Source organism: Butyrivibrio sp. M55 (assembly GCF_900116865.1).
In the GTDB taxonomy this organism is placed as follows: domain Bacteria; phylum Bacillota; class Clostridia; order Lachnospirales; family Lachnospiraceae; genus Butyrivibrio.
Map to the genome: position 1 here is coordinate 230,686 of NZ_FPCD01000005.1, position 57,671 is coordinate 288,356.

Below are 57,671 nucleotides of genomic sequence, written 5' to 3' on the forward strand. Positions count from 1 at the left end.
CAGTTTCCGTCATCGAGAAATAGCTCTTTGTCTCGGAAGAAAGATCGTCGACATTTACGGTCATGATACATCCCGCTTCAAGCTTATAAATGCCCTTGTAAATCGTATAGGGTGCCGGAATATATCCTTCTGTAAAATAAATATCGAGAACCTCTGTGTTTATCTCATTATCAAAGCCTTCTATAACACGAAGGCAACCAATATCCGATGCAAATGCAAAAGCTCCGCCAACATTTCCATAGTACAAAGGCTTTTCTCCGACTCTGTCTCTTGCAAAAGTGACGGTGTTTTTGTCCATATCATAGACGGCAATTCCGAACATTCCTTTGCACATTTTCAAAGTCTCTTCCATGCCGTAAGCATCTATCGATTCTATAAGAATCTCTGTATCGGAAGATCCGTTAAATTCAGTAACTTTACCCTCCGCGATAAGCTTGTCTTTTACCACGGATGCATTGTATATCTCGCCGTTATATGCGATAACTTTTCGTCCGGAATGTGACATCATGGGCTGAGCACCCTTTTTGGATAAGTCCACAATAGAAAGGCGCCTATGTCCAAGCGCCACTTTTCCATTCTCACTTATATAGATCCCTTCGTCGTCGGGGCCTCTGTGAAGCATCCTGTGGTTCATCTTCCCGATGTTTTCCTTAAGGTCGCCTCTAAACCCGATAAGTCCTGCTATTCCGCACATAATGTCTCCATCGATGTCTGATAAAGTTCTCCGCCGGCGACAATGCCGACAAAGCTTCTTATCAATTGTTCACGTCAATGACGTTGTTTTTGTCAATATATCCCGTAAGATCAAGTTTGTAAGTCTTATTCCCCTCTTCATCTTCCTTCACAAGATCAAATCCCTGAAGCGAATAGAAGTCCTTGACCATCTTGTTCTTGGCTGTCGGATAGTAATATCCGTAAACAGTCTTAATACCTCTTTCACCTGCTTTCTTTGCAAGCGTATCCATCATGGCAAATTCCATATCTCTTTTCAAAACTCTGCAGCTCATAAGCCAGAGGTCGATATGAAGCTCTTCGCCATCCTGCTTGCCTATTACAAGCGAAACTATTCCGTTATCCCCGAACTTATCCTCAAGACGGCCGTAAAGAGTGATGTTACTGCTGTCGTTTGCGGTCTTCTCGATATCATCGGGAGTATATCTCTTTGTTGTAAGATTAAACTGATTGCTCTTGTTTGTAAGCTGGGCAATCCTAGGAATGTACATCTTTTCAAAAGGAGCTATGACAGCTTTCATCTCAAGAGACTTAAGGTACTCGCTGTAATCCTTGAAGCTCTCCTGAAGCTCTGTCCTCTTCCTGTTTGCCATGTACATCTCATTTCTTTTCCTGTCATCCTCAGAAATGGATGTTGTCTCAAAAAATCCCGAGTGATCGAGAATTCTAATATAGTGCTCGGGAGTATCAATCTCAGGCGCATTCACCTTAGGAATCTGTCCCGTAACAATCGCTCTCTCAGCCGGATTGTCATCCACAAAGACAAGTGATTCGGGAAGCACATTGAGCTCTGAAGCGATTGCCTTCATATTCTCACTCTTCGGCTCCCAATTTGCCTTTATAAATACAAAATCATCGGGCTTAAGCGCTCCGTCGGGATGATTAAGTCCCGCAAGCGCATTCTCTTCATCGTTCTTGGAATCAACCGCTAGCACGATACCAAGCTCCTTCTGAGCCTTGATATAATTCTGGAATTCAAGATAAACCTGACCAAGATTGGTCTCCTGTCCTATCTCGATTCCGTCGGGACCGTCGTCGCCTACAACGCCGCCCCACAGTGTATTGTCGAGGTCAAGAACAAGTCCCTTCTTGTTCTTTCCGTAAATCGACTTGATTATATTTGCCACATTAAAACTGAGCGTAGGTATAGCCTGAATGCAGAGCGCATACTTGTACATATGCCATGCAAGAGGATCTGACCATGCATCAAGTCCGTAGCAGGTTGAAAGATAATTTATATCATTTATAAAAAAGCTTCCTTCATCTCCCGAAGCCTTTCTTGCATACTCGGAAAACATGAGATTAAGCCTGTTGATAAAAGAAAGCCTTCCGTGAATGTCATATCCGTCCCTGTTTCCCATAAGCCTGTAAAAAGGCGCCTCGAAATTATTCTGGATGATCGGACAATGATAGAGTTCATGCAGATTGTGCCACATCGTCTCAAAGTGCCTGAATGTATTATCAAGCTTATCCTGTACCGCTGCCTCGCTGTCATCCATAGTAGGATAATCGGTAATATTCCTGTTACTTGTGTGGATAAAGATAATGTCAGGAGCAAACTCTTTTAACTCATCCGAAGGAAACATGGCATCCTGCCAGTACTGTCCGTACTCCGACTCATAGAAAACAGGCTCTATATCATAGTTAAGCAAAAAGAGCTCCAGAATTCTAATGATATCGTGAGTTGTGGAACCTCCGAGCACCGCTATCTTTTTCTTTATCCTGTCCGAGCCGTCAGCAAGAAGCGCCTTCTTTATCGACTTGGACTTTTTCATTATGTAACTGTTGTCAAAGGGATATTCCAGTTCTTTCATCATAAAAAACTTATCCTCTATTATCCTTCCATTATCTTATCAAAATACTTTTTCCACTTGGCATTGGTAACATCGGGACTGCAAATTTCCTGAATTTTGGTAGCCTCTGCTCCAAGCTTCTCAGAAAATTCTTTATCTGACAGTACCTTTGTAATGGCACGTGCCATAGCATCTTTGTCTCCAACAGGAACAAGAAGTCCGTTTACACCGTCATCAATAAGGTCTCTCGGTCCGCCGCAGGGACAATCCGTCGATATACAGGGAAGTCCCAGTGACATCGCCTCAATAAGAGAATTCGGCATACCTTCATGGTTGGATGCAAGTATGAAAAGCGCAGCCTTCTCGATATGCTCCGCCACATTGCTTACATTTCCCTTAAACTCAACTCTTTTTCTTATCCCAAGTTCGGATGCAAGCCTCTGAAGTTTGATGCTATCAGGACCGTCTCCGTAAAAAACAAGTGAGTAATCGGGAAAAGCTTCGCCTGCTGCGTCTTTAAACGCCCTCATTACCATTTCCTGATTTTTATTGCTGTTAATCCTTGCAACCATCACAATCTTCTTCTCACGGTCGCCGATATAGCGCTTTCTGATAAAAGAAGGATTGAGGGAGTTTGGAAGTATTATACATTTTTTCTGAATATATTTGGGGAATTTGGCCTTTGCGCCCTTAGACTGAACAACAACTCCCGCCGCTTTTCCGAAAGTCGCGAGCATGGCCGACTTAAGCCCCACGGTACCGTATTCCATATCGGGATCGGCACGCACGGATACAACAACTTTGATTCCTTCCCTTGTCGCGGTTGAAAGAGCCATTATGTTGTTTTTTCCAAGAAAACTCAGAACCAGATCGGGTTTAAGTTCCTTCCAGATATTACGGAGTTTCTCGTATCTGTTCTTTAGATTTGCTGCTCTGCCTGCCTGTTCTTCTTTAAGAAGTGCGGAAAAGACTCTTCTGATGCCGCCCTTTTCTCCGCCTTCAAGGTCAACCCATACAGGGTTTTCATCAAGATCTGCGACATGGACTGCGTTGGGTGCCCCCGCAGGAACACGCTTCCATGCTGCATGTTTTACTTCATATTCATTTGCCGCCAGATATGTAGTAACGAGAGTAACTTTATAACCCTGCTCAAAAAAATAATCGGCAAGATTAGACATTACTCTCTCCGCTCCGCCCTTTTCGAGCGAACCTATATACATGGCGATATGTTTTTTATTCTCAGAATTCGACAAGTTCGATTATCCCCATACTGATATTATTTAAAAAGGCAACCTTCTTGCCGTCTATACAAGGCGCGATAGTAGGCTCATGTATGACGGTGTAGTGTTTGCTCTCAAGCTCTTTTACAGCCTTGTCCATATCTTCCACTTCATAGCAAAAATGATAAGGGGTATTCTTAAAGCGCTTCAAAAGCGGATACATCGGGGAATTCTCTCCCATGGGCTCAATGAGCTCAACTCTGTAATCTCCGTTTTTCAGAAACTCGATCTTAATATCCCTTATCTCATCGTACTTGGTGGCCTGTTCAACTTCATAGCCAAGCTCAAAAAATTTCTTTTCCGTCTTGTCTATGCTCTTGGCAAGGTATCCTACATGATGTATTTTCATCTTATTATCCCTGTAATTTGCTGATGATAATGTCTGCCATCTCACCTACGTTTTTCATGGATACGATCTGTCCCATGTTGAATTTAATATCAAACTCCTGCTCAATGGCATTTATAAGATTGATGTGCTCAAGTGAATCCCATCCGTCTACGTCTGCTGCCGTTGTAGCATCTTCAACGGTGATGTCGTCATCTTCGAAAACATCTCTGAACACTTCGTTTAATTTCTCAAATACTTCTTCTCTTGTCATTTATTTCTCCTCTTTTCACTTCTGTCAGATCATGTGGAAATTATACCACTGCTGGAATATATAGAATGACCACGCAATCTTGCTGTAGTTAGCTCCCGTTGCGGGGCCTCCGTCTCCTTTTACAACATAATCGTTTATAAAGTTTGAAACATAGTTTACATCAAAAATATCCTGTTTGCTAAGGAAAGATGTGCTGCTGTAATCAAGAAGCTGCTCTCTTAACGGTCCGCGAAGCCATTCATCCATAGGCACGCCGAAACCTGTCTTTGGTCTTTCCAAAAGCTCTTTAGGTATATAGTCATAAGCAATATCTTTTAAGATATGCTTCTTATCGCCCCTATTATACTTGAATCTGTGAGGTATCCTGAACGAATACTCCATAACCTCCGTATCCATGATAGGACATCTTGCTTCAAGCGAATATTTCATGGATGCCCTGTCCATCTTAACCAGAATATCCTCGGGAAGGTATGTATCCATATCAAGAAGCATTCTTCTTATCTGGAAATTATTTACTCCGTAAAGACTCTCCACCGGATACAGAACGGGCTGCATATTGCTTCCAATATTGTAATCCGTCGCAAGATACTGAGCCGCGCTCATCGGGATATCCATGTCCTCATTGCCTGATATAAAGGCATGCGAAGCTCTTACATATCCTTCGGATACAAGCTGTGACTTGGTTTCGGGATCTCTGTTGTTTGCAACAACCTTAACCCTGAACGGCATCTTATCAAGGAGCGTTCCGTCTCCGCTCTTAATACGCGAAAGACTGTGTACAATAGCTCCCGGAATATCAAGAAGCTGCGCCGTTCTTACGTTATCATATACATTATATCCGCAGAAAAACTCATCTCCGCCGTCACCCGAAAGAGCTACGGTGACATCCTGCTTTGCAAGTTTACTTACAAGCATCGAAGGAATCTCTGAGTTATCCGCAAAAGGTTCGTCGTAGTACTGCGGAATACTGCTTACAAGCTCAAACATCTCTTTTTCCGAAATATAGAGCTCTGTGTGATCGGTTCCAAGGTGTTTTGCGATTTCCTTGGCATACTCCGCTTCATTATATCTGGGAACATCAAAGCCTATGCAGAATGTCTTTACGGGCCTGTCAGAATGTTCCTGGGCAATTGCCGTTATAAGAGATGAATCATATCCTCCCGACAAGAAAGTTCCGAGAGGAACATCGGCTATCATTCTGGATGCAACGGACTTCTTAAGTCTCTCTTTCAGTCCTTCCTTTGCTTCCGCATAGCTTCTTACGGGATCTTTTGACATCTCTTTGTATACTTCTTTTATATCCCAATACTTCTTCTTGGTGATCTTACCTGCGCTAAACTTAAGATATGAACCTGCCTCAAGCTTATACACATCGGTAAAGATAGTATCAGGAGCAGCAATATACTGCTGAAGAAGAAATCTTGAAATAACCTGTTTTCTTATCTCCGGCTTAAATCCGGGACACTTCATAATAGGCTTAAGCTCTGAAGCAAAAACAATGTTTTCTCCGTCAAACCAGTAAAAAAGCGGCTTCTTACCTATTCTGTCTCTTATAAGATAAACATCGGATGTCTCTCTGTCATATATTGCAATCGCAAACATGCCGTGGATGTGATCCACCATGTCTATTCCCCACTTGAGGTACGCAGCGATTATGACTTCCGTATCACAATTCGACTTAAACTCATAGTCAGAGAGTTCTTCCTTGAGTTCACGGTAGTTGAATATCTCACCGTTATAGACAACAGATATTCTGCCGTTCTCAGAGTGCATCGGCTGATGTCCCAAAGGAGACAGATCCAAAATTGAAAGACGTCTCTGAGCAAAGCCTATGACATAATCATCTGCTCCTGAATAAATTTCAACACCGCTGTCATCGGGACCTCTGTGATACATGGTATCATTCATGATCCTCAGCTGTTCTTCAGTTATTCTCTTTTTTGAAATATATCCGCAAATTCCGCACATTATTTATATTTACAGCTCCACAGGTAGTTTTTCGAAGTTATCGCGAAGAGCACCGAAATCTTTGCACTCATTATCAATAGAATCGATAAGCTCGACATATTTCTCATTTACAAGTGTCTTATAGTTTTCGAGATTGTCATATCCCTTCTTTGTCCATGCAAAAGGATGTGTCAAAATCTGAACCTTATCATATTTATTTATTGTTTCTTCATCGGGATAACCGTATCTCCAAACATGGTTTGCATCCGACAGATACTTTACATCAAGCTCCGACTCGGGTGTTGCCTTGGGGTCGAATGTAAAAAAGTCATCCTGATATGCGTTGATAATTCCTGAAATCTTGATATTCTCCGCAAGAACGTCGGGTGACGGTCTGTGAATGGAAAAAGAGTTGATCTCGAAACCAAGCATATTGCTGAGCATATCAATCTCCTGCTTAATCCTCTCTCGTATAACTCTCATATCTGTCATTCCGTTTAATGCAAAGTGAAGACCTATATGCTGGCCTCTCTCATGCATATCGGAAAGAATATCCCTGTTTTTTCTGGACAGGATATTATATGAATTATTTGTCCACTGGAAAAAGAATGTAGACCTGAAGTCCATACTCTCTTCGACCTTGGCAAGAGCATGCGCTCTCTCAACCGAATACTCAACGTCGTGTCTCATAATGATAAAGCTGTCTTTATCAAGCGCTTCTTCATATGTGGCATAACGGCCCGTAGCTTTAATGGCACGGACAATCTCTCTGTAATCATCAAATGAAAACATTCCCTTATTCTCCTGTTATTTTCTAATAATCTTCTCTAAATAATCTCTCCACTGCACAAATACAGCTTCGGAATTGGCAATCTGTTCTATCTTGGAAGCTTCATCTCCAAGGCGCTCCGCAAGTTCTCTGTCCTCGATAAGCTTACATATACCCTCGGCAAGCGCATCAGGATCCTTTATCGGAACAAGAAGTCCGTTCTCACCGTCTCTTATAACGGTTCTGGGACCACCACACGGACAATCCGTTGCAACACAGGGCATTCCCATCGCCATTGCTTCAAGAAGCGAATTCGGAAGTCCTTCCCAATCCGATGAAAAGGCATAAACCGCACCCTTTGGTATTTCTTTTTCGAGCTCATCGCTTCCGCCCATGAGAAGAATGTAGTCTTCCGCGTGGTTATCCGCAATGATCTTATCAAGTATCTCTTTTGTCCCGTCAAATGAATCGGGTCCGTAGATCTTAAGAACATAGTCGGGGTGCTTCTCATGCACCTTAATAAAAGCTTCGCACAGCATAGGCTGATTTTTGAAGTCTACAAGCCTAGCGTGATGTACCACCGATTTATCCCTGCTCTCCGGCTTCTTAAGTCCAAAATACTTGGGATTTATCGGGTTTAATATAATGGCTGAATTATCCTGAAGGTATGGTTTAAAGAACTCCTTCTGTCCGGTTGTTTGGAATACACAACCTGCTGCCCTCGGGAACAACCACTTTATCTGTACTTTATCAGAAAATGCGTCATAATGTCCAACCGGGTCTGTCCTTATGGATATTACGACAGGCACGTCACTTTTTCCTGCTGCCATGAGCGCTCTGTAATTGGCTCTCTGCGCAAATGCTATAAGTACATCCGGATGATAATTTTTCACAAATTCTTTGAGATATTTCACACGTAAAAAGAACTTTGTTATCCTGTTCTTTTTCTCATCGCCTTCACGAAGACCTACGTGCACTCTTGTGACTCTCTCATCAAGAGCAAACTCATTCTCATCCACCCACTCAGTGGCGACATACACTTTATAGCCTTCCTTGGCAAATTGATTGGCGAGGTTTGATACCACGCGCTCGGCACCGCCCTGTACAAGGCAGTTCAAGTGAAATGCTATTGTTTTCATAATTACAAAAGTACCGTTCCTACTTTTAATTCTGCTTCAGATTCATATCTGTCTATTCTTATGGATCCGTCAACCGTGCGGACAATCGGCTTTCCGTCGAACATATCCACAATCTCACCGGGAGCAAATCCGGAAAAATCTATCATCTCATCAAAAGGATGTGCTTCCCAGACAGTAACCTTATTCTTCTCATCCTCGGATCCCGCATAGCAGAATGCTCCGGGGAAAGGTGCCGCAACGCCCCTTATAAGATTATAGATATTTCTTGTTCTGTCTTTGAAATCTATCTTTCCGTCTTTGGCCGTACGTTTATTGTACCATGAATCATAGTCTTTTGAATCGGTGTGAATGGGAATCTCACCTTTTTCCATATATGTTGTGACAAGCTTTCTGATAAGATTTTTGGAACAGATCATATTCTTGTACTGAGCCGTTCTGATATCGTCGTGCTCATTTATCTGGAACATCTCCGTTGCAAATACATTCGGGCTGTCCGCATGCTCATCATATCTAAAAAGATTGAGATTAAATCTTGTATCTCCGAGAATAACCGACCAGTTAAGGGGCGATCTTCCTCTTCCGAAGGGAAGATATCCACAATTTCCGTGGAATCCGTAAATTCCACTCTTAAATGCATCAAGAACTTCCTTGGGAATAAGTCTCTGCCATCCCATTACGATTCCAAGATCAAAGGTATTTTCTTCAATGAATTTCTTTGTCTTTTCATCATTAAGAAAGTAGCTCTCTGCCTCAAATACAGGAATACCGTACTTCTCTGTAAGAAATGAAAGTCCCTTAAATCCGGAAACCTGATTGTGCTCAAGGACCTTCGGTGCAATGGTCATTACAAGATCGACCTTGCAAAGTTCCTTCTCAATGAAATCTATTATGTTTTCAGACGTATCTTTTACTCCGAAGACTACAACTTTATAATGCATTATTCATACCTCTTGAAAATTTCATGTATACTTTCTTTGTACTTTTCGGGTGCGTAGAACAGTGCTCTCTCATATGCTTTCTCCGCATATCTTGAAGCTTTGTCCTCATCATCGAGAAGACTCTCTATCTTCTCTGCAAGAAGCTTTTCACCCTCTGTTACGTTATTTGGATCCATATCCACATTCTCGCCGAGATCTGGCACCAGTATTCCGTATGTTCCCTCAATCGCGTCTTTTGTGCTGTCTCCGTTTGGTATCTCTTGGATAAGCTTATCGTACTCACTCTCGCTCAAAAGAATCTCTCTAGGGCCCGTCTTACAGTCAGCGGAAATAACGGGCTTTCCGAGCGCCATTGCTTCAAGCACCGCGTTGGGAAATCCCTCGTGGTTTGAACTGCACACATATATGTCAGAAGCTGCGACATAAGTAAACGGATTCTTTTTTACTCCGGGGAAAGAAGCTTTTCCCTTAATACCAAGTTCTTCCGAAAGCTTTTCATATCCGGACCAGTTTCCGGCTCCGAGTACAACCAGTCTCGCCTCGGGATGCTTTTTATAAACAATTGAAAATGCTTTTACAAGGTGCCATATTCCCTTTATGTAATCGTTTCGTCCCATGCAGGATATGACTTTTACATCTTCGCCCTTAAAAGGCATATCGTCATTCTTCTCATTGCCCTTTGCCCTGACATCCTCGACATCAAGCGGATTATAGATATAGGTGCTCCTGTTATAATCAAAGTCGCGAAGAAGCTGTCTTACAATTTCTTTTGAACATGAAAGAACCTGATCGGATCCTTTGCAGAACATCTTTATATTCTTGGGATTCTCCATATCGGTCTGACAACGAAGTCCCGTAAGAACCTTTTCTTTTCCCTTGGAAAGAACATTTACATAGTTTGAGGAACTTCCAAAGCTGTATGCGATGTCGATTCCAAGGTCTTTCTTTATCTTTCTTGTCTTGATAACTCTCTTTATTACATTGAAAACTTTGTTTACTATGCCTTTCTTTGCAGGCACATCAATATCGATAACTTCAAGACCCGTGACATCGAAATTGATATCTTTGGAACTAAAAATCAGTATGTATACGTTGTAATAATCCTGCATCAGCCGTGCAGTTTTTATGCAGACGCGCTCAAAGCCGCCCTGATGAAGCATGGGCACCATGAGCATTAGATTTTTCTTTTTATCTGCCATTAAAAATTTCCTCTTTCATAAAAATATGCCATCTGTTTTGCCTGTAACTTCACGTCAAATCCGGCATCTCTTAATTTATTCAAAATATAATCGGATGTTCCTTCTCTGTCTCCCAATGAACAGCCGCCTGCGCTGTTGCCTGCGGCTCCAAGTGACTCGTATCCGGCATCTGCCTCATCGTCGGAATCATTGTCGTCAAGGATAAGGTCGTCCAGTATTTTCTTTGACCATTTCTTTGGATCGTCATTGATGCTCATCATGGTAACGAGTTCAGTCACGTCAACTTCAGGTGTCACAGAATCTGACACAACGCACTGAAGCCCCGCTGCCTGGGCCTCTATAACACTTCCGGGAAGCCCCTCATATCTTGAAGGGAAGCAGAAATAATCCATCGCCTGATAATAATCTGCGGCATTACTCTTATTTCCCGCAAAGATACATTTGTCATATATCCCAAGCCTGTCCGCGAGCTTCTTCATATCATCCATTAAAGGTCCCGTACCAAGCATCAAAAGTTTCATGCGAATACCGTGAAGCATGCAGTATTTGTTATCCGCATCATTTTCAAGCATCTTACAAATGCCGAAAAAGACCTGAAGCAAAAACTCATGGTTCTTGGCATATCTAAAGCTACCTACGTGTCCTATAACAACAGCATTGGACACGCCGAGTTCTTTTCTTATCTTATTTCTTTTTTCTTCATCGTAGGCAAAGTTCTTTAAGTCGATGGCATTGGGGATAATCTTTACTTTCCCCTTCTCCATAAGTGTATTTCCAAATACCGCTATCCCTGCCTCTTTCGAACAGGCAAAGTTATAATCGGTAATTCCTTCTTTGCGAAGCGGAGTTCTCAAAAAGTTTGTAGCAACGCCTTTCACGCCCTTATCAACGCCCGCACTCCTTGCGTGCGCAACGAGGATGGGAATCCCGGCTTTCTTTGCGATTGGAAGGTAGATAGCCGCGGTACTAGTCATGTGCCCCTGTACAACTTTCCACTCATCGCGATGCTCATTAAAAAATTTCTTGATCGCAGCTTTGTAATCAAGCAAATTGGTTCCCACAAATTTGGGAAGACAGAATATTCTTCCGCCCAATGAATATACCGTATTATCAAAATAGTCCGGCTCTCGAACTGCCATCAGTTCATCAGAAGTCGGACTCTTTTTCCCTGTCTTATCAGGCGAATAATGGACAAGGAAATCAAACTGGACCCTGTCCCTATTCATATTACGATATAAATCCATTATGCGACATTCAGCTCCGCCTACTCCAAGTCCCCCTAAGACATGTAAGACTCTTATCTGTCCATAGTTATCTTCCATAACTCCTCACTTTATGTTTCTGCTTTTCTTCAGATTAACAACAGTGTATTTGGCCTTAGCTAAAATATACTCGAGAATAAACCTAAGTATTCCCTGCTCTGTAGCTTTCATTTCCATAAGTTCGGAATACGACACAACCTGTGCTGTATTAAGCAGATTGTCTAATTCTTCAAACTCTTTTTCATCCATTGTATTGGTATGATATACGAAAGTGGTTATTCCGTCCCGCTTATCGGAAAGAGTCTTCGCTCTGCTTATCGAAATCGGGTAAAAAATAAGTCCCGACCGCTTATACGGCGCTTTCCCAAAGCCGTCCGTAATCTTAAAAAAACCATTTTTCTTAAGAGCTTTTATCGTATTCCTGTCAAACGAATGTGAGGGTGCCATAAAAACATCCGTCATTATCTTATTTTCCCTCAGAATACGACTTCCCATCATGATCATTTCATCCTGCTTGTAATAGGGAAGGCCTGCAAATTCAGACTTTCCTCCGATGGGAAAAACTCCTGCTTCCTTGGTGGTGTAGACATGATTAAAACCGTGCATTGCAACTGCCCAGCCCGAATCCTGAAGGTCTTTTACCATCTTCCAGAAATCTTCCCGGGGTTCGGAAACATTGACCTTCTCATCTTTACAATCGGGAATAACCCCGATAAGTGGCTTGATACCATGCTTATCGAGTATTCCTTTAAATCTGTCAAATTTCTCCCAATCCATTGCAGGAGTTATGTCATCCATTCGAATTACTATTTTCATAGATTCTCTTTATACCAGTTGATGGCAAGTTCAATTCCTGCCTTGAAATCGTAAGAAGGATCGTAGCCGAGGTTCTGTCTTGCTTTTGAAATATCAGCGTTTGAATCTCTGATATCGCCTTTTCTTGCAGGTCCGTAGTTAGGCTCTACATCAAGACCGAGTGCATCTGTAAGGTGATGATATACATCGATAAGATACTCTCTTCCGCCTGCTCCGATATTGTAAGCCTCTCCTGCTGCCTCTGATGATGCAAGACAAGCTCTTAAGTTACCTTCAATTACGTTATCAACATAAGTAAAGTCACGTGACTGCTTACCGTCGCCGTTGATAGTAGGAGTCTCACCGTTCATAAGCTGCTTAAGGAACTTGGGAATAACTGCAGCATATGCGCCGTTGGGATCCTGTCTTCTTCCGAATACGTTGAAATAACGAAGTCCGTATGTATCAAGTCCGTAGAGCTTCTTATAGAGCTTTCCGTACTCTTCGTCTACTTTCTTAGTAAGTGCATAAGGAGAAAGAACATTTCCTTCCTGTCCTTCTTTCTTGGGAAGAATTGTTGAATCTCCGTAAACAGATGAGCTTGAAGCATATACAAACTTCTTAACTCCGTTCTGTCTTGATGCTTCCATCATGTTGAGTGTTCCTCTGATATTGATTTCCTCGTAAAGAAGAGGCATCTCAATACTTCTGGGAACGCTTCCCCATGCAGCTTCATTTAAAACATATGTAACACCTTCAGTTGCTTTCATACATGCATCAAGGTCTCTGATATCGTCCTCTATGAAGGTGAAGTTCTTGTTCTCCATTAAAGGCTGAATGTTCTCGATATGGCCTGTTGAAAGGTTATCAAGGCATCTTACCTTGTATCCCATATCAAGAAGTGCTTCGCAAATGTTGGAACCGATGAAGCCTGCGCCTCCGGTTACCAAAAATAAACTGTCGTCGTCAAATTTAAGCTCTTTAAAACCCATTATATAATAGTCCTCTTTTCAAATAATAAGGAGGTTCCGCTCTCGCTTCGCAAAAACCAAAAGGAAGTTCCGCTCTCGCTTCGCTTGCCGGAACACGCGCGCACTAGGCTCATAAATACTTCGCCAAGTGCTTACAGCCTCCAATAATCATACTCAGGCGCTTTATATTCGTTCATATCATAGATACCCTTAAGATCCATGAACACCTTTGTCTTATGTTTTGCGTTGAAGAATTTAGCGATATCTGCAGGCTTGTAGCTCTCGAATTCCTTGTGAGCAACAGCTACGATAACAGCGTCCATATCTTTAACGGCATCCATTGTATCGAAATCGATACCGTAAAGTCTCTTTGCTTCGTCGGCATCAGCTTCGGGATCTACCACTACGGGAGTAATTCCGTACTCACCGAGCTCGTTGTAGATGTCGATGATCTTGGTGTTACGTGTATCAGGGCAGTTCTCCTTGAATGTGAATCCAAGAATAGCAACCTTAGCATTCTTAACTGCGATGTCGTTTGCGATAAGGTTCTTTACGCAAGACTCTGCGATATATTTACCCATGTCATCATTGATTCTTCTTCCTGAAAGAATAATCTGTGAATGATAACCGAGCTCTTCTGCTTTGTATGTGAGATAGTAAGGGTCTACACCGATGCAGTGACCACCTACAAGGCCGGGGAAGAATTTAAGGAAATTCCACTTTGTTCCGGCAGCCTCAAGAACGCTCTTTGTATCGATATCCATCTTGTGGAAGATCATTGAAAGCTCGTTCATAAATGCAATATTGATATCTCTCTGGCTGTTCTCGATAACCTTTGCAGCCTCGGCAACTTTGATAGACTGTGCCTTATAAACTCCGGCAAGTGCAACAAGACTGTATACGTTTGCAACTTCCTCGAGTGTCTCTTCATCCATACCCGAAACAATCTTTGTAATGGTATCAAGTCTGTGAACCTTGTCACCGGGGTTGATACGCTCAGGTGAATATCCTACCTTGAAATCAACACCGCACTTAAGTCCGGACTCCTGCTCAAGAATAGGAACACAGATATCCTCTGTTACTCCGGGATATACTGTTGACTCATATACTACGATACTTCCCTTTGTGAGGTACTTACCGAGTGTGTGGCTTGCTCCCTCTACAGGTGAAAGATCGGGTGTGTGATCGTCATTTACAGGTGTAGGAACCGCAACTACGTGGAACTTACACTCACGAAGTTTCTCGGGATCTGCTGTAAATTCAACACTTGTATTTTTAATAGCTTCATCGCCGACTTCTCTTGTAGGGTCGATTCCTTTCTTATAAAGTTCAACCTTGGCAGCGTTAAAATCGTATCCCACTACCTTTATCTTCTTAGCATATGCCACAGCGATAGGCATACCTACATAACCAAGTCCAACTAATGATAGTTTTTCTTCTCCGGCGAGAAGTTTCTCATACAAACCCATTTGAATCCTCCAAATCATTAACATTTCAATGTTAAAGTTTTTTACATAATTATAGATTCTTGAATAAAAAATTCAAGAACACATTTATTATACTACGCCTGTCAAACATCTGTAAAAATCACATTTTTACAGTTCTTTAAGCGTTTGCTCATAAGTTGAAATGACAATTTTTCTGTCATAATTTTTCTCAATAAACAATCTGGCTTTTTGCCCCATGCTTTTCCTGTCATTCTCGGAAAGTGCAAGTATTTTACGTATAGCATCCGAAAGTGCCGAAGCATCCCCCGGCTTAAAGCCTATTCCCGTCACACCTTCTTCAAATGTTTCTTTACACCCGTTTACATCGGTTGCAAGAACAGGTCTTCCGCACGCTCCCGCTTCGAGAAGCACATTTGAAAGTCCCTCATGGTATGAAGGATGTACTATAACATGGCTGTTAGCCATTACAGGTTCTACGCTGTCCAGATGTCCGTGATACTTTACCACGCCTTTTTCTTCAAGCGCCCGTATCATAGGCTCATACTTTTCTCTCTCGTCCTCTTCGTATTCTCCGACAAGATCAAAAAAGACTATATCATTTGCGGAAGTTATCTCTTCCGCAGCCTTAAGATACTCCTCAATTCCCTTATCTTTCATTATCCTTATGACCGCAAGAAAGCGTATACCGTCTTCCTCCGAAGGATATTCCCTGAAAGGATGATCCGTAAGATTTACTCCGGATCCGGGCAAAAGAGCCGCATTCTTTTTTGCAACACCTTTATTCTGCATGAATTCAAGGTTTCTTTTATTCTGAAAAAAGACCTTTACCGCCCTGTTCATCGAAAAAGAATACATCTTCACAAGAATCTTACTGAGCATCCCGCCGCCTTCTATCGCAGTACCGAGTCCGGTAACGTTGCAAATATAAGGGATTCTTAAGAATTTCGCCGCGGATGCCCCGTAAATATTGGGCTTTATCGTATATGTAAGAACCGCGTCAGGTCTTGTCTTCTTCATTATTTTCATGTAACTTGCAAACAATTTGAGGTCTTTTAACGGATTCATCCCGTGTCTTTCAAGATGAGTGTCCACAAGTTCCACGTTCATATCCGTAAGCTTGTGCACATTCTCATCGAAAGGAACAGAAACTATCACCTTGTGTCCCGCATTTTTAAAGGACTCAAGCAGTTCTTTTCTAAAAAGATAAAGACCATTTGCATAGTTCGCCAAAATCAAAATTGTCATTATCAGATTTCTCTCATTCGATCCTCAAGGTTATCCAATGTATCTATGACAACACTGTCATACATCATCATAACGACGTTCTCGTCATACTGCCCGATCTGCTGAGCGTTTTCTTTTTTCTCAACAACATTTCTGTAAATGAATGACGGGAAATCAACTCCCGCGCCGTAAGCATGAAGATAAGCTCCTCCGAATCTCGGATTGATTTCAGAAAGATAATACTCACCGTTCTGGTAAAAGAGATCCATATCGAGAGGTCCGTTGAACTTAAATACCTCAAGCGCTTTCTGTGCAAATTCAAAGAGTTTCTCATCTTTGAATGATATTGTCTTGTTTGCTCCACCGATAGTGGTAGAGATTTTTTTCTTGGAGAAAACCGCAACGGGCTTGTGGCTTATTGTATCGACATAGATATCTGCATCCATATCTTTTCCCGTCATAAGCTCCTGAATAATAAGCCCCGGATCTTTCTCTGTAACTTCCTTAAGAAGTTCATATGTATCAACCTTGCGTGCTCCGACGCTTCCGCTTCCGGTTCTCGGCTTAACGAAGACAGGAAGATTTATATTGCCTTCTTTGTAATCCTTGTCGAAATCATCAAAACAGCCATATGTCTTTACCGTGTTGATTCCCTTTTCCGTAAGGTACTTATACATCTCGAATTTATCAAAGCAAAGCTTTGCAGTCTCCTCGTAGGGAGCAAGCACTTCAACGCCGAGTTCCTCAAACTCTTTTCTGTGCGCCGAAAGAATAGCAATCTCAGGGTCGATAAGTGTCGTTACCGCATCAATCTTTTCTTTCTTGCAAATATCAAGAATAGTAGGGATATACTCGGGCGCCGTTATAAGCGGAACTCTATAGCAAACATCCGCAAAAGCAGGAGCCGGCGCATATACGCTGTTATCCGTAACAACCATATGAACCTTGTCCCCAAGCGTTTTTCTAAAATCTTTTAAAAGTTCACAGCGTCTTCCGACACTGCAAAATAAAATATTCATTTTACTGCTCCTTTGGTTTTGTACCTGTAAACGCCTCCATTGTGGCATCTGTAGCACTGTTTATGTCATCGTGCTTAAAAACAACAGCGATGGTCATGAAAAAAATCTTGAGATCGAAAAGGAATGATATATTTCTTGCGTAATATACATCTTTCTCAAATCTGTCTTCCCAGCTTAAAAGGTTTCTTCCGTTAACCTGTGCCCATCCCGTAAGTCCCGGTCTCACATCATGTCTGTGCCTCTGTTCCTCGTTATAGAGGGGAAGGTATTTGACAAGAAGGGGCCTGGGGCCTATGAAACTCATGTCACCCTTTAAAATGTTGAAAAACTCAGGAAGTTCATCAAGGCTGGTCGCTCTGAGCTTTTTACCAAACTCGGGTAGTCTGTCTTCATCGGGAAGAAGATTTCCGTTTTCATCCTTTGCATCAGTCATTGTCCTGAATTTGTAAAGGTTAAAAACTTCTCCGTCCTTGCCGGGTCTCGGCTGCCTGAAAATAACAGGACTTCCGAGCTTAACTCTTACGAGTATCGCAAGTATAAGGTACAACCAGCAAAAAGGTATGAGTACCAGTAAAGACAGTATTATATCTATCAATCTCTTAATAAATTTTGAATAAATCATTCGTCACTCCGAAATATGCCGTGTCCAAAGCATTATTAGTCAAAGCATCTTCTTATGATCTCAATGATCATATCCTGCTGCTCTTTTGTCATCTTGATGTCACTTGGAAGACATAAGCCTCTGTTAAAGATATCGGCTCCGACATCCTTAAAGCCTTCCTCTTCAATGTAAGCGTTGCTGCGGGCTCTTCCGTTTCCGTGCTTTGTAATAAATGCGTTTGCCCTGTAGATAGGCTGCATATGCATCGGCTTCCAGATAGGACGTCCCTCTGCGTTATTCTCAGCAATAGCACTAAGAATCTCTGTGGGACATGTCTTTCCGGGCTCGGGATTGTAGAGAACTTCTTTTTCTCCGCGAACCTGTCTGCACATTACGTCCTCATCTATGATCATGCATGAAAGCCAGAAGTTAGGCTCGCTGTTCTTCTTATCATAAGGATTCATCTTTACGGGAAGTCCCTTGAGTCCTTCTTTGTAACGCATATAGATTTCTTTTTTCTGAGCGACATGCTCTTCAAGATAAGGAATCTGTCCCCTTACAACTCCGGCGATAACGTTGCTCATTCTGTAGTTGTAGCCAAGTTCCTCATGCTGATACCAGGGTGCATCCTCTCTTGCCTGAGTGGACCATTTACGCACCTTATGAGCATCTTCTGTACTGTTTGTAAGGAACATTCCTCCCGCGGAACCGGTTATGATCTTGTTTCCGTTAAAAGAGAGAATGCTGTAATCGCCAAAAAGTCCCGTCTGCTTTCCCTTGTATGTTGCGCCGAGAGATTCAGCCGCATCCTCAACTATAAGTGCATTGTGCGCACGGCAGATTCTCTGGATTCCGTCTATCTTTCCGGGTGTTCCGTAAAGATGTGCAACGACTACAAGTCTTACATCGGGATATGTCTCAAAAGCTCTCTCAAGTGATTCGGGATCCATATTCCATGTATCTTCTTCCGTATCGATAAATACAGCTTCACCGCCCTCATAAGCAATGGGATTTACTGTAGCATCGAAAGTAAGATCAGAACAAAATACTTTCTTTCCCTCAAGTGTTCCGTGTCCGACCTTAGGCTGACCGTAAAGTCTTTCACCTGCAAGTTTTATCGCAAGATGAAGAGCAGCTGTTCCCGATGAAAGTGCAACAGCCTCCTTGCATCCGATCTTTTCACATATAAGTTTTTCAGCCTCGTTTATATTCGCTCCGACGGTTGACATCCAGTTGGTGTCATATGCCTCCTGCACGTACTTGATCTCATCACCGTGCATTGTCGGGGATGAAAGCCAGATTTTTTTCTGAAAGGGTCTAATTTCCACGATCATTCCTCCGTATTGATTTTTTCAGCTAGCTTTTTAAGCATTTCTTTGTGTTCTTCCGTACTGTCCGCTTCATTATTGGCGGGATGGTATGTTGTAACTATCTCTTTTACGAGAGTTCTTATCTCAGGCGATTCCTCTTTTGCCGCAACATTAAGTTGCTCGAGCCCCGAGAACAACTTCATCTCATCAAGCTCAATAGGCTTTCCGATATGGATCATCTTATTTTCTGTATCCTGAAGTCCTTCTTCATCCATGAGCATCTCTTCATAGAGCTTCTCACCCGGGCGAAGTCCCGTAAATTCAATTCTTATATCCTCTCCGACTTTATATCCGGAAAGCTTTATGAGGTTTTCTGCAAGATCGAGTATCTTGACCGGCTCACCCATATCAAGTACGAATATCTCGCCGCCCTTCGCAAATGCTCCTGCCTGAAGCACGAGGGAAACCGCCTCGGAAATTGTCATAAAGTATCTGATAATATTAGGGTCTGTGACCGTAACGGGTCCGCCTGCCGCAATCTGTTTCTTAAATAGCGGGATAACAGAACCGTTTGAACCAAGTACATTACCAAATCTGACTGCCACGAATTCCGTGTCGTAGTGCTTATTCATCGTCTGAACGATCATCTCGCAGATTCTCTTACTTGCGCCCATTATGTTCGTCGGATTAACAGCCTTATCGGTTGAGATCATAACAAACTTCTCGGTGCCGTTCATAGCTGCTGCCATAGCTGTCTTCCAGGTTCCGAATACATTATTCTTGATAGCTTCATTCGGGCTGTCCTCCATAAGAGGCACGTGCTTGTGTGCAGCTGCATGGTATACGATCTCAGGCTTATGCTTTTCGAATATCATATTTATCCTGAGTGTATTTCTTACTGACGCAATTAGAACAACAAGGTCAAGATCGGGATATTTTGTCTTGAGCTCCTGCTGAATGTCATAGGCATTATTCTCGTAAATATCTACAATTATTAGTCTCTTGGGCTTATGTCCGGCAACCTGTCTGCAAAGCTCCGATCCAATAGATCCGCCGCCGCCTGTTACCATAACGGTCTTTCCACTGACATAGCCTGCGATGGAATCAATATCGACCGCAATGGGATCTCTTCCCAGAAGGTCTTCTACTTCAACATCACGAAGTCTCGATACGTTAACCTCGCCGCTTAAAAGCTGATACATTCCGGGAAGCGCACGCATCTTACAATGTGTATTCTTACAGATATCAAGTATCTTCTTAAGTTCCTGCCTTGAAACAGAAGGAATGGCAACAATGATCTCATCAATATCATAAAGATCCGCGCACTCTACAATCCTGTCTCTTCCGCCGACTACTCTGATTCCCTGAATATATCTGCCCCACTTGTCCGAATCATCATCGATGATACATTTGATGGACATTGTGTTGTAATTGCTCTTGATAATATCTTTGATGATAATATTGGCAGCTTCACCCGCTCCTATTACCATTATTGCTTTGGCATTTTTGTTCTTCTCTGCATGGTGCTTGGCACTTCGCAAAAATCTGTAAGAAAATCTGCTTGCAAAGATCAGTGCAATGAGCAGAACCAGATAGAGGAAATAATAGGTCTTTGGCTCAGCCTGATGTCCCGGAACTTTGAAAAACTGAAGTCCAACCGCAGTGATACCGCTTGAAACGGCACATCCCATTACAAGGTTCTGCAGCTCTCTTTCTCCGGCATATGCCCATAAGCTGTCATAGAGCTTAAAAACGTAAAACACAATAAGGGTTACAATAATATTTATAGGCAAATAAGTAATCGTAGTTGTCAAGAAATGTTCTTCAACCTGATCGAGATCGAGATCGTATCTCATAAGTACAGGTATAAAGCTCACCAGGATTATACTTATCACATCGTAAATAACAAGTACCGCACGCCTATACAATTTTTGATAATTAAAAGGTTCTTTTTTCTTCTTTTCCATAGCCATTCTCTGTTGTTAAGATATCATTTGTTATTCTGCATCAAAGGAAAGATTGAAAGCATAAGTGCCGGTGTCATCGGATATGTAAACTCAAATACCGATTCACTCATTCCGGCAACCATGAATCCGATTGCAATCACGAAAGGAACAAGTGCAAGGGGCTGTTTCTCTTTATTTTTCTTAAAGAACTTAAGTCCAAAAACAATGCTTCCAAATACAAACATCACAAACATTATTCCCGCAGGAACTCCCCTGTCATACGCAACCTGAAGATATGTGTTGTGCGCATGATATGCAACCATACCATCAGGTAGTATAGGCTGTTCCGCATGTCCCGTCAGGTTCATTTCTTTTAAATACGTTCTGTATATAGTAATCCTGTTATTGGAAATACTATCAAGCTTATCAAGAAGAGTGCTTCCTTCTTCGGACTCATCATCTTCCGCTTCATTCTCATCACCGTCTGCCACTGTAAGAAGCATCATTGCCTCTGCATTTGTAAACTGCGTCGAAGCAAGCATATTGTCAGTCTCAGGTGCAGACATTCCAAATGATTCATTCTCTTCAATGTCATCAACGGGATCACCGTATTCATCCAAATATGGTTTGCCCGTTTCAGGATCGTAATTATATATGTCATGCGGATAATCATATGTACCCACATCGAATCCAAGAATCTTGCTCGCAAAGAGGTTGGTAAATCTCTCTACACACATGTAGTTGGGGCTTCCCCAGGCAGCTCCGCCTCTGACAAAAGGATCCGTGTCATCATTTATCATGAGCACAGGATTTCCAACCATTGCAGGAATAATCCTCTGAAGCGTGAATACCGGAGAAAAGCAAACAACTACCGAAACAATCATAGCGATCAGTATCTTGCCAAATCTCTTCTTGTAGCACATAAGTACGCAAAAAGCGCAAATGAAAAGAGAAACATAAGCTGTTCTTGAAACGGTGAAGATCGCGTAAACCGAGATCAGTCCGAACAGTATAAGCTCTTTCCACGCTGTCTTTATAAGGTCTTTTACTCCATAGTTCTTAGGAAGGGCAACAATCTTTACAGCCAAAAGAACAGCCGCTACCGCTCCCATAACCGTCAGATATTCGGCTGTTACCGTCTGCGTATGGAACAAAAAGCCGTATCTTCCGCTTACATATCCCGCAAAGCATCTGAACATAAGACAGTAAACAAAAGAAATACCAAAGTTAAGCATAAGACCGCCCGAAAGAATACTCAGCCAGTCTTTTCTTCCCTTCCATACAAGTCCTCTTAAATACAGGCATGAGAATGTCGCCGCAAGAGCAACTCCCCACCAGCTGCCGTTTCTCATAACTATGAGTACAACAAAGAAAACGTATACAAAAATGCCGTAGCGTGAAATGCTTGCACGTTCTTCGCTGACACGAATATTCTTATTAAGCTTCTCATGAATGTAGCCAGCAAAAAGTTTAATAAGATTTATGGTCAATATGCCACCTAACATGAAGATTATCACGGCATATTTTATAGCAGTATTTTTTTCAACAAAATCAGGTTCCGTTTCAGGGAAAAGATTCTGTTTGTAGTAATAAACTCCGCCTATTCCCGAGGCAATAAGCCACACAAGATTAAGAGCATTAAACGCCTCTTTGGCTGAAAATGTAAGAAGCATCATTACTATGAAAGAAATTGCCATTTTCCTCTCGGAAAGATGCCTGAATGTGTCATAATCGTCGTTCATGCAACAACATGAGTACCACATTCCTATTGCCATAGAAAGCATCACAAGAAAGTATCTCACCCTATTTCCGGCATCTATTCCGTCAATAAATGAAATACCAACTTCACTCTTTACAGCTTTATGGTTAATGGCATAGAAAGTTATTCCTGCTGCCAAGATAAGTCCTATTTCATAAAAAATAATGTCTATCATCCTTGTGTCAAACACTTTAAGCGGAAAGACCATTATCATAAGTGCAAGATAAAACACTGCGGCAATAGGATTTGCCACAAATTTCACGCATCTCTCGACAGTTATTATGCTGTTTCTGTCGGGGCGTTTTGAAAAATACAGTCCGATAAGCCCGTACAAAAGCGCAGTGATTGCTGCTATAACCGCAATAACGGCAAGCGAGATTTTCTTTGACATCGGAATCCTGTAATTATATCCCGCCGCAATGTGCATTCCGGGAACCTCTGTTATAGTGACCACATCAAGGCCACCGGAACAATGTTCGTACAGACTTCCTATATATTCCGAATTGTCGGGTACAGTTTCAAGATTGATATCAAACTTAGATCTGCAGCCCCTTACATATAGGATATACTCTTCTCCAACTTCGACATTATATTCAAGTGTCGCTCTGACATATCCCGGAATCACCTTATCTTCGGTATCTACCAAAGTCTTTATAAGTTCTCTTCCGCCAAGGTCACACACGGTAACATCAAAGTATCTTCCCTTCTCCACTTTGGAGATATAAATATCCACAGAACTTAATCTGTCATATCTTGCGACAAATTTCTGTGAATAAAAACTTTCAACATTTACGGTCTTGTCCTCTGCTATCCTGTCTCCGCCGGCTGAAGTCTCCATAACCTCCGTCCAAAGACGACCGGGCCAGATACTCAAAACGGCCAGCAAAGCAATTAGAAGCAACACCGCTCTATACGCTGTTTTTCTATCTATTATCTTTCTCATACAAGTATGTTTTTCCCTCTTTTGTTAGGCACTAAGCCAAGTTAAATATTATCATACCTGCCCCCCTTAATCAAACAGACTATGCCTGTGGGGCATCATTTAAAGGTACCGATAAAAGCGGCAATGCATACCACAATATTGCCACGTACCTGACAAGATATGTAGGTCCCAAAAGAACCGTCATCCATGTCAGTATTAATGGCAGAAACGGAAGAACTCTGCCAAACTTTCCTTTTGATAAGCGATACAACATAACAAAAAGGTATATTAACATGCAAAATCCGGGTGAAAACAGAAGTGCCAATACCGGTGCATCTTTATGGAAAGTTCCGATTGATATATATCTGTAAAACTTGTCTATCGCAGGAATATAGCTGTTCCGCTTTCCCGGCTGCTCAACTTCGTAGCCAAAGTACGAACTGTCGGTGTATGTAAATGTAAATACCGATGTTCCCTTATATACGTTGATAAGTGCCGGCGGATACCAGTATCCATAAGAAGTCAGAAACCATGAATTCAGATATGTAGCCGGATGCCCCACGCCAAGCTTTGCCCAGAGCTTCCAAAAATCTCCGCTGTTTTTTTCATATAATTCGTTGTTGAAGCCAAACTTCACAAGATCTGACACGCGTGGCGTATAATTTGCAAGATTTTCTTCCGGTATATAGGCCTTGAGCGTATCGATATCTTCAGGTGACATGGAGTCTTTTTCATAGGTATACACCCTTGCCATCTGCATTATAGGTACAGTGAGCATCTCCTGATGATCTGTTCCTTTCGAAGAAAAAACTGCTCCGAGAGCCGTATTTATCACAAGATATGCCACTACCGGTACAGCCAGAACAAGCGCCAACCGCTTCGTAAGCTCTTTTCTGAAATATATAAATGCAAAAGGTAAAAATACAAGATAAGCATAAAATCCGTTGTGCCTAAAGAGCGGCATAAGAACAGCCGCGATGACAAAGCTTATAACAGAAAATCTGCTCTTTAAAAAGGCTTCCCTGTCCTCAACAAGTTTTATAAGTGACAATGTCACATACAACAGGAATGCAGTAAAAAGCCCGTCTTTACTTGAGCAAAGATTGTACATAACAATAACCGGAAATACTCCGTAGTACAGCGTCCATGCTATAAGCGAGCGCTTTCCGATTCCTTTTTTCCTCAGATAATCGATTACATACGCAAGGATAAGTATGATCACGAGCATCTGAAAAAAAGTATATATAAATATTCCGCCGTTCCAACTACCTGTGAGTTTATGAAAGACTGCTATCGTGCCTCCAAGAAGAAGCACGTGCAAAAGAGGATGATGCGTCGAAAATGTTCTGGTAAGGACTTCATTAAGTTCATCCTGCGCATCATAGACAAAAAAGCCGGGAAACTCGGCAAGAATAACAATAGTATTAAGAGCTACCATAACCGCCCAGCTCTTAAACATGAAATTCTTATCCTCAATCATCTCCGTTTTGCCGTTTAAAGACACAAAGCCAAAAAGTTTTTTGCCCTGTCTTGCTCCGTCATAATTTCTCCAAACATAGCAAATATCTATCGTAAGAATGACCGCAAAGCACAAAATAAGCGCGTAGGTTCCCGCATCTTTAAAATTTACGTTGTCATACTTTTCAAGCTGATATCCGAACACCAGAAAAATACCCGATAAAATGCCAAATAAGCCTGACATAAGCCAGGCTGTTAAGTTCTGTTTTTGATTATTATTTTCAGGCCCCATATTACTCTTTATCATCACGTGTTGTCTCTCGAATTACATACTGAGGATTCTTATTCTGTGCAATATATGTCCTTCCGACATACTCTCCGACCATGCCGAGCATGAAAAGTATCATTCCGCCGATAAACACTAATGCGGACATAAGAGCATAATATCCTTTATAATTTGATGCATACGGATAAACAAACTTCAAAATAATCGTATAAATACCGAACAAAAATCCAAGTACGGACAAAATAAATCCAACCATAGTCGCAAGTCTCAGTGGCTTGATACTGAACGCCGTGAACCCGTTTATCCACAGCATAAAGAGCTTTCCGAGATTATATCCGCTCTGTCCGACTTCTCTTTTTCTGTGATTTACATCAACATTTACAACGTTGCTTGTCGTCCTAAGTACAAGGCCGATAACATAGGGAAAAGAGCTGTCGTACTTTATCATCTCGTTAACAACAAATCTTCTTACTCCAAAATAGCTTGATACAAAGAGATCCTTGGGCTTTCCAAGCATAACTTCCGCCATCCACTCATTCATTGCCGTCCCGAAATTTCTGAAGCTGTTGTGCTGTTTGTGCGCATATCTCGCATATACGGCATCAGCGCCGTCTCTGAGCGCATTAAGGAGCTTAAATACTTCACTAGCGGGAGTCTGACCGTCGTCATCAAGGCATATTACATAATCACCCTGAGAAGCGTTAAGTCCCGCCATAAGAGCTGCGTGCTGTCCGAAATTCTTGGCAAAATTTATTCCCGTAACAATGTCGGAATGCTTCTTTGCAATCTCACCAATCTTTCCCCATGTATTGTCGGGGGATCCGTCATTTACAAGCACGATCTCATAGATGTACTCGTCGGAATCCTTCATTGTATCTACAATTTCATCCACAACCTCACCCAGAGTGTTCTCCGATCTGTAGCAAGGAATTATGAAACTTACTGATTTTTTCTGCATTCTTATCTAAAACCTTTCGACTTATGTGTGAAAACGCTGTTTATAACATTTTTTCCATAAGTATCATATCACTTTTTTGACCGTCACTGCACTCAACCTGCGCAAGATCTTTGGTCTTCACAAATCCTGCATTTGAGTAGCTCTTTATCGCAACTTCATTATAGGCAAATGCTTTCAGGAATACCTTTTTAAGTCCTATCTTCTCTTTGGCATAAGTAAGCGCAAGAACTGCTGTCTCATTGCCATAGCCTTTACTTATCGCATCATCCTCGCCGATAAATATGCCATATTCCGCAGACATTTCATTCCTGTCTATATCTCTGAAATATACACTTCCGACAGGCTTGTGACCATTGCCGTTCTCGCAGATAATAAACTGCTCAACAATCCCGGTTGCAACCTTGGTTCTAAGCCAATTTTCGTGCATCTCTTTTGTAAAATGCTCCTTGAAAACAAAGTTTTTTCTAACCCTTTCATTGTTTCTCCATTTTACAATGAGCCCGGTATCTTCCGGTGTAATCTTTCTGAGAGACACTTTCTCTCCACAGATCACATAGTCTTGCGTCTCTTTTCCCATAACTATTTCTCCCTGACCGCATATATTGCAAAAGCATCGGCTATAATTGTCTCTCGGTCGACCGTGACCTCAATGCCTTTATCTCTGTAATAATCAATTATCCAGTCTATGCCGTCTTCATCCGACTGTGTCTGGACCATATATGCATTTTGCGCCAAAAGTCCCGACTGCATATCGCTGTAGCCCGCTCTCGAAAGCTTTTTTACCGTAAGAGGACTCTTTACTCCCCATCCTCCCATCAGGTCATGGTTTGCGTAGTCATTATTAACTCTGTCAAAAAGCTTCTCCGAAAATGTAGCCTCGCCTTCTTCCATATCATTTTCGCATGAAATGGATGTATACACATCAATAAAATAAAAATTGTCACTATTTTCGGCAAAGTAGTCATAAAGCGCATCATAATGCTTTCGCATAAGCTCCCTTGCATGGAGTTCCGAATCGATCACCTTTTTCTGATTTGGAATAAATAAAAGAGAAACTATCATAGCCACAAACACTATCTTATACGGCAAAACGCTGCTCTTACCCGCGCGTCTTAATAGAATCGCAAACAGCACCAGTACCTCGATAAGATACAGCGGATGAGTAATCCTTATAGGCGCTCTGCGTCCCATTATGATGTAGATCCACAGAGTTGTCCTGCACATGAACAACAGTACAAGCGCACCGATTACGCGGAGAGTTTCTTTTTTGCTGCTGTCCTGTCTTGGAAACATGTAGGAAATAAGAACTCCGAGGTAAAGTATTATGACTATCAGATTCCAAGGACAATAATTCTCCGAATCCATTTCATAGCCCTTCGGCATACTGAAATTATGAAGTCCGTATATATACTTGGAAAATGCAGCCTTCAATCGCTGAACAAAAGGCTCCTCATCGGATCTTAACTTATCCGCATACTCTGCAACTTCGTTTAATACCTTTGCATTTATCTCATCGTCCAAACCAATATTATAGTTTTCAAACGTAATCAGCTCATACTCACTCTTATCAATGCCAAGACTGTCATAAAAATCCTTATTTGCCTCATATTCAGGAACGTACTGAAAATCATACAACTGCGTTCTTGCTTCAAAAATGTCGTTATATTCCTTCCACTCGGGCAACGAAAACGCAAATTTATGTATGCCCATTGCAACCGCAAGTGCCGCAACGATAACACCAAAAAGCTTAAGGCAGTCCAAAAACTCTTCTTTGTTCATATTTAGCATCCATCTTATAAAGATGGCCACACATACCATGGGAAGTGTTAAAAGAAGCATTTCAGACCTTAAAAGAAACGCTGTCAGAATAAGCCAAAAAGCAATGACAAAGTTTTTATCAACTTCTTTTTCATGCGTAAGAATAAGAAATGCCGCAGTCGCAGACAAAAGGCCGCATGTAAATGTATATTGAACAAAAAGAAAATGTGCGCCAATCACTCCAAGTGAGAAAAACAGCACAAACAACGCCGCCAAGATCTTATACTTAAGTTTCATGCATACCTGAAGCGCTTTGTAAGAAATAAGAAACACGCACATATACTGGCAAATGCACAAAAAAATGCCATACCAGTCAAAGCCTCTTATCACTCTGTAGAACATCGAGATAAAAGCACTTATCGGATACAGCATCTGTATATTGTGAGCTTCGGGAGCACCCGTGTATGCTCCCGAAAGCATGTCCTTCATCAGAACATCATCATTTAAATCGAAATAGTAATCTCCGATAAATCTCATGAAAAGAACTGCAATAAGTATCAAAACCAAAGAAATTATAAAATTGGGTGTATTTTTAGTTTTTTTCATACCGGGCTCCGTTTTTTATCAGTTAAATTTATAATACTCCTTAACCCTTGCAATAACTTCTTCCTGATCGTTTTCTGATAATTTGTAGTACATGGGAAGGCGGAGAAGTCTCTCACTCTCCTTGGTTGTATATTTGTCCTCTCCACTGAATACACTGTACTTAACTCCTGCTTTTGAGGAATGAAGAGGAACGTAATGAGAAGCGGGAAGTATATCGTTGGACATAAGATATCCGATAAGTCCCTTTCTCTCTTCAAAATCTTTGCACTTAATATAGAACATGTGCGCATTATGAACACACTCTTCCGGAATATAAGGAAGCTCTATAAGCCCTTTTTCAGCAAGGGGTGTAAGTTCCTCATAATATCTGTTCCAGCTCTTTAATCTGTCGTTATTGATCTCATCCGCCATGTTGAGCTGCGCATAAAGATATGCAGCGTTCATATCACTTGGAAGGAATGATGATCCGGGCATTATCCAGCTGTATTTATCAACTTTGCCAAGCTTGTAGAGAGTGCGGTTTGTTCCTTTCTCTCTGATGATGATGGCATCGTCAACATACTTCTCATCTCTTAAAAGAAGTGCTCCGCCTTCGCCCATGCTGTAATTCTTAGTCTCATGGAAACTATAGTTACCGAAATCACCGATCGCGCCAAGTGCTTTTCCCTTGTATGTAGACATTACGCCCTGAGCAGCATCTTCGATAACAAGAAGGTTGTGCCTCTTTGCAATGTCCATGATGGTATCCATCTCACATCCGACACCCGCGTAATGCACAGGTACGATGGCTCTTGTCTTAGGTGTTATTGCCTGCTCGATAAGCTTCTCATCGATATTCATGGTATCGGGTCTGATATCAACGAATACGACCTTAGCTCCTCTAAGAACAAATGCATTTGCAGTTGAAACAAATGTGTAAGAAGGCATGATAACTTCATCACCCTCTTTTATCCCCGCAAGAATTGCAGCCATCTCGGTTGCATGTGTGCATGATGTGGTAAGAAGCGCTTTTGAAACGCCTGTCTTTTTCTCAATCCACTCATTGTCAAGATCTGTATACTTACCGTCACCGCAAATCTTCTGTGCTTCGACGCACTCTTTTATATATTCGAATTCTTTGCCCGTATAAGGGGGCACATTGAAATTAATACGCATATACTGCTCCTCCCGATCCTATTTCGATCGATCAATCCTTTTTCTTAAAAACAAAAAGTTTGCTTATAAAATAATTGAGTACAATTACAATAAAAGTTGCTGCAAGCTTAACAGGCATCTGTGGAAATGCCATCAGCGTAACAAAAATCAGCAAAATTCCATCTTCAACAATAAGCGTAAACAGCCTTCCCGCTGTAAACGATCCCGCCTGTTTTAAAAAATCCTTTTTGTTATCAACTTCTCCGTCAAACACCCATGTTCTATTTGTAAAGAACTGGAAAGCAACGCAAATAACCCAGTCGATAGTATTATTGACAAGTTCGTTGAGATGCATCACGCCTACACCCATAAACCAAAACAGAAAAATACTCAAAAAGAAAGCCAGTCCGCCAAAAAACAGATATAAAAGCCCTTCTTTATACTTTTTGTAAAAAGGTTCAAATATATTCAGAACAGGTAATGACATGATCTTGTCAAAAATATCTTTTTTCTCAGTTTTTCCCATAACATTTTCCATAGTGTATTCTTATTTCTCCCAATTTCTACTGGTATAGACCGTAAATCTATCACTCTCGAAGACTATATTATAATCGTTTTTTTCTATATAGTCCATTAACATCTTTTCCTTGGCTGCAATATTGGGATTCTCCTGCATGGCTAAGTCCAGCGCTCCCATGATCACAGTAGGCTTTGGCTCATCCGACGAATCAAGCTTTTCTATCGCGCTCTTAAAGCTAACGGTAGAATAGCTGTCAAGATCAGGCCATGTCGTGTCTATAGCAGGCTCAATATCAAAGAGATACGGTATTCCCGGGACATCACCAAAAACAAGCGCCTTACTCTGCATCAGGTCATTATCTTTAAGACAGATCTCCAGTTCTTTGATCGCGTCGTAATTTTCTTTAGTTGTTACAAGACCATTCGCCTTTGCAATATCTGTCACCTTTGTATCAAGCTTTGGTTCAAGATCATTGTGATCTGCAAATGAAAATCTGATGTGAAAAATAGCCCCTTGCACCAGCAATACAACGATAACTCCCGTTATTATTGCCTGCCATGCGAAATGATAATCCTTGTCTCCAAGTCTTTGCATAAGTCTTCGTATAAGCCACAGACCTATTGGCGCTATAAGGAAAAGACAATTAACCACCGGCATTGTACGATTATTACTTCCGATCGGCAGAATGAATATAAGCATAAGAGCTGCAAATGACAGCGTCTGCTCTTCTTTAGTGCCGCCGAGAAATCCGCTTGCTCCGACAATACATAAGATAACAGTCATTATCAAAAACATCATTGCCGCCTGGAAGATTGAATCGTAGTAATAATAATTTCTTGTGAATACTCCTCTGGAAAAATAATACTTCGCAAGTACAAGAAGTCCTGCCACAAAAAGCATTTTTTTAAATAATACAAATCTCTCTTTTGCCAAAAGAAACATGATGATTCCTGCAATAATGCATGGGATCATTATCAGCATATTTCCAAGCGTATGCATATATGCTTCGAGAATATCTGCCAGCATACCGCCCGATGAATAGTCGGTTGCTTCGCCGGTCATTGCAAAAAGCTTACCTATCGCATTTGGATATGTATCAAAGCCGTATATTAGCGAAATAAAAAGTAGCGGCACTCCAACCCCCGCAGCATAACCCGCAATACAAACACCTGTCTTTTTCGCGGCATCCACGAACTTATCTTTTGAAATAAAAGAATTGAACCACAGAATCAAAATAAGCATGCAATCAAGAATAGCCGGAAAACGCATCAGTATATTAAGTCCGAGGCACGCTCCTGCCGCAAAAAGCAAAATATTCTGCCTTTCCTTTGAAAAAATACCAAGAACAAGTAAAAGCGTTCCCAAAGTCACCATCAGATACGGGAGGTAATGATATAGGATCACTCTCGGTGCCCAACAAAGGCTTTCAGCGATAATCTCTCCGATAAATATCAAGTACCCCGGAATCCATTTTTGAAGTAAATAGTACGATACAAGCGCCATTGCACTTATTATGAAAGTACAATAGACAGAAAAACCGAGCATAGTTCCCGCGCCCGGAAATTTCATTATGATGCTTCCGACAAGATTAGACAGAAACGTCGAAAAGAGCCACATAGGATCAACGCTTCCCATAAACTCATAGTTTCCCAGATTATACGTGGTATCAACAATATCAAGTCCCTTGGTTATACCAAAAAAGGGATATAACAACAATACCACCGGAAAGAAATATCTTTCCAGCGGCTGCCTAAATCCCTTTAATTTCATAAAATAGCTTCTGATATTTTTTAACATAAGTCATCATCCACACGTTTTATCAGTCTGAATAAACCTGTATCACCAAGCACTCTTCCGATGAAATTGAAAATATACTTTCTGATCCAGTCCACAAAGATTCCCGCGAAGAACACCATAAGAACAGAAATAACCAGATGAATAAAGAATGTAAGAACATTATCAAGCGGAGTCTCTCCGATAATCTGCTCTATCCACTCAACCCACCTGTCCGCAATCTCAAAGTGCATGTGAAGAAGATATACGCCCAGAGTATATGGCGCTATTATCCTGATCACCTCAGCAAGAAGATTTTCTTTTAACCTCATAAATCTAAAGACTGAAAACAGTCCAAGTGCTCCTGTAAGGGCAAAAAAGAAATTGTAGTGATAAGGAATATCCCTTGCCAAATATATAAACTTACCCGTTTCAAAATTTATCTTATAAAAGACAAAGATAATTGCAGCTATAACAATAACCGATACAAGATAAACGAGCGCACTTCTCTTTGCATCGCGGAAAAGGACAACATTGTATTTCCTGATATATGCCGCGATAAGGTACAGGCAAATGAACCATCCGAAGTCATATCCCCTTCTGTCCGTGCCAAACTGTGCGGGAACGATACTCTTAATAAAACAAAACCAGGTAAGAAGCCCAATAATGACTGTCTTAAGCTGTTTTCTCTTAAGCGTGTTTACCGCTGCATTCATGACGGGTGCAAGCACATACATGATGACATACGCCGTCACAAACCAATAGTGCTCACTTGATATCGGGAAAAGATATCTCAAAGCCCTGTCAAGCTTATCTTCAGACCTGACAGAATATGCTCCCACCATCATCATTGCGCCTGAAATAAGAAGTGTATAGAAATAAACCTGCAAAATAAGGAGTAATACCTTACTGAGTTTCACTTTCGAAGAAGACAGATAGTATCCGCTTATAAGCACATAAACGTTAACGCCCGTAATGGCAATGGCTTCAAGTATCGTTGCAAATATCTGCACACTCGAAGCAGGCTCTCCAAGCACAAGCAGCGCATTCGACTGATGGTTAAAATGGAGAGTAATGATCATAAGCATGGCTACGATTCTGAGAAGTTCAATATTTGCATCTCTCTTTTTTTTCGTAATACTCTGACTGTCCATTACACCTCCGTTTATATTTCCATAGTCAAACCGGTCAAATTACTACTCCTGCCGATTGCTAATTTGCATTTATCTGTCTGCGACAGCTTTGCCGTCTTTTATTGCATAAACCATATCGCACTTTTCGATCGTCTGAAGTCTGTGCGCTATGATAACAAGCGTTTTTCTTCCATGGAGCCTGTTTATTGAATCCATGATAGCTGCCTCAGTCTCATTATCAAGAGCTGAAGTTGCTTCATCGAGAACAAGTACCTCCGGATCTTCGAAAAGAGCTCTCGCTATACCGATTCTCTGTCTCTGTCCACCGGAAAGACGAATTCCTCTCTCACCGATCTTAGTATCAAGACCTTCGGGAAGAGACTTAACGTATTCATCAAGTGATGCTTCTTTAAGCGCCTGCCATACTTTGGCATCGTCAATATCTTCATCGGCATAGCCGAAAGCAACATTCTTTCTGATGGTTGAGTCGATCATGAAGATTGTCTGCGGAATGTAGCCGATATTCTTGAGCCATCCGCTATAGTTCTCCATTACATCAACGCCGTCGGCATAGATGTGTCCGCTCTCTGTCTGAAGGAGTCCGAGCATAACGTCTACGATTGTAGTCTTACCCGCACCCGAAGTACCTACGATACCTACGGACTTTCCTACAGGAACTTCCATATCCGCATGATTGAGCACATATCTGTCAGCCCCCGGATATTTGTAAGTGATGTCCTTGAGCGAAATAGTCTTATTAACGGGAAGCTTCTTGGTTTCAAGCTTCTTCTTGTAATCCTCGCTGTTGTATGAGATAGAGCTGTCGTTAATCTCCTCCTGAAGATTGTCACTTACATTCATAAGGAAAGGCTCAAAATAGGCAATACTTGTAAGGTAGTTGTTTATTCTGTTGGCACTTGGAAGCAGTCTTGCTGCAGCCAAAGCAAGAACGGAAAACTGCGCAAGCAAAGCTGCATTGTCTGTTCCACTTGCCATTGCAAACAACATATATCCCAGCATTCCTGCAATAGCGATTGTCTCGATAAGAAGCCTTGGTGTTGAATTGTACAGATTGTATTTCTGCACCGCATTTACATATCCGGCGCCGCAGTCGGCATATCCGTTTATAAAATAATTCTCTTTATTGGCTATTTTAATCTCTTTTATTCCTGTAACAGATTCATCAATCCACTTGTAAAGACCGCTGTAGTAATCTTGATTTTCTTCTCCCGCCTTTACCATTATAGGCTTTATAAAATATTTGATAGTAAGAAGCACTGCAATCAGGACTGATGCTATACATATAGTCATTATCGCATCCTGCTTGAGCAAAATGACTACAAGACAGCCAAAAACAATAATCTCACTAATAAGCTGTAAAGTACTGAGAATAAGGCCATACATATTATTAACATCAGATGTAATATTTCTCTGAATAACACTGGTATCAGCGTTCAGATAATACTCATAAGGACGCTGCATGAAATTTATCATCATCCTTCTTGAAGTTGCAAACTGATTGGTATATACAAACTTAAGCTGCACCTTGTTCATAAAGAACAAAAAGATGTTTTTCACCACAAAGACAAATATCATTGCCACCATGAAAAAGCCTACAAGTTTGGTGGAATCAGTTAGGTCTTCGTTATAATTAAACACCGAATAGTAGATAAAAGAAATTATCTCGCTGTCATTTATAAGCTCAGGCTTTATCAAAATCTCCATGATGGGAGCAATAAGTGCAATTCCCAGAGATTCAAGAATACCTCCAATAAGCATCAAAAAAACAATGCCCACCATCTGCTTTTTCTGCTTTGCATCGAGCAACAGCATCAGTTTCTTGTAAATTTTACGCATAAAATAATTTATACCCTTCTGATTTAATCCGTTATCGCTTCGTTCTGTCTGTGTATCTCGGGCGCCTCGTACTTATCCATGAAATCATCGCCGAGATAATGTTTTTCCTTTACAAAATTAATCGAATCAACAACAGTATATACAGACACAAGTCTGTCAAATGAAAGACCCTCTATAAAGTTAAGCATCTCCATAGGAAATGACCCGTCAAGCACAATTGCATCGGGGAATGCCTTTGTATAATCAAGGTAATCTCTCGGGTGCTGCTTTATCATGACCACAGCATCCCTTCCATCTATATTACCATAGGCGTCAATAATATCTCTGAATATGCGCTCTCTTGTCTCAAGATCGCACAAAGGCTCTGACAAAACAAGAAGTGTCTTTCCGTCTTTCTCCTTAAAGAGCTTATCCTTAAGCCCTTTCATATCATCGACAAAAAGCTCAAGCATCTTCTCTTTTTCCTGAGAAGTAAGTCTGTCTGTGAGCTTCTTTCTCGGAAGTTCAACATACTTTTTGCAAGGATAAGGAAGCACAGATATGTTATTAACTTCCATATCTATACAATATCTGCCATATCCGTTTTGGATATGAATAAGTCCCAGAGATGCGATGAATGCTTTGATCTTAAAATGACCTCTGTTATCATAACGAGCCGTATCATAATATCTTATGCAGTCCAGCCCGTCCTCAACGGCGTGATATCTTATCTTCTTGTAGTTAAGATAATAGCCTATCGGATCGGAATCACAGAAAACATATATATCCTTGTATTTCTTGAAATCAACCGGAATGTACCGTTCCTGAAGCTTGCCGAATTTCCTGCAGAACTTCATTCTCTTTATCATGTTTGTCACGATATTTCCCGAATCAGTCTTAAGCTCTTTGAGCTCAGGGAAAAAAGCGTCTTCCTTCTCATCGTACTCAAAAACCTCTTCAAAAATATCGCTCTTCTTCGCTCTCTCTACCATATTTCCAAATTTATTGGACATCTTGGAAAGAACAAGCGAAGCTTTTCCGCCGTCAGCAATATAAAATTCTTTTAAGCATGCCACATACACATGGTAAAAAGTGTGACAGACATAAATTCTATCGTGCATCTTCCTATCTTCCGTTTCTTATCGGAACCCCCGTTTAGATCAATGTTTCCTTAGATCTCTGTAAAACCACAGCAGTCTGTAATAAATATAAAACAGAAGGTGTGACTTCATCTGCATCTTAATAAGCTTCTTTTCTTCCGCATGAACTTTCTCAATATAATATGCATTATTCTGAAAATCAGGGAAAGTCGCTTTCATCTCTTTAGCAAGCTTCTTTGCAAAGCCATAACTGTTCTTTATCCCCGATTTCTTGGGCATTACGGAAAAAAGTGTGTTTACATAAAATAACACAGTATATTGAAACTCAATCTCATCTTTATAATCATCAAAATAGCCGTTTTCTTTGGCTTCCGTAAGTATCTGTCTTCCCGCTGTCATTCTGTCTTCGAGATTCTTCTCGGAAATACTGTGAACCGTCGAAGCATTGTGCTGATAATAAAAATAAAGCGGCTCTTCAATATATTCGAAATGCTTGGACCTTATCATCCAGGTATTACTTACCGCATTGTCTTCGTAAAAAATATCTTCGGGGAAGATATCAAGTTTTTCTTTTGTTCCCGGAACATAATCGCCGACTATGATCTCTCTTTTATAAACCTTTACAACAAGACTTCCGGTCTCTATGAGAAGGTTCTTGTAGCGTTCTTTATCCATAACGCCCGTTTGGGAAAAATTGTTGTTGTGGACTATCTTTCCGACTTCGAAAGTATGTTTATCCACAAAACAGTAGTCGCATCCGACCATGTCCGCTCCCGTTTCTTCAGCCTTTCCAATAAGCCTTTCGTAGTAATCGGGAACAATCCAGTCATCGGCATCTATAAATCCAAGCCACTCGCCCTTTGCAACGGCAAGTCCGATATTCTTGGCTCCGCCCTGATGGTGATTAACTTCGGACCTTATGGCAATGAAATTTTCCGGATACTTTTTGCTGTAATCAAGAAGTATATCATAAGAATTATCCGTCGAGCAGTCATCGACCGCTATGATTTCAAAGTCCTTAGGATCCAGTGTCTGTGCCACCAGACTTTTTAAACAATAATCAAGTTTTCCGTCAGCTGCCATGTTGTAAACAGGCACTATTATACTCAGTTTTTTCATGTAAGCTCCAAAATTGCCTCAGCTATCTTTTTTGCACCGTCTCTTCCGACTATGCTTCTGGCCGAATCACTCATTTTCTGTCTAAAAGCTTTATTATCCACTGACGCAACGCCCCAGGTCACGATCTTGCGCAGCACCTTGTCATCCTCACGCACATCTCCGGCGTATTTTGCAGCTCCAACTTTATCAAAGCCTTTTACAAATTCCATCTGATTGTCTGCCATACTGAACACTACTGTCGGAACGCCGACCGCACATAACTCGTAAAGCGTTGTCCCGCCTGCAGTTACAGCAAAATCGGCATCCTTCATGATTTCCGACATATCCGTCACATATTCATGAAGCATGATTTCCGGATGATTCCCGGCAAGTTCTTTAAGTTCATCTTTGTACTCGTCTTCAAAAAGAGCTCCCACTATAACATCACACGAAATATCCTTTTCAAAACACGGCACATTCCTGTTAAGTTCACGCTCCTCGTATACGCTCTTAAGCATAGTCCCTATAACGTGATAAGGATCCGTTCCTCCCGTCGACAAAAATGCTCTGCCCGCGCTGTCTTTTACCTTGTATTCTATATCCGAAAACTGCTTTCTAAGCGGCGCATACTCACCACCAAGAAGTTTTACGGGTGCACTGTACATGCTTTCATCAAAAATAAGGTCATAATTGACAACCATGTCAACCGGATAATCAAACTTGCAAAGATCGTCAATATAGCCGGTCTTTGTGCCCGGACTGTTCTCTTTTACAGCTGAACTCAGAAGATTAAAATACTCTTCTGTCATAAAATATGAATCTATCAAGAAAAAATCCGGCTTCTCATCTCTGAGAATCTCGCTAAGTGCCGGAAAATCGGTAAGCGGGTCTGAAAAAACAGAGTGAAGTATCCTTGCATTATAAAAAACTCCGTCCTCATCGGACAAAGTTTTCAAAAGATCTGCGCTGTCCTCATCAGATAAGATAAACTCCGGCTCTGCTCCAAGATCCGCCAGTTCTTTTGCGATAGTCATGCATCTTCGTATATGCCCCGTAGCGATTATTCCGTTACCGTTAGCTTTGATCCAGACTTTTTTTCCCATTCTGTCCTCCTTACATTTCGGCAAAGAGTATCTTAATTAAAATCCTCGTACTTTAGAGGTTCGCCCCTGTAAAGGTCGTGCGTGGCCTTTTTACCGACAACATTGTCATATTCTACAGGCGGAAGCCCGTTTCCCGGACGAATTGACCTTATATTCTGTGAAGTAAGCGCTTCTCCCTGCTTAACATCTTCTACAACAAAAAGAGATCTTGCTCCCTCTCGCTCTGTTTCCTGGACGGGAGTAAGCTTGTATTCTTTGCTTCCAAGAGCTTTCTCAACCATTCTCACATTCTTTACAAGCTCCGCAAACTCCTGCGGCTCCATTGAAAAAGCTCCGTCAGGGCCGCCATCACTTCGCTTAAGTGTGAGATGCTTTTCTATCATTCTTGCACCGAGTGCAACAGAAGCTACCGCAACCGCGCTTCCCATGGTATGATCCGAAAGTCCCATAACACAGCCGTATTCCTGTGCAAGCGTAGGTATCATATTAAGATTTACATCTTCGTAAGGTGTTGGATAAGCAGATGTGCATTTCAACAGGATAATGTCCTTATTGCCCTCTGCAAGGCACGCCTCTATAGCAAGCCTTATATCGCTTTCTCTTGCTACTCCCGTAGCAATGATCATCGGCTTTTTCTTTGATGCACACTGTCTGATAAGCGGAATGTCCGTTATTTCATAAGAAGCAATCTTGTATGCGGGCATATCCATCTCTTCCATAAATTCAACAGCCGTGCTGTCAAAAGGAGATGAAAAACAATCAAGTCCCAGCTTTTTGGCTTCTTCGCAGAGCTTTGGCTGCCAGTCCCAGGGAGTGTACGCTTCCTCATAAAGTTTATGAAGAGTTGTGCCGTCCCAGATGGTTCCGCCCGTAATCTGAAAATAGCTCTTATCGGAATCAATTGTTATTGTATCAGCCGTGTAAGTCTGCAGCTTTATAGCATCAACGCCTGCCTCTTTGGCAGCGTGAATTATCTCGACTGCTCTGTTATAATCCTGCAGATGATTGGCTGACATCTCAGCAATAATATAGACAGGATCGTCAGCTCCGATGTAATGATCTGCGAGCTTGATCCTCCGGTTAAGTTCAAACATAGACATTTCCTATGTCCTCCAAAAAATTACTCAAATCTGTTTTTTGCCATGTACTCGTCATTTGTCCAAGGCTCTCTTGCAACAAAAAGACTTCCGTCCTTTTTCTTTACATAGACAGCCGGAAAATAATGTATGAACAGAGGTGTCAGACAAATCGTGTATCCGCCTGCATTTGTAAAGATTACCCTGTCGCCCGGCTCAAGCTTACGCTCATTCTCTGCGGGGAACAATCTGTCATATTCCATACATGTTGCTCCGCATATCATCTGAACGGGGACAGTCTCTCTGTTTTCGTCATTTCTATATTCAAGTCTGTGAGGATACTGTCTTCTTGTGACCTGAGGATTCAGGTTAACTCTGCTTCCGTCAATCACCACGTAAGTGTGCTCTCTCACCTGCTTTGTATCAATAACACTCGTCACAAAATCAAAGCTTGATGAGACCATGGAAACGCCCGGCTCCATAATAAGCTTTGTCTTGCTCACATCAAACTTCTCAGAAAGAACTTCCGCAATAGCCGGAACATAATCCCTAAAGTCAGGCTTTCCCTTTACTCCGCCGTAGTAGCCGCCGCCCATATCAACATATTCAAGATCAAGATTATATTCATCTGCTACTATCACTGCCACTTTTGCAAGCGCCTTAAACGCGTTGATCGTTCTGGACTTTGTTGAAGAGTGAAGATGAAGACCTACAATCTCAACATTCTCGTTTTCTCTAAGTTTCTCTATTACATTCTTAAGCGCATCGTTTTCATAACAGTATCCGAATCTGCTTCCCTCTTCGTCTGCAAGAACTTCATCGGGAATGAGCTTTTGAAGGTCATAATTAACTCTTATTCCGACCTTGATCTTCTTATCCTTATTTGCCGACGCAATCTCAGAAACCCACTCAGGCTCATAATTCGAATCAAGGTTCACGATTCCGCCGCCAAGAAGAACTTCTTCAAACGCTTCCCTGTCTTTGATAGGTCCGTTGTATATCACGTGATCAGGCGTATAGCCGAGTCTCTTTGAAATCTCATACTCTTCCGCCGAAACAACTTCCGCATAGAAATCATTGTCTTTTAAATGCTTAAGAAGCCAGGGAAGTGAATTGGTCTTTACGGAAAAAGAACAGATGTAATTATTCCATCCCTTCTCCAAAGCGCCTTTCAGCAGTTCAATATCCGCATCAAGTTTACTCTCGTCAACTCTGTAATAAGGAGTTTGAAGAGCCGTATCATCAAATTTGGAAAAAGAATCTTTTGCCGGCAGACTTCTTTTTCCCTCGGCGCAAAGCCTCTTAAACTTCGCCTCCGCAATTTCCCAATCCTTAGGAGTATCTATATCCTGGACTTCATCCTCATCAAGAACAATCGGAACCATATCGTCCACATCGGTTGTTCCGTCTCTGAAAAACGCATCAGTTCTGCAAGCATAGAACTGACCGCTGTCATGATAGAGTTTATCGAGATCCTGAGATCTTACCGTCGCAAACTCAGGATATTTCCTCACTAGACGACCGTTTTCCACAACAAATCCTCTCTGAGGTGGATAAGAAAACTGACAAACAGGTGTGACCGACTCGTGCTCATCAAGCTTAACCATCGCTTCTTTTAGCCTACCAGCTGTTATGAATGGAGCAGTTGGATATATGCAACAGAACTTATCAAAGCTCTTTCCGTTTTCCTTATATGTATTAAGTACTTCCGCTATAACCTGATCGGTTGTCGCATAGTCACCTGCTGTTTCGTCCGACCTAAAAAAAGGGATTTCGGCACCTGCTGCCTTTGCAATCTCAGCAATCTTCTCATCATCCGTAGACACCATTACGGTATCGAACGCACCACTCTCTATCGCAGCACTTATTGAATAAGCAATTATTGGCTTTCCGCAAAAATTCTTTATATTCTTGCCCGGTATTCTTTTGCTTCCGCCTCTTGCGGTAATTATTGCAACAGAACTCATCTGTTATCCTCCAGCTCAAATTCACTCAGGATCGCATCGCTGTACCCGTCCAGCTCAAAAGGCGAATCCGCTTCAATGCAGAAATATCCTCTTCCCATAACCGAAGCGCCGTTTGTCACTTTTCCAAGGTACATGCCTTTCTTTAGATTGCAATTCCAAGCCTTTAACGGATATTTTTTGAAAAGTTCCTTCTCATCGGGAACCTTATTTACTCTCACATTTTCAAAATCAAAATATCTTATGAGCATATTCTTTTCCACATCAGGTTCAAAAGAGTACTGCTCATTAAGCGCGGGAACAGCATACTTTATAAACTCCGTAACCTCGTCGACGCCGCTTGAAAGCGGTGTAAAGAGATTATGAAGATTATGTCCCGAAGGTCTCGCCGACATCTCAATGATAAAGGGATTTCCGTCATTGTCCTTGATTATGTCTGCGTGAATGATATTGCTCTTAAAGCCTATCGCTTCTCCCGCTTTTGCGATTAGTTCTTTTGTCTTTCTGAAAAATTCTGCGTTTTTATCGGTTTCGATAACGGAATAATATCCGACGCACTCTCTGTACGGGGGCGGTGTATTCTTTTTTCCCCTAAGGAGGATGAGCTTAAATTCGCCATCCACAAAAACTCCGTCCACGCCATACTCTGTTCCGGAAACGCAGGTCTCAACACAATAATCTTCTTCGTAAGGCTGGCCTGCGAGGAACTTCTCTTTTAGCTCCTTAGGCGTATTAAACATCTCAACGCCGCGGCTTCCCGATCCGAATCTGGGCTTAACTATTACGGGATAAATCGTGTTGATCTCGTCAACATCGGTATTCTCCTCGCCTGCGGGAATCAGATAAAGCTCTGCGTTTCTAAGTCCTTCCGCAGCAAGAACTTTGTGAAACTCATATTTGTCCGTGCATGTATTTGCGGCATCGAAAGATACTCCGCAAAGATTATATTTGTCATTAACGGCTCCGGTCGTTGTGAGGTATCTTCCGATCGGAACGGGAAGAACCACATCGGGCTTATCTTTATCCAAAATCTCAAAGACCTTCTGCGGATCCCTTATATCTACAACAAAGGAAGCATCGGCCGCTTTCAGACCAGGTGCTTCCGGATTTCCGTCAAGAGCTATCACCTTAAGGCCCAGCTCTTTTGCCTTATTTATCACATAAATTGATTCGGAGCTTGCTCCGATAACTGCTGCTGTCATCTGCTTACGCCTCCTTTAAAAGGTGCTAAATCGCGCATCTTTAGACGTATTGATTATAATATATGGCGGGGCAAAGGTCAAAAAAATGGGGGCTTTACATAGTGGGGGTATGCGCTCATAAAGCGATTTTTCACACCTGTTATGCTCGTTGACATTCAAGGCATAAAAAAGCGGAAAGATTTATTCTTCGCTCCAAAACTCGCCCATAAATGGGCTCAAACAGTTGGAGCGAGACAGAATAAATCTTTCCGCTTTTTTATACTCTTGAATGTTACAACTCACATAAATGGTGTGAAAAATCGCTTTATGAGCTGTATACTTCCACTGTGTAAGAGCCGGTACTTAATCATCCCTCGTCTATTGTGCCATTAACCAGCTCCATAAATTTTAATACGCCATCTTTTTGGTATTGTGTAAGTTTATTCATTTGCGCTTCTTCAACACCATTGCTCACTACAAAGCCACCATTTTCTTCAGTTACTTTAAATGTATTTTCACCATATTTATAAATCTTTTTTTGCGAAATAATTGTGTTGTATTCAAAAAATAAACCCGTTGTCTCAAAAGCAACTCTTATGGCGCTAATCAGTATAACGCAAACCGATAAAGACAAATCAGCAGACAGCAAATACTTCCACAAATTATATTCATTTATTATTCGAGCATTAACCATACACAAATACAGGATTACGCCAAAGCTGTTCAAAAGCTGAATATAAATAATTATTTTTCTGATAGCTCTGTACTTGTAAAAAACATTGACTCCCGATTCCTCATAAATAATCAGTAAGTACGGATATATTATAATTATCAAGAATACAAGAATAACTATTCCCAAACATTTTTGCTCAACAATCATATTAGGAATTTTCACAAGAGAATTCCATGCATCTACATACCCCTGCGGTATTAATGCAAATATGTAAAATAGCATTGCTCCTGCAAAGAATTTATAAAACATTTTCTTTTCAGTGCTATCTTTCGATGAACATACATTTCTCGAACAATTTTGTATAAGGTAAAAGATCGCCATAAACGGCCCAATAAAAACCAAGCAAAAATTCAAAATTGTACTTATAAAAATTGTCATATTTAGCCCTCGCATACATATACAAAATCTGCCACTGCGTTTTCACAGCGACAGATTTATAATTTAGCTTTAATGATCACATATGCGCACTCCTGCGTACTGTTGTAAAAATCCCATTTATATTCTATTGCATTATGTTTTAGTACCAGAATCCTCTTCTTTTAACTTATCAATCCTTCTTTTTACAAGAATTATTTCCGCGACTACACAAACACAGAACATAACACCTAAAAAGTATTCTTTAAAATATAGAAAAAATATTCCTATAGCTAGTGAAACAATCGCTTCTACAGTCATGCCTATAATTAATTTCTTTATAATTGAATCCAATATATTCACCCCTTTATTATATTCATAAATTCATTTATTCCACTCACTTGATATGGCGTAAGCCTATCTATCTCTTCAGCGCCATTAGTTACTATTTGTTGAATTTTTGTTCTGTAGTATAACAAGAATAATTTGTATAATTGTAAAAATAAAAAACAAGCTTCCTATTAATTTTTCGCCAAAATAAATCAGCATTCCACCTAAAGCAAAAGAAATACATGTTTCTATTATCATCCAAAAATACAGTCTTTTTCTATTATGTTCCATTTTGCATTTTCCTTACTAATTCTCCAAACTTTATAACACCTTCTTTTTGGCATGGTGTAAGATACTTCATTCGAATTTCTTCATCATTTAGTTTGACCACAAACTCATCATCTTCTTTAGACACATCAAATATATTTTCACCAAACAAAAAAATCTTTTTTTGTGAAACTATAGTGTTGTACTCAAAAAACAATCCATCTTTATGATATGCCACTCTAATTGCATTAACTACTATGATGACTACACTCATAAATAGATCAAACAACAATAAATATTTCCAGCATTTAGAACTTGTATTATGCCCACCATTAATAGCGCACAAATATACAATCATCGCTAAACTATTTGCAATTTGAATCCCGATCAATACTGTTCTAAGTCGCCCATATCTATAAAAAATATCTGTTCTTCCATTTATAAAAAAAATCATAATATAAAAATATAACAACACAATAATAAGCACAGTAATTATTATCCCTAAACAATTCTCGCCAACTACCAGAGTAGGAATATCAAAAAGATTCCCCCACGATTCCATATACACTTCCGGAGCCCAGATAAATGAGCCAAGGAAGATAAGTGCGCCTAAAACTTTTCCTAATATATTTGCTTCTTTCTTTTCTTTAGAAGAGCATGGCTTACCCGCACAATTTTGCACAAAGATAACAATCAATATACATGGTCCTAAAAAAGCAACACAAAAATCTATAATTATACTCCAAAAAATTCTCATAGCTACGGTTTAAACTATACCTTTTTAATACTAATATATCGAGACATATAATCAACAATATCCTTTGAAGAATTGTATGTACCAATATGAAGTTTCACTTCTCGATCCGCCATATATAAGCAGAGCACTTCTCTATAGTTTTTAAAAAAACACTTGATAACATCTTCATAAAGAAACTTTTTCTTATATAGTAGCCCCTTTATTATAATCTTATCTTCATAAACATAAAAACGTTTCAATGATACAAAAATTAAAGGAACAAGAAGAATTGCTGCTCCGATTGAACTAACAAAAATACAGCTTAACCTCCTTTCCATACCATTAAAATGTATAGTTGGATATGTCGCTAATCCCATCGGAACGATAAGTGCCGCAAACTTTAAATATTTAGTGATAAATTTCTCTCGTTGCATATATATATAATTCATCAGTACACTTCCCTAATTCTATTACTTTTCAAATAATCTAACAAAACTTCAAAATTACATACATTATCCTCATATAACTCGACGAAAGTGTCATCATAATACACATGAATATACTCTCGCATAGGCCCCTTATTCATTTCTTTCAAATCAACCTTATATTTTTTTATTTCAGAAACATTTATGATTCTTTTCGGCTCAAATATTTTCTTTATAATTAAAGTATCCGAATTCACTTCTATTGAATTGACTATTACAGCTCCAATTTTGCAAAATGCATACCAGCCCATAACTATAATTGATAAAATAGCTAACACTAATAATCCCCAAAAATCTTTAGGTGTTGCACTGTTTAACACTATTGCCACACACATTGCTATATATACGTCAAAGCAAAGAAAATATCCTATTGTTTTGAAAATCTTATTTTTACATTCCACCACAAATTTCATGCGCATCCCCTCGATTAGTATAATTCATAATTGTTTTTGTATACTCAATTATATTTTTCGCAAAATCACCAGCAACATCGTTCAAAAAGCTCCTATGAATTCATACTAAATCATTGGTATAAATTCATAGGAGCTTAGGATTGAATCAAAAAACATAATCACACAGAATAATTACTTCCAAAATGATATCCAATACAAAAAATCATTAAATAAGTTATTGCACATAAACATATTATCAATGTAAATTTGATGTTTTTGACGCAGTATTTAGCATATAAATGCCCCAACGCACTTACTCCTAAAACTACTCCTCCTCCAACTTCCATATATAAGTTATTACCTATCCTTAAATATCCTAGAATACCACCAACAATAAAAAACATAACCATTAGGATAACAATAATATTCATGTATTTTTCAATATTATACATTGACGTTTGATGATACATAATAAAAAGGAACAATATGCAAAACAAAAATGAATCTATTCCAAAGAAAAGATTAAACTCAAATTCAGTTATATCCTTCTTACAATATATCATTCCCAAAACCACTATTGGCAACAATACTATTGCATCCGCTAAAATAAATTCTTTAACTTTATTGCTCTCTGCAGATATCAGAGTTAACAAATCTACTACTATAAAAAAACAAGCAAGTATAATATATGTTGTAAATACTTTTTGATTTAAACGAACCATACCATTTTCTCCAATTCTATTTTTCAACATTCTTATAACCTACAGCAATGCTGGTTTCCAATGTTTTATTGAATAATACATTGCATCTTTAGTTAAATCTCTTAAACTCTTTCCTTTATAGATTTTCAAATCATCACTCAAACCTGTAACAACAGTACTAACTGCTAAGCCGACTCCTAATGCTACTATACCAAAACCAGAACCAACTATAGCAGTTGTAATTGCTGTCGTGGCAACTATCTGTAACGTAGAAACAACCGCGTCAACAGTTGCATCTGAAAGTATCCTATCTATTGGTTGTTTTTTTTGAATATTATCATATACACCAACCCCAACATCTAATGCTACTGCAGCAACATCAATATATTTTCCGAAGTCATCAATTTTCTTCGCAATATTTGTTGCTTTTTCAGCATTAGATAAGTTTTTTGCCGCAGCTTCACGCATAGAACGTCTTACTGCATTATTACTTCTATAATAACTCAAAGCATGTCCAGGTCTAGCTATTTTAGCCGAATGAAGCATAGCACTTATCTGTTTACTACGCCTCGATAAAACTTTTGCCCCCGTCAAAAGCCCTATTTTTAAAACTTCAATACCATTTTGAATAAATTTGCTTCCAGTCGAAACATCCTGAGATGTTATTGTTATACCTGCACTACTATTTTCTCCTTCACATTGCATAGTAGAATCATCTGATGATAGTGAATTCGATTTGGTAGCAGGATAAAATCCAACATCAGATTCAGGCATCGGATAAAATCCAACATCAGATTGATTACTTAATGTTGGTGTTGAATTTATAATTGCTGGTTCTTTTCCATTTTCATCAATTAGATTTTGGGGATTATTTAAACAATATATATATCTATGCTGTGTATCAGCACTATCCATAAATCCTTTAATCTGATCCTCACCAACAAATCTTCCCTTCTCAGCACTATAATATCTTGCCTGCGCAAATTTAAGTCCAGATACTTCATCTTCCTGATAGCCTGTGAATGCAAACGGCTGGATGATGTTGCCCTGCTTGGTGTATCCGTGTTTCTTCTGTTTTCCTGTAAACGGATCTATGTTTCTTCCAAAGTCATCAAAAGCATATGAACTTACAGCCATTCCGTCCGTACCTGTCATGTACATAGGTGATCCGAGTTCATCCTGAAGGTAGTAGAAGTTGTTTCCGCTCTTTGACATCGAGATTACATTGTTATCATAAACAAAACTCTCTGTCTCACCGTTTACGGTTCTTTCAAGAAGGTTATAGTAGTCTTTTGAAAGATCACAGAGATACTCAATCTTTTCTTCAGGTCTTGTGGATGCTACCCTGAATCCAAGTCCATTATAATGGTTCTCAAGTTCTCCCTTATCCTTATCAACTACCTTTGAGAGCATGTTTGTAGCATCAAAAGTAAAGGTCTTCTGTAAGAGACCGTCTATGAACTCTTTTGTCTGGTTACCACGCTTATCATAATCGTAGGTCTTAAGGATAGCCTGAGAGTTATTAAGCTCTTTAGCTTCTACAAGTCTATCAAGGACATCGTATGTGTAAGATGTCTTTGTCTCAGTTTCTGACATACTTGTTCTGTTACCGAATGCATCATATTCGTAAGCAGCTTTGGTTATTCCGTCGTGTGTCGTCTTTGTAAGACGTCCGATAGCATCATAGCTGTATTCATATCTTCCGGATACCTTATCAAGACCTCGTCTGTTTCTATCGATACCACTGATAAGTCCGGCATTTTTGTATGAATAGAAGTATTTATCAAGTTCGCCCTGCTTATCGGTACTTGTCATACTTTCAAGATTTCCGCCGGGCATATATGTATAAGCCTGGCTTACACCGTTAGCAAAGTTCTTGTTTACAAGTCGGCCAATCTCATCATAAGCATATGTTGTCTCTTCTCCGTTTCCGATTACGCTGCTAAGCTGAAGCTTATCGTCGTAATTATAAGAAACTACTTTCCCGTCAGGATATGTGAGCTTTGTTCTCTCACCTGTAGCCCCATACTCATAAGCTACCGTCCTATTCTTAAAGTCTGTTACCTTTGTAAGTCTTCCAAGGATATCATTTTCAAGGATTGTCTTTCCGTACCAATCATTTATCTGACTAAGCTGGTTAAGTTCATTATATGAGAATGCTACACTTCTTCCGTCAGCATAGCCTACCTTTGTAACTGCACCTGCATTGCTATATTACTGTTGATGACGAATATATTATAAAGTTCTGATAATCGAGTAGAATACGATTAGTCTTCCTACTTGTCTATGAGCCGCTGACATAATTCATATCAGCGGCTCTGCAATAGAGAACTCCCCCGATAGCTTCGCTTTATACTGGAAGTTGCCTGGGAAATAAATCTTATTTGACTATCCTTCGATCACAATACCATTTCTCTTTAGTTCATCATATAAAGCACTCATATCCTCAAATATAGCAATTTGTATAGGCACTTCCCTGTCTCTTGTCACAACAACAAATTTACCATCCATAAAAAAACACTGACTAATATCGCTATACTTAATTGTCTTGAAATATAATCCGGCATGTATCACAAACTTGCCCTCTTTAACCACTATCGAACTCTTAATAATCAAATTTAGAAAAAATCCCATAGTTGCTACTACTGAAAGAAATGTAACGACATTTATTATAGCTTCAAAAACGTTTTCTCCTGCAAGCGCTCTGAATAATCGTGGCGAGCATGCCGCTGCAGAAGCAAACGTTGCAGCCATTATTCTATTAAGATTGCCATTTTTGCGGCCTTTAATTTTAATTTTTTCCATTAAGTCGTCAATCCTCTTCTCGATAAATTGCTATATACATTAAACACTATAAAATGTTATTTTAAATCAAACACCTACAGCGCACTACGTTTTTTCGCTCAAAAGACTTCAACACGTTGAAGTTTTTTTCTATCAGCCAAATATCTGCACCAGATATTATAATTCTCCCAGTTCTCATTTGGATGCTCAAGCAATTTTATTTTCTTACCACGATAATATATTATTGTCTGCTGAAACCTTGCACCTTTAACCACGCGATAAAACTGCTCGACCTTGTCAAGCTCATTCACATTAAATGTATATTTTACCTTGTTTAAAACCTTGATCGTTATATTATCATCTTCAATGATTATTCGTTCCGAATAAAGCATCAGTAGATATGTAATCACTGCAACCATAACAGGTGTAAATCCCAAAACAAATATAAGGATCATCTCAATAACATATGATGTATTGTGGATAACAATATTTTTTTTGATTTTTTCTATACCTATTTTGTATATCATAGAAGCTAAGTATAATAGTACAACAACCAAAACGTAGCATAGTTTAATATATTTAGGTTTCAAAATTATATTCGTACGCATAATAAACATACCCCTCAAAAATTTTATCAGCCTGAATAGGCAAATACTTAATCCCTCATCACCAAAACGTCTCAATGCATTTGTTTTAAACGATTTTCTTCTTACAATTTCTATTAAGGTAATTAAGGAGTCTGTCATAATTTTTTACCCTATCGTCATCTACCTCGTATGCTTTATTATCACCATATATAATTGTAATTTGCCTAAACTTACGAGCCCTAATACTTTCAGGCCTTTCATAATATTCTTTTATATCTTCAACTGTCATTTCATATTTTTGACAAAATGCTTCTTTAATAATTATTTTATCCCCAAGTACAATTATTTTGTTATAAATCCGCCTTACCACAATATAAGAAGAAACAACAATGCAAAATATAAAAGTCATTACAAGAATTATTTCTCCAAAAATATTTCCGCCTTCAAAAAAATCAGAAGAAAACATATATATAAGCACTCCAACCATCATTAATATAGCCATAATTATAACCAGCGAATTAGCTATTGCCTTCCAATTGCACCTTACAACAAATCTCATCTCTCACCTCAATCTTCACATAATTCGAAATATCCATCAACAGTATGTTCTATAGATATCCCACCATCAACAACAAAATCTTTAACAGGCGCACTATTTCTTTTTTCATAAAAATATGGCTACGCTTCATAAATCTACGTAGCCACATTTTTTATGAAAAACCTTATTTCCGTATGCTCAACCGTCCGCTTTTTATAGCTACGGTTTAAACTATACCTCTTTAATACTAATATATCGAGACATATTATCAACAATGTCCTTTGAAGAATTGTATGTACCAATATGAAGTTTCACTTCTCGATCCGCCATATATAAGCAGAGTACTTCTCTATAGCTTTTAAAAAAACACTTGATAACATCTTCATAAAGAAACTTTTTCTTATATAGTAATCCCTTTATTATAATCTTATCTTCATAAACATAAAAACGTTTCAATGATACAAAAATTAAAGGAACAAGAAGAATTGCTGCTCCGATTGAACTAACAAAAATACAGCTTAACCTCCTTTCCATACCATTAAAATGTATAGTCGGATATGTCGCTAATCCCATCGGAACTATAAGTGCCGCAAACTTTAAATATTTATTGATAAATTTCTCTCGTTGCATATATATATAATTCATCAGTACACTTCCCTAATCCCATTACTCTTCAAATAATCTAACAAAACTTCAAAATTACATACATTATCCTCATATAACTCGACGAAGGTATCATCATAATACACATGAATATACTCACGCATAGGTCCCTTATTCATTTCTTTCAAATCAACCTTATATTTTTTTAGTTCAGAAACATTTATGATTCTTTTCGGCTCAAATATTTTCTTTATGATCAAAGTATCCGAATTCACCTCTATTGAATTGACTATTACAGCTCCAATTTTACAAAATGCATACCATCCCATAGCTATAAGTGTCAAAATAGCTAACACCAATATTTTCCAAAAATCTTCAGGTGTTTCGCTACTTAAAACTATTGCCACGCACATTGCTATAACTACGCCAAAACAAAGAAAATATCCTATTGTTTTAAAAATCTTATTTTTACATTTCACCATAAATTTCATGCGCATTCCCCTTGATTAGCATAATTCAAAATTGTTTTTGTAAACTCAATTGTATTTTTCGAAAAATTACCAGCAACATCGTTAGCTTTTTGGCGCCACAATTTTACCGCTTCCCTAAAGCCTTCTCGTAACTTGCCAGATTGTGTAGCAATATCTATATATTTTTCTTCTAATCTTTTAACCGCTTCTTCATGACGAATTGCTCCACTAATAGCATTTTCTCTTTGCTTTGCAGTTGCACCTATCCTTGCCCACTTCCAATCATCTTCTGCCTTGCGCGCTTCAACCTCTAATGATTCACATATCCGTTTACATTTATTCAAATTAGCTCTTTCTTGAGATATAAGATTACTTTCTGCATCAGCAAATTTTCGTGCTTGTCTGATATCAATAACTTTTCCTATTTCATGACTTAGACCAGCTCCCAAAACATTACAGCAAAAGTTTTCTTTTGCATTACCTACTATTCCAGTTACACTCATTTTTTCTCCATTTACTACATTCTTCGTTATATCAGTTAATGTATCAAATGCAGTATCAAACAAAACACCCCCAACGCCAGAAAACTGAGCTCCAAATGCAGCTCCCAATCCACCCGCTGCTGCACTAACCGCAACCTCTTTCCAACTTATATCGGTACCTTTTTCCATAATCTGCGAACCAACATTCATCAGTGCCCCACTTACAGCTCCTCCAACTACTGGTCCTGCAAATGCTGTGACTACAATTCCAGCCGCTATTCCAACTAAATTACATCCAATTCCAGCAAACGTTTTATGTTCATTTATTAAACTTCCAATTCCAGAGCCGGCCTCACTTATCTTATCAGCAGCATTGGCAACCCACTCTGGACTATTACCATCTCTATCAACTATGCCAATCGGATTGCCCCAGCAATAGCCATAATGATTGATTGTAAACGGACTATCAATGAATCCCTTTACTTTATCTTCAGACTGGAACCTCCCATTATCAACACTATAGTATCTTGCCTGTGCAAACTTGAGCCCTGATACTTCATCTTCCTGATAGCCTGTAAATGCAAACGGCTGGATGATGTTGCCCTGCTTGGTGTATCCGTGCTTCTTCTGTTTTCCTGTAAACGGATCTATGTTTCTTCCAAAGTCATCGAATGCATATGAGCTTACAGCCACTCCATCAGTACCTGTCATATACATAGGTGATCCAAGTTCATCCTGAAGGTAGTAGAAGTTATTTCCGCTCTTTGACATCGAGATTACGTTATTATCATAAACAAAACTCTCTGTCTCTCCGTTTACTGTTCTTTCAAGAAGGTTATAGTAATCTTTTGACAGATCGCAGAGGTACTCAATCTTTTCTTCAGGTCTTGTGGATGCTACCCTGAATCCAAGTCCATTATAATGGTTCTCAAGTTCTCCCTTATCCTTATCAACTACCTTTGAGAGCATGTTTGTAGCATCAAAAGTAAAGGTCTTCTGTAAGAGACCGTCTATGAACTCTTTTGTCTGGTTACCACGCTTATCATAATCGTAGGTCTTAAGTATTGCCTGAGAGTTATTAAGTTCCTTTGCTTCTACAAGTCTGTCTAGGACATCGTATGTGTAAGATGTCTTTGTCTCAGTTTCTGACATACTTGTTCTATTACCGAATGCGTCATACTCGTAAGCAGCTTTGGTTATTCCGTCGTGTGTCGTCTTTGTAAGACGTCCGATAGCATCATAGCTGTATTCATATCTTCCGGATACCATATCAAGACCGCGTCTGTTTCTATCAATACCACTGATGAGGCCAGAGTTATTGTATGAATAGAAGTATTTATCAAGTACGCCCTGCTTATCGGTACTTGTCATACTCTCAAGATTTCCGCCCGGCATATATGTATAAGCCTGGCTTACGCCGTTAGCAAAGTTCTTGCTTACAAGTCGGCCAATCTCATCATAAGCATATGTTGTCTCTTCTCCGTTTCCGATTACGCTGCTGAGCCGAAGCTTATCGTCATAGTTATAAGAAACTCCCCTTCCATCAGGATATACAAGTTTTATTCTTTCACCTGTAGCGCCGTATGCTGGAGCTTCCGATTTACCGCATTATGAAAAAATATTTTTTCAATATTTCTTTGTACTATTGTTTTTCATTCATACATCAACAACTAAACTTCAGTTATCGGAAGATATTTATTTAACGCTATACGGATTTTTTCTGCATCGTCAAAGCTTTCTAAAGCTATAATTTTCTCTTTTCCGTTATTCAAATAAAAACTCAGGCGACTATCCGAGCATCTGAAATAACATTCTTCAACATTTTCGTATCTGATAGTCTTATGAGAAAAACAGCGTGTAATTACTATCCTGTCCTGTTCTACCCTAATCTTTCCTCTTGTAATCCATATAAATATAATCAGCGAAGCTATAGCCACAGGAGTCATGTACAACCACCACTTTAAGCCTTCTGCTATAGACCCGATATTTGCTGAATATCTATATCTCTGAAAAGCAATAAACAATGTCGGAAAAATCACGCCCGTGCTAAGAGCCATTTTTGTTTTTATATTTTCTTTGTATATCGCTTCATTACTCATATTCAATCCTTTATTAGTGTCGAAATTCATATCGTTCCGGACAATTACTATTAAGATAATTAAGGAAACGGTCAAAATTTATTACCACATCATCTTCTACCTCATACGATTTGTTATTTCCATATATAATGGTAATTCGCATAAAACTACGAGCTCGTATACTTTCAGACTTTTTATAATATTTTTTTATATCATCAATCAGAATTTTGTCCGTTTTATGAAAAGCTTCTCTTATAATTAATTTATTGTCATCTACAATTATCCTGTTATAAATTAATTTTGTCGTTAGTAAAGTCATAGAAATCAAGTATATAATAAACCCAAGTAGAACTATTAATACAGACCACAAACTACCTCCTTTAATAGCTCCGGATAATACCGCATATATACTTGCATATACCATAAAAGCAGTACAAAAGATTAACAAAACAGCATGCGATATTGCTTTTCCATTGCACTTTACAACAAATTTCATACTTGCCACCTCAACCTTCACATATTTCAAAATACCCTTCAACAGTTTTTTCTATAGATATTCCACCATCAACAAAAAAGTCTTTAACAAATTTACTACTTCTTTTGATTAATTTGTCTGTCCCCTTCATCATTTGCTCTTCGAAACTTTCTAATCTATTATGAGCTCTTCCTATTTTAGTAATCCATCGGCTTATAGCATCTCTTCCAGCTCCATTTTTCCTCGCCCTTGCTAAATTTTTATCAGCAATCTCTGCTTCTCTAAACAAATGCTGATACTCTTCTGAATTCCCCGACAGCTCAGCAAATCGTTTACTTCTATATTTTGCTCCCTTAGTTTTTACTAAAATATCTGTTCCTTCTGACATTCCAGTTATAACTGTATTTTTTGCAAAATCTCCAACAACATTATCAAATGATATATTTTTTCCCTTCCATAAATCTGTAACTTCTTCAAAAAAAGTGTCTGAAATAGCTCCAGATACCACTTTGTATCCAGTATTTAACAATTTTGCATTTTTTACACCTTCTTTTACAAAAGCGTAATCTCCTATGGCTCCAGCCGCTGCACCTGATGCAGTTGATAGAACTACTTCTCCCCAATCCACATTTGTTCCGTTAATGGCTATCTGATTCCCCATATCTGTTAATGCGCCTGATATAGCACCACCCAAAACAGGATTACCAGTTATAGAAAAAGCAACTCCTGCAACAACACCTGTAGCCATAAGCGCTACACCAAGCACTTCTTTATTGTCATTAATCCACTTTCCTACGGGACTATTGCCAATTTTACTATTAATCTTATCCTGAGTTTTATGAAGGAAATCTCCTGCTTCAGCAATCCACTCACCAAATAAACCATCACGATCTACATATCCTAAAGGACTTTCCCAACAATATAGGTAATGATTTATTGTTTTTGGAAAAGCTATAATCCCTTTTACCAAATCCTCAGACTGAAATCTACCTGTGTTTGCATTATAGAATCTCGCCTGCGCAAACTTGAGTCCTGATACTTCATCTTCCTGATAGCCTGTAAATGCAAACGGCTGGATGATATTGCCCTCCTTTGTATAGCCATGCTTCTTTTGCTTTCCTGTAAATGGATCAATATTTCTTCCAAAATCATCGAAAGCATATGCACTTACGGCAACTCCATCTGTACCTGTCATGTACATAGGTGAGCCAAGTTCGTCCTGAAGGTAATAGTAGCTGTTTCCTTCCTTTAACATTGATACTACGTTGTTGTCATATACAAAGCTTTCTTTCTCGCCGTTTACCGTGCGTTCAAGAAGGTTATAATAGCCTCTTGAAAGATCACAGAGATACTCGATTTTTTCTTCCGTTCTCGTCGATGTTACTCGTATGCCCAAACCATTATACTGATTTTCAAGCTCTCCATTCTTTGCATCAACTACTTTTGAAAGCATATTTGTAGCATCGAAAATAAAGGTCTTCTGAAGGAGACCATCGATATATTCTTTTGTCTGGTTACCACGCTTATCGTAAGCATAGTTCTTCTTTATTGCCTGACTACTATTAAACTCGTTTGTTTCTATAAGCCTGTCAAGGACATCGTATACATACATTGTCTTTGTTTCAGCTTCAACAAGACTTGTCCTGTTTCCAAAGGCATCATACTCGTACGCTGACTTTATTATTCCGTTAAATGAAGACTCCTTAAGCCTTCCAAGTACGTCATATCCATATGTGTACTGACCCGAAACCTTATCAAGTCCTCGTCTGTCTCTATTGATTTCACCTATAAGTCCTGCATTATTGTATGAATAGAAATACTTATCTAGAACACCTTCTTTATCGCTGCTTACCATACTCTTAAGGTTACCTCCAGGCAAGTACTCATAAGCCTGCTTTATGCTGTTTGGTAAGAGTTTCTCTGTAAGTCTTCCGATTTCATCATATGCGTAAGTTGTCTTATCATTTCCGCTTACAATGCTTTCAAGCTGAAGTTTATCATTATAATTATATACAGCTTCTTTTCCGTCAGGATATACTAGCTTTGTTCTTTCACCTGTAGCGCCATACTCATATACTACAGTCCTGTTCTTAAAATCTGTTACCTTTGTAAGACGTCCAAGAACATCGTTCTCAAGAGTTGTCTTTCCAAGCCAGTCATTTATCTCGTTAAGCTGATTAAGCTCATTATACGCAAATGCTACTGATCTTCCGTCTGAATATGCGACGTTTGATACACTTCCCAAAGCGTTATAGCTATAAGTTGTCCTATAGTTATCCCTGTCAGTCTTTGCAAGAAGTCTTCCGTATTGGTCGTATTCATATGCTTCAACTTGACCAAGAGCATCTGTTACGCTTGTAATCTGACCCGAAAGATTATACGAATATATCGTTACACGTCCATCTTTTCCAACTGTAGGGAATACGTCTCCTGACTTTTCTTCATTACTTACAAGCCCTTCTACTCTGTGCACGCTCTTAAGGTTATCAAGAGCATCATAAGTATAGGCAGTCTCATTTCCAAGAGCATCTACTACGCTCTTAAGACGACCTGTAGCTGTATATGTATAAAGAGTTGTACTATTTCCGTCAATTACCTTTGTAGCTCTTCCAAGTGCATCATACTCATATTCAACACATCTTCCGTCTGAGCCTGTTACTTTATTTACTCTGCTTAAGGCATCGTAACCATAGTTAATCTCATAACCGTCAGCAAATTTTCTTGTCTTTACTCTTCCTGCTTCATCATATGTAAGTTCCTGCTCTGTCACACCACAGAAGCTTACTGATGTAAGTCTTTTTCCGTCTGTATAAGTAAATCTGCGCACCCTTCCAGCTGCATCAGTGATCGAATCTATAAGATCCATTTTGGTGTATTTGTAAGATACTTCATTTCCAAGTGCGTCCGTTTCCTTTGTCACTCTGTTCAAAAGGTCATACTCACGCTTTGAAACGTTTCCGAGAGTATCTGTAACTTCCGTAACATTTCCAGCTTCGTCATATGTATAGCCTGTCTTATG

General features: G+C 39.8%; 51 protein-coding genes (2 of these 51 only partly in view). All 51 read right to left on the bottom strand.

The genetic code is table 11. The features are described 5' to 3' along the window. Nucleotides 1-694 carry the start of an asparagine synthase (glutamine-hydrolyzing) gene (gene asnB / locus BM398_RS08445; RefSeq protein ID WP_092337277.1) on the bottom strand. It extends 1,193 nt beyond the left edge of the window, so the window shows 694 of its 1,887 coding nt (coding positions 1-694); it begins with the start codon at nt 692-694; the stop codon falls past the left edge of the window. A gap of 61 nt (nt 695-755) precedes the next feature. Beyond that, on the bottom strand, nt 756-2,549 hold the full coding sequence (locus BM398_RS08450; protein ID WP_330390568.1) for an HAD-IIIC family phosphatase: 1,794 nt from the start codon (nt 2,547-2,549) through the stop codon (nt 756-758). Between the two features lie 17 nt (nt 2,550-2,566). Further along, entirely contained in the window at nt 2,567-3,778 is a 1,212-nt protein-coding gene (locus tag BM398_RS08455; protein WP_092337278.1) for a glycosyltransferase, read from the bottom strand. Next, nucleotides 3,765-4,154: a VOC family protein gene (locus BM398_RS08460; protein ID WP_026656665.1), complete on the bottom strand. Its 390-nt coding sequence runs from the start codon at nt 4,152-4,154 to the stop codon at nt 3,765-3,767. The genes BM398_RS08455 and BM398_RS08460 overlap by 14 nt, the downstream gene beginning before the upstream one ends. A gap of 4 nt (nt 4,155-4,158) precedes the next feature. Continuing rightward, entirely contained in the window at nt 4,159-4,404 is a 246-nt protein-coding gene (locus BM398_RS08465; RefSeq protein WP_026656664.1) for an acyl carrier protein, read from the bottom strand. A 24-nt stretch (nt 4,405-4,428) separates the two neighbouring features. Continuing rightward, complete coding sequence (asnB, locus tag BM398_RS08470) at nt 4,429-6,372, bottom strand: asparagine synthase (glutamine-hydrolyzing) (RefSeq protein ID WP_092337279.1); 1,944 nt, start codon at nt 6,370-6,372, stop codon at nt 4,429-4,431. Between the two features lie 9 nt (nt 6,373-6,381). Further along, nucleotides 6,382-7,143 carry a polysaccharide deacetylase family protein gene (locus BM398_RS08475; protein ID WP_092337280.1) on the bottom strand — a complete coding sequence of 254 codons (762 nt, stop codon included), beginning with the start codon at nt 7,141-7,143 and terminating at the stop codon, nt 6,382-6,384. 15 nt (nt 7,144-7,158) lie between these two features. Further along, nucleotides 7,159-8,259, bottom strand: coding sequence for a glycosyltransferase (locus tag BM398_RS08480; protein ID WP_026656661.1), 1,101 nt, complete (start codon nt 8,257-8,259; stop codon nt 7,159-7,161). Nucleotides 8,260-8,261: 2 nt separating this feature from the next. Continuing rightward, nucleotides 8,262-9,197, bottom strand: a complete 936-nt coding sequence (locus tag BM398_RS08485) for a methionyl-tRNA formyltransferase (protein WP_026656660.1) — start codon at nt 9,195-9,197, stop codon at nt 8,262-8,264. Further along, nucleotides 9,197-10,396 carry a glycosyltransferase gene (locus tag BM398_RS08490; RefSeq protein WP_092337281.1) on the bottom strand — a complete coding sequence of 400 codons (1,200 nt, stop codon included), beginning with the start codon at nt 10,394-10,396 and terminating at the stop codon, nt 9,197-9,199. The genes BM398_RS08485 and BM398_RS08490 overlap by 1 nt, the downstream gene beginning before the upstream one ends. Beyond that, nucleotides 10,396-11,718: a glycosyltransferase gene (locus BM398_RS08495; RefSeq protein ID WP_092337282.1), complete on the bottom strand. Its 1,323-nt coding sequence runs from the start codon at nt 11,716-11,718 to the stop codon at nt 10,396-10,398. Before BM398_RS08495 ends, BM398_RS08490 begins: the two co-directional genes overlap by 1 nt. 6 nt (nt 11,719-11,724) lie before the next feature. Next, complete coding sequence (locus BM398_RS08500) at nt 11,725-12,474, bottom strand: DUF2334 domain-containing protein (protein WP_092337283.1); 750 nt, start codon at nt 12,472-12,474, stop codon at nt 11,725-11,727. Continuing rightward, complete coding sequence (locus BM398_RS08505) at nt 12,471-13,445, bottom strand: SDR family oxidoreductase (RefSeq protein WP_026656655.1); 975 nt, start codon at nt 13,443-13,445, stop codon at nt 12,471-12,473. The genes BM398_RS08500 and BM398_RS08505 overlap by 4 nt, the downstream gene beginning before the upstream one ends. Nucleotides 13,446-13,576: 131 nt before the next feature. Further along, nucleotides 13,577-14,893, bottom strand: coding sequence for a nucleotide sugar dehydrogenase (locus BM398_RS08510; protein WP_092337285.1), 1,317 nt, complete (start codon nt 14,891-14,893; stop codon nt 13,577-13,579). Between the two features lie 126 nt (nt 14,894-15,019). Beyond that, on the bottom strand, nt 15,020-16,117 hold the full coding sequence (locus tag BM398_RS08515) for a glycosyltransferase family 4 protein (protein ID WP_092337286.1): 1,098 nt from the start codon (nt 16,115-16,117) through the stop codon (nt 15,020-15,022). Nucleotides 16,118-16,119: 2 nt separating this feature from the next. Then, nucleotides 16,120-17,115: an ATP-grasp domain-containing protein gene (locus BM398_RS08520; protein WP_092337287.1), complete on the bottom strand. Its 996-nt coding sequence runs from the start codon at nt 17,113-17,115 to the stop codon at nt 16,120-16,122. A 1-nt stretch (nt 17,116) separates the two neighbouring features. Next, nucleotides 17,117-17,737 (bottom strand): sugar transferase, encoded by a 621-nt coding sequence (locus BM398_RS08525; RefSeq protein WP_278246551.1) that lies wholly within the window; start codon nt 17,735-17,737, stop codon nt 17,117-17,119. Nucleotides 17,738-17,772: 35 nt separating this feature from the next. Beyond that, entirely contained in the window at nt 17,773-19,050 is a 1,278-nt protein-coding gene (locus BM398_RS08530) for a DegT/DnrJ/EryC1/StrS family aminotransferase (RefSeq protein ID WP_175531887.1), read from the bottom strand. Then, nucleotides 19,047-20,993: a polysaccharide biosynthesis protein gene (locus tag BM398_RS08535; RefSeq protein WP_092337289.1), complete on the bottom strand. Its 1,947-nt coding sequence runs from the start codon at nt 20,991-20,993 to the stop codon at nt 19,047-19,049. The genes BM398_RS08530 and BM398_RS08535 overlap by 4 nt, the downstream gene beginning before the upstream one ends. Before the next feature lie 23 nt (nt 20,994-21,016). After that, nucleotides 21,017-23,674, bottom strand: a complete 2,658-nt coding sequence (locus BM398_RS08540; RefSeq protein ID WP_092337290.1) for an O-antigen ligase family protein — start codon at nt 23,672-23,674, stop codon at nt 21,017-21,019. Nucleotides 23,675-23,753: 79 nt separating this feature from the next. Beyond that, nucleotides 23,754-25,418 carry a DUF6020 family protein gene (locus BM398_RS08545; protein ID WP_092337291.1) on the bottom strand — a complete coding sequence of 555 codons (1,665 nt, stop codon included), beginning with the start codon at nt 25,416-25,418 and terminating at the stop codon, nt 23,754-23,756. Beyond that, nucleotides 25,405-26,355 (bottom strand): glycosyltransferase, encoded by a 951-nt coding sequence (locus BM398_RS08550; RefSeq protein ID WP_092337292.1) that lies wholly within the window; start codon nt 26,353-26,355, stop codon nt 25,405-25,407. Before BM398_RS08550 ends, BM398_RS08545 begins: the two co-directional genes overlap by 14 nt. Nucleotides 26,356-26,395: 40 nt before the next feature. Next, a complete protein-coding gene (locus BM398_RS08555) occupies nt 26,396-26,932 on the bottom strand; it encodes a GNAT family N-acetyltransferase (protein ID WP_092337293.1) in 537 nt (178 codons plus the stop codon). Between the two features lie 2 nt (nt 26,933-26,934). After that, nucleotides 26,935-28,719 (bottom strand): hypothetical protein, encoded by a 1,785-nt coding sequence (locus tag BM398_RS08560; protein WP_092337294.1) that lies wholly within the window; start codon nt 28,717-28,719, stop codon nt 26,935-26,937. An 18-nt stretch (nt 28,720-28,737) separates the two neighbouring features. Next, complete coding sequence (rffA, locus tag BM398_RS08565) at nt 28,738-29,874, bottom strand: dTDP-4-amino-4,6-dideoxygalactose transaminase (RefSeq protein WP_092337295.1); 1,137 nt, start codon at nt 29,872-29,874, stop codon at nt 28,738-28,740. A 31-nt stretch (nt 29,875-29,905) separates the two neighbouring features. Further along, nucleotides 29,906-30,391 carry a GtrA family protein gene (locus tag BM398_RS08570; RefSeq protein ID WP_242949789.1) on the bottom strand — a complete coding sequence of 162 codons (486 nt, stop codon included), beginning with the start codon at nt 30,389-30,391 and terminating at the stop codon, nt 29,906-29,908. Between the two features lie 9 nt (nt 30,392-30,400). Beyond that, entirely contained in the window at nt 30,401-32,170 is a 1,770-nt protein-coding gene (locus tag BM398_RS08575) for a hypothetical protein (protein ID WP_092337296.1), read from the bottom strand. Beyond that, nucleotides 32,164-33,300 (bottom strand): acyltransferase, encoded by a 1,137-nt coding sequence (locus tag BM398_RS08580; protein ID WP_092337297.1) that lies wholly within the window; start codon nt 33,298-33,300, stop codon nt 32,164-32,166. The genes BM398_RS08575 and BM398_RS08580 overlap by 7 nt, the downstream gene beginning before the upstream one ends. Nucleotides 33,301-33,369: 69 nt before the next feature. Next, entirely contained in the window at nt 33,370-35,136 is a 1,767-nt protein-coding gene (locus BM398_RS08585; RefSeq protein ID WP_092337298.1) for an ABC transporter ATP-binding protein, read from the bottom strand. A 23-nt stretch (nt 35,137-35,159) separates the two neighbouring features. Further along, nucleotides 35,160-36,236, bottom strand: a complete 1,077-nt coding sequence (locus BM398_RS08590; protein WP_092337299.1) for a glycosyltransferase family 52 — start codon at nt 36,234-36,236, stop codon at nt 35,160-35,162. 39 nt (nt 36,237-36,275) lie between these two features. Next, nucleotides 36,276-37,334 (bottom strand): glycosyltransferase, encoded by a 1,059-nt coding sequence (locus tag BM398_RS08595; protein ID WP_092337300.1) that lies wholly within the window; start codon nt 37,332-37,334, stop codon nt 36,276-36,278. Beyond that, nucleotides 37,331-38,416 carry a UDP-2,4-diacetamido-2,4,6-trideoxy-beta-L-altropyranose hydrolase gene (gene pseG, locus BM398_RS08600; RefSeq protein WP_092337301.1) on the bottom strand — a complete coding sequence of 362 codons (1,086 nt, stop codon included), beginning with the start codon at nt 38,414-38,416 and terminating at the stop codon, nt 37,331-37,333. Before pseG ends, BM398_RS08595 begins: the two co-directional genes overlap by 4 nt. A gap of 32 nt (nt 38,417-38,448) precedes the next feature. After that, nucleotides 38,449-39,516, bottom strand: a complete 1,068-nt coding sequence (pseI, locus tag BM398_RS08605) for a pseudaminic acid synthase (RefSeq protein WP_330390570.1) — start codon at nt 39,514-39,516, stop codon at nt 38,449-38,451. Nucleotides 39,517-39,536: 20 nt separating this feature from the next. Next, nucleotides 39,537-41,459 (bottom strand): pseudaminic acid cytidylyltransferase, encoded by a 1,923-nt coding sequence (gene pseF / locus BM398_RS17525; protein WP_092337302.1) that lies wholly within the window; start codon nt 41,457-41,459, stop codon nt 39,537-39,539. Beyond that, entirely contained in the window at nt 41,456-42,658 is a 1,203-nt protein-coding gene (locus BM398_RS08615; RefSeq protein ID WP_092337303.1) for an ATP-grasp domain-containing protein, read from the bottom strand. The genes pseF and BM398_RS08615 overlap by 4 nt, the downstream gene beginning before the upstream one ends. Before the next feature lie 346 nt (nt 42,659-43,004). Then, complete coding sequence (locus tag BM398_RS08620; protein ID WP_092337304.1) at nt 43,005-43,748, bottom strand: hypothetical protein; 744 nt, start codon at nt 43,746-43,748, stop codon at nt 43,005-43,007. A 132-nt stretch (nt 43,749-43,880) separates the two neighbouring features. Beyond that, nucleotides 43,881-44,078 (bottom strand): hypothetical protein, encoded by a 198-nt coding sequence (locus BM398_RS08625; protein WP_092337305.1) that lies wholly within the window; start codon nt 44,076-44,078, stop codon nt 43,881-43,883. Between the two features lie 256 nt (nt 44,079-44,334). Beyond that, nucleotides 44,335-45,018 (bottom strand): hypothetical protein, encoded by a 684-nt coding sequence (locus BM398_RS08635; protein ID WP_175531888.1) that lies wholly within the window; start codon nt 45,016-45,018, stop codon nt 44,335-44,337. Between the two features lie 74 nt (nt 45,019-45,092). Then, nucleotides 45,093-45,506, bottom strand: coding sequence for a hypothetical protein (locus tag BM398_RS08640; RefSeq protein ID WP_092337309.1), 414 nt, complete (start codon nt 45,504-45,506; stop codon nt 45,093-45,095). Continuing rightward, a complete protein-coding gene (locus BM398_RS08645) occupies nt 45,506-45,955 on the bottom strand; it encodes a hypothetical protein (protein ID WP_092337311.1) in 450 nt (149 codons plus the stop codon). The genes BM398_RS08640 and BM398_RS08645 overlap by 1 nt, the downstream gene beginning before the upstream one ends. A 158-nt stretch (nt 45,956-46,113) precedes the next feature. After that, nucleotides 46,114-46,656 (bottom strand): hypothetical protein, encoded by a 543-nt coding sequence (locus BM398_RS08650; protein ID WP_092337312.1) that lies wholly within the window; start codon nt 46,654-46,656, stop codon nt 46,114-46,116. Between the two features lie 39 nt (nt 46,657-46,695). Continuing rightward, the gene (locus tag BM398_RS08655; protein ID WP_175531889.1) at nt 46,696-48,450 is read right to left on the bottom strand and encodes an RHS repeat domain-containing protein; all 1,755 of its coding nucleotides are present in this window, start codon (nt 48,448-48,450) and stop codon (nt 46,696-46,698) included. Nucleotides 48,451-49,023: 573 nt separating this feature from the next. Beyond that, entirely contained in the window at nt 49,024-49,440 is a 417-nt protein-coding gene (locus BM398_RS08660; RefSeq protein WP_092337314.1) for a hypothetical protein, read from the bottom strand. Nucleotides 49,441-49,538: 98 nt separating this feature from the next. Further along, nucleotides 49,539-50,165, bottom strand: coding sequence for a hypothetical protein (locus tag BM398_RS08665; RefSeq protein ID WP_175531890.1), 627 nt, complete (start codon nt 50,163-50,165; stop codon nt 49,539-49,541). Next, complete coding sequence (locus tag BM398_RS08670; protein WP_092337316.1) at nt 50,113-50,565, bottom strand: hypothetical protein; 453 nt, start codon at nt 50,563-50,565, stop codon at nt 50,113-50,115. The genes BM398_RS08665 and BM398_RS08670 overlap by 53 nt, the downstream gene beginning before the upstream one ends. 210 nt (nt 50,566-50,775) lie before the next feature. Further along, entirely contained in the window at nt 50,776-51,189 is a 414-nt protein-coding gene (locus BM398_RS08675; RefSeq protein WP_092337317.1) for a hypothetical protein, read from the bottom strand. Beyond that, nucleotides 51,189-51,638 carry a hypothetical protein gene (locus tag BM398_RS08680; RefSeq protein WP_092337318.1) on the bottom strand — a complete coding sequence of 150 codons (450 nt, stop codon included), beginning with the start codon at nt 51,636-51,638 and terminating at the stop codon, nt 51,189-51,191. The genes BM398_RS08675 and BM398_RS08680 overlap by 1 nt, the downstream gene beginning before the upstream one ends. Continuing rightward, the gene (locus tag BM398_RS08685; protein ID WP_175531891.1) at nt 51,635-53,470 is read right to left on the bottom strand and encodes an RHS repeat domain-containing protein; all 1,836 of its coding nucleotides are present in this window, start codon (nt 53,468-53,470) and stop codon (nt 51,635-51,637) included. Before BM398_RS08685 ends, BM398_RS08680 begins: the two co-directional genes overlap by 4 nt. 299 nt (nt 53,471-53,769) lie before the next feature. Beyond that, nucleotides 53,770-54,198 carry a hypothetical protein gene (locus BM398_RS08690; RefSeq protein WP_092337320.1) on the bottom strand — a complete coding sequence of 143 codons (429 nt, stop codon included), beginning with the start codon at nt 54,196-54,198 and terminating at the stop codon, nt 53,770-53,772. Between the two features lie 13 nt (nt 54,199-54,211). After that, nucleotides 54,212-54,673 (bottom strand): hypothetical protein, encoded by a 462-nt coding sequence (locus BM398_RS08695; protein WP_092337321.1) that lies wholly within the window; start codon nt 54,671-54,673, stop codon nt 54,212-54,214. Nucleotides 54,674-54,683: 10 nt separating this feature from the next. After that, nucleotides 54,684-57,671, bottom strand: partial view of a DUF6531 domain-containing protein gene (locus BM398_RS08700; RefSeq protein ID WP_092337322.1) — the 3' portion only. It continues 2,514 nt past the right edge of the window; only the last 2,988 of its 5,502 coding nucleotides appear in the window; the start codon falls outside the window, past its right edge — the gene reads right to left on this strand; the stop codon is at nt 54,684-54,686.

Bases quoted from the DNA above. Each gene is read 5' to 3' on its own strand.
- BM398_RS08450 (WP_330390568.1), bottom strand. From the start codon at position 2,549: ATGATGAAAGAACTGGAATATCCCTTTGACAACAGTTACATAATGAAA.
- BM398_RS08460 (WP_026656665.1), bottom strand. From the start codon at position 4,154: ATGAAAATACATCATGTAGGATACCTTGCCAAGAGCATAGACAAGACG.
- BM398_RS08465 (WP_026656664.1), bottom strand. From the start codon at position 4,404: ATGACAAGAGAAGAAGTATTTGAGAAATTAAACGAAGTGTTCAGAGAT.
- asnB (WP_092337279.1), bottom strand. From the start codon at position 6,372: ATGTGCGGAATTTGCGGATATATTTCAAAAAAGAGAATAACTGAAGAA.
- BM398_RS08475 (WP_092337280.1), bottom strand. From the start codon at position 7,143: ATGTTTTCATTTGATGATTACAGAGAGATTGTCCGTGCCATTAAAGCT.
- BM398_RS08480 (WP_026656661.1), bottom strand. From the start codon at position 8,259: ATGAAAACAATAGCATTTCACTTGAACTGCCTTGTACAGGGCGGTGCC.
- BM398_RS08485 (WP_026656660.1), bottom strand. From the start codon at position 9,197: ATGCATTATAAAGTTGTAGTCTTCGGAGTAAAAGATACGTCTGAAAAC.
- BM398_RS08490 (WP_092337281.1), bottom strand. From the start codon at position 10,396: ATGGCAGATAAAAAGAAAAATCTAATGCTCATGGTGCCCATGCTTCAT.
- BM398_RS08495 (WP_092337282.1), bottom strand. From the start codon at position 11,718: ATGGAAGATAACTATGGACAGATAAGAGTCTTACATGTCTTAGGGGGA.
- BM398_RS08500 (WP_092337283.1), bottom strand. From the start codon at position 12,474: ATGAAAATAGTAATTCGAATGGATGACATAACTCCTGCAATGGATTGG.
- BM398_RS08505 (WP_026656655.1), bottom strand. From the start codon at position 13,445: ATGGGTTTTAAAGAGCTTAAATTTGACGACGACAGTTTATTTTTGGTA.
- BM398_RS08510 (WP_092337285.1), bottom strand. From the start codon at position 14,893: ATGGGTTTGTATGAGAAACTTCTCGCCGGAGAAGAAAAACTATCATTA.
- BM398_RS08515 (WP_092337286.1), bottom strand. From the start codon at position 16,117: ATGACAATTTTGATTTTGGCGAACTATGCAAATGGTCTTTATCTTTTT.
- BM398_RS08520 (WP_092337287.1), bottom strand. From the start codon at position 17,115: ATGAATATTTTATTTTGCAGTGTCGGAAGACGCTGTGAACTTTTAAAA.
- BM398_RS08525 (WP_278246551.1), bottom strand. From the start codon at position 17,737: ATGATTTATTCAAAATTTATTAAGAGATTGATAGATATAATACTGTCT.
- BM398_RS08530 (WP_175531887.1), bottom strand. From the start codon at position 19,050: ATGATCGTGGAAATTAGACCCTTTCAGAAAAAAATCTGGCTTTCATCC.
- BM398_RS08535 (WP_092337289.1), bottom strand. From the start codon at position 20,993: ATGGAAAAGAAGAAAAAAGAACCTTTTAATTATCAAAAATTGTATAGG.
- BM398_RS08540 (WP_092337290.1), bottom strand. From the start codon at position 23,674: ATGAGAAAGATAATAGATAGAAAAACAGCGTATAGAGCGGTGTTGCTT.
- BM398_RS08545 (WP_092337291.1), bottom strand. From the start codon at position 25,418: ATGATAAAGAGTAATATGGGGCCTGAAAATAATAATCAAAAACAGAAC.
- BM398_RS08550 (WP_092337292.1), bottom strand. From the start codon at position 26,355: ATGCAGAAAAAATCAGTAAGTTTCATAATTCCTTGCTACAGATCGGAG.
- BM398_RS08555 (WP_092337293.1), bottom strand. From the start codon at position 26,932: ATGGGAAAAGAGACGCAAGACTATGTGATCTGTGGAGAGAAAGTGTCT.
- BM398_RS08560 (WP_092337294.1), bottom strand. From the start codon at position 28,719: ATGAAAAAAACTAAAAATACACCCAATTTTATAATTTCTTTGGTTTTG.
- rffA (WP_092337295.1), bottom strand. From the start codon at position 29,874: ATGCGTATTAATTTCAATGTGCCCCCTTATACGGGCAAAGAATTCGAA.
- BM398_RS08570 (WP_242949789.1), bottom strand. From the start codon at position 30,391: ATGGAAAATGTTATGGGAAAAACTGAGAAAAAAGATATTTTTGACAAG.
- BM398_RS08575 (WP_092337296.1), bottom strand. From the start codon at position 32,170: ATGTTAAAAAATATCAGAAGCTATTTTATGAAATTAAAGGGATTTAGG.
- BM398_RS08580 (WP_092337297.1), bottom strand. From the start codon at position 33,300: ATGGACAGTCAGAGTATTACGAAAAAAAAGAGAGATGCAAATATTGAA.
- BM398_RS08585 (WP_092337298.1), bottom strand. From the start codon at position 35,136: ATGCGTAAAATTTACAAGAAACTGATGCTGTTGCTCGATGCAAAGCAG.
- BM398_RS08590 (WP_092337299.1), bottom strand. From the start codon at position 36,236: ATGCACGATAGAATTTATGTCTGTCACACTTTTTACCATGTGTATGTG.
- BM398_RS08595 (WP_092337300.1), bottom strand. From the start codon at position 37,334: ATGAAAAAACTGAGTATAATAGTGCCTGTTTACAACATGGCAGCTGAC.
- pseG (WP_092337301.1), bottom strand. From the start codon at position 38,416: ATGGGAAAAAAAGTCTGGATCAAAGCTAACGGTAACGGAATAATCGCT.
- pseI (WP_330390570.1), bottom strand. From the start codon at position 39,516: ATGTCTATGTTTGAACTTAACCGGAGGATCAAGCTCGCAGATCATTAC.
- pseF (WP_092337302.1), bottom strand. From the start codon at position 41,459: ATGAGTTCTGTTGCAATAATTACCGCAAGAGGCGGAAGCAAAAGAATA.
- BM398_RS08615 (WP_092337303.1), bottom strand. From the start codon at position 42,658: ATGACAGCAGCAGTTATCGGAGCAAGCTCCGAATCAATTTATGTGATA.
- BM398_RS08620 (WP_092337304.1), bottom strand. From the start codon at position 43,748: ATGACAATTTTTATAAGTACAATTTTGAATTTTTGCTTGGTTTTTATT.
- BM398_RS08640 (WP_092337309.1), bottom strand. From the start codon at position 45,506: ATGAATTATATATATATGCAACGAGAGAAATTTATCACTAAATATTTA.
- BM398_RS08645 (WP_092337311.1), bottom strand. From the start codon at position 45,955: ATGAAATTTGTGGTGGAATGTAAAAATAAGATTTTCAAAACAATAGGA.
- BM398_RS08650 (WP_092337312.1), bottom strand. From the start codon at position 46,656: ATGGTTCGTTTAAATCAAAAAGTATTTACAACATATATTATACTTGCT.
- BM398_RS08655 (WP_175531889.1), bottom strand. From the start codon at position 48,450: ATGACAAGTACCGATAAGCAGGGCGAACTTGATAAATACTTCTATTCA.
- BM398_RS08660 (WP_092337314.1), bottom strand. From the start codon at position 49,440: ATGGAAAAAATTAAAATTAAAGGCCGCAAAAATGGCAATCTTAATAGA.
- BM398_RS08665 (WP_175531890.1), bottom strand. From the start codon at position 50,165: ATGACAGACTCCTTAATTACCTTAATAGAAATTGTAAGAAGAAAATCG.
- BM398_RS08670 (WP_092337316.1), bottom strand. From the start codon at position 50,565: ATGAGATTTGTTGTAAGGTGCAATTGGAAGGCAATAGCTAATTCGCTG.
- BM398_RS08675 (WP_092337317.1), bottom strand. From the start codon at position 51,189: ATGAATTATATATATATGCAACGAGAGAAATTTATCAATAAATATTTA.
- BM398_RS08680 (WP_092337318.1), bottom strand. From the start codon at position 51,638: ATGAAATTTATGGTGAAATGTAAAAATAAGATTTTTAAAACAATAGGA.
- BM398_RS08685 (WP_175531891.1), bottom strand. From the start codon at position 53,470: ATGACAAGTACCGATAAGCAGGGCGTACTTGATAAATACTTCTATTCA.
- BM398_RS08690 (WP_092337320.1), bottom strand. From the start codon at position 54,198: ATGAGTAATGAAGCGATATACAAAGAAAATATAAAAACAAAAATGGCT.
- BM398_RS08695 (WP_092337321.1), bottom strand. From the start codon at position 54,673: ATGAAATTTGTTGTAAAGTGCAATGGAAAAGCAATATCGCATGCTGTT.